Raw genomic sequence first — 51,298 nt, forward strand, 5'->3', positions numbered from 1 at the left:
ACTTCATGTCCGGCGACGACGCACAGGCTTACGGCCTCGTCGATCAGGTGCTCCACAAGCGCCCCTGATCCGGCACGCGTTTCCGGCGTCAAAAACGGCGCCGGAAATACGTATGCGGCGTGACTTAACCCCGTGAAAAAAGGGATAGGCACGCCCGTGCGGACCATGTGAAATAATCGGCAAACGCGCTTCGCGGCCTGCGGCCCCAACGCCGTCACAGCAAGCGGTTCACGCACCCCCGGCCGGGCCAGGGGAAACGGCGTATCATGTGTAACAGAGTGTCCGGAGGCTCATCTATCCATGGCGGACAAAAAAGGTTCTAACAGCGAGAAGCTGTTGTATTGCTCGTTCTGCGGCAAAAGCCAGCATGAGGTCAAGAAACTGATCGCTGGTCCGTCGGTATTCATCTGCGATGAATGTATCGACCTGTGCAACGAGATCATTCGCGACGAGGCCGCTGGTGCGGGTATCGACGCGGCGCTGTCGCGCTCGGACCTGCCGAGCCCGCAGGAGATCCGCGACATCCTCGACCAGTACGTGATTGGCCAGGAGCGCGCGAAGAAGATTCTCGCAGTGGCGGTGTACAACCACTACAAGCGCCTGAAGCATCTCGACAAGAAAGACGAAGTCGAACTCTCCAAGAGCAACATCCTCTTGATCGGACCCACGGGTTCGGGCAAGACGCTGCTCGCGCAGACGCTCGCTCGTCTTCTTAACGTTCCGTTCGTGATCGCGGACGCCACCACGCTGACCGAAGCCGGTTACGTGGGCGAGGACGTCGAGAACATCATTCAGAAGCTGCTGCAGAACTGCAATTACGAAGTCGACAAGGCCCAGCGCGGCATTGTCTACATCGACGAAATCGACAAGATCAGCCGCAAGTCGGATAACCCGTCGATCACGCGCGACGTGTCGGGCGAAGGCGTGCAGCAGGCGCTGCTCAAGCTCGTCGAAGGCACGATGGCTTCTGTGCCTCCGCAGGGCGGCCGCAAGCATCCGAACCAGGATTTCATTCAGGTCGATACGACCAACATCCTGTTCATCTGCGGCGGTGCGTTCGACGGTCTGGAAAAGGTCATCACGGATCGCACGGAAAAAACCGGTATCGGTTTTGGCGCGAGCGTGAAGAGCAAGCAGGAACGCGACACGGGTGAAGTGCTGCGCGAGACGGAACCGGAAGATCTGATCAAGTTCGGCCTGATTCCCGAACTGATCGGCCGTCTGCCGGTGGTCGCCACGCTCGGCAAGCTCGATGAAGCGGCGCTCATGAAGATTCTGGTCGAGCCGAAGAATGCGCTCGTCAAGCAGTATCACAAGCTCTTCAACATGGAGCGCGTGGAACTGGAGATCCGCCCGGCCGCGCTGCAGGCTGTCGCCCGCAAGGCGATCCGCCGCAAGACCGGCGCCCGTGGCCTGCGCTCGATCCTGGAACAGGCATTGCTCGACGTGATGTACGAGCTGCCGGCCATGAAGGGCGTGAGCAAGGTCATCATCGACGACAACGTGATTGATGGCGACGGCAAACCGCTATTGATCTACGAAGACGCGCCTAAGGTCGCTGGGTCGAACTGATGAGGGTGATCGGCTAAAGAGTTCCGGGAAAAAGCCGTTCATACACTGTGATGAACGGCTTTTTCGTTTATCTTGTGGTCGATGGCGCACCTTTTTTGGAGTCACTGAACTTTTCCCACACGCGCGAGGCTTGTAATCGGTTTTTCAGGCCTCACTTACCGAACAATTGATTCCACTCATGGGGAAATGAAATGTCAGGAACCCAACTCCTCCCGCCGGAACGCACCACGCTCCCGCTGCTGCCGCTGCGAGACGTTGTCGTTTTCCCGCATATGGTGATTCCCCTTTTCGTGGGCCGGCCGAAGTCGATCAAGGCCCTCGAAGCGGCAATGGAAGGCGGCAAGCACATCATGCTCGTCGCGCAGAAGACTGCCGCAAAGGATGAGCCGACCGAAAAAGACATGTACGAAGTGGGATGTATCGCCAACATCCTGCAGATGCTCAAGCTGCCCGACGGCACCGTGAAGGTGCTCGTGGAAGGCTTGCAGCGTGCGAAGACGCTCTCGATCGAAGAGCAGGAAACGCAATTCTCGTGCGAAGTGATGCCGCTCGAACCGGACCACGCCGACGGCGCGGAAACCGAAGCGCTGCGCCGTGCGATCGTTTCGCAGTTCGATCAGTACGTGAAGCTCAACAAGAAGATCCCGCCGGAGATCCTGACCTCGCTGTCGGGTATCGACGAAGCCGGTCGTCTTGCTGACACCATCGCCGCACACCTGCCGCTCAAGCTCGACCAGAAGCAGCATATCCTCGAGATGTTCCCGGTCGTGGAGCGTCTGGAGCATCTGCTCGCCCAGCTCGAAGCCGAAATCGACATCCTTCAGGTCGAAAAGCGCATCCGTGGCCGCGTCAAGCGCCAGATGGAGAAGAGCCAGCGCGAGTACTACCTGAACGAACAGGTCAAGGCGATCCAGAAGGAACTGGGCGAAGGCGAAGAGGGTGCCGATCTCGAAGAACTCGAGAAGCGCATCAACGCCGCGCGCATGCCGAAGGAAGCCAAGAAGAAGGCAGACGCCGAGCTGAAAAAGCTCAAGCTGATGTCGCCGATGTCGGCGGAAGCCACCGTCGTGCGCAACTACATCGACACGCTGATCGGCCTGCCGTGGCGCAAGAAGAGCAAGGTCAACAACGACCTCTCCAATGCAGAAGCCGTGCTGGACGAAGACCACTTCGGTCTCGAGAAAGTGAAGGAACGCATTCTTGAGTATCTCGCGGTGCAACAGCGCGTGGACAAGGTCAAGGCGCCTATTCTCTGCCTCGTTGGGCCTCCGGGCGTTGGCAAGACCTCGCTGGGTCAATCGATTGCGCGCGCAACGAACCGCAAGTTCGTGCGTATGGCGCTGGGTGGTGTGCGTGACGAAGCCGAAATTCGCGGCCATCGTCGTACGTACATCGGTTCGATGCCGGGCAAGATCCTGCAGAGCCTGACCAAAGTCGGCGTGCGCAATCCGCTCTTCCTGCTCGACGAAGTCGACAAGATGGGTATGGATTTCCGCGGCGATCCGTCGTCGGCGCTGCTCGAAGTGCTCGATCCGGAACAGAACCACACGTTCGCCGACCACTACATCGAAGTCGATTTCGACCTCTCGGATGTGATGTTCGTCGCCACGTCGAACTCGCTGAACATTCCGCCGCCGCTGCTCGACCGGATGGAAGTGATCCGTCTGTCGGGTTACACGGAAGACGAGAAGGTCAGCATCGCCCAGCGTTATCTCCTGCCGAAGCAGAAGAAGAACAACGGGCTGAAGCCGGGCGAGATCGAAGTGACCGAAGGCGCGATCCGCGACATCATTCGCTACTACACGCGTGAAGCGGGCGTGCGTTCGCTCGAACGTGAAGTGTCGAAGATCTGCCGCAAGGTCGTGAAGATGCTGCTGCTGAAGAAGGCCGACAAGGCCGTCACGGTGGACAGCGCGAATCTGGACACCTTCCTTGGCGTGCGCAAGTACGACTTCGGTCTGGCTGCGAAGGAAAACCAGATCGGTCAGGTCACGGGCCTCGCATGGACGGAAGTCGGTGGCGATCTGCTGACGATCGAAGCGGCGGTCATGCCCGGTAAGGGCAACGTGATCCGCACGGGTTCGCTCGGCGACGTCATGAAGGAATCGGTCGAAGCGGCTCGCTCGGTGGTGCGTTCGCGTTCGCGTCGTCTGGGCATCAAGGACGAAGCGTTCGAGAAGCAGGACATCCACATCCACGTGCCGGAAGGCGCAACGCCGAAGGACGGTCCGTCCGCAGGCGGTGCGATGACCACGGCGCTGGTGTCGGTGCTCACCGGCATTCCGGTGCGCGCTGATGTGGCGATGACCGGCGAAATCACGCTGCGCGGCGAAGTGCTGCCGATCGGCGGGCTGAAAGAGAAGTTGCTCGCAGCGCATCGCGGCGGCATCAAGCTCGTGCTGATTCCGGAAGAGAACGTCAAGGATCTCACCGAGATCCCCGACAACGTGAAGAACGCGATCGAGATCGTGCCGGTCCGCTGGATCGACAAGGTGCTGGAACTCGCGCTCGAACGTGTGCCGCAGCCGCTGCCGGAAGAAGAAGTGAAGGCCGAGGACGCGAAGGCGCCCGTGGTCGAATCGAAAGAGCCGGCTGGTGCGACGGAAGTCGTGAAGCACTAAGCTTGAATCACTGAAGCTCGCTTAAGCAGTACCCCGAAACCCGCGGCATGGTCCGCGGGTTTCTTGTTTTGTGCGCGAGATTCGTTGACGTTGTGCGAATCCGAAGACTTCCTCGAAAGCCCCGCCAAATCAGGCTGAACCCGGCTTGACACCACTTATTCGGCTTCGTTAAATGAGCGGGCTTCGGCTTCTGGCCGTGGCAGCAACATCCGCATCATCCGCATCGTCCATTAGCGACACCACCACGATTGCCCAAAACACATTCTCGGGGGCTGGAATGAATAAAACGGATTTGATCGATCACATTGCGCAGCAGGCCGATATCTCAAAAGCAGCGGCGGGTCGCGCGCTCGACGCGGTGCTCAACGGCGTCAAAGGCACGCTGAAGAAGGGCGGTTCAGTCACGCTGGTGGGTTTCGGCACCTTCGCAGTCGGCAAGCGTGCGGCGCGCACGGGACGCAATCCGCGCACCGGCGACGCCATCAAAATCAAGGCTGCAAAAATTCCTAAATTCAGGCCTGGCAAAGCGCTAAAAGATGCGTTAAACTAGCGGGCTCGCTACCTGATGAGGGTGGCGCAGAAGTCTGAAGCTGGGTGCTTAGCTCAGTTGGTAGAGCGGCGCCCTTACAAGGCGTAGGTCGGGAGTTCGAGCCTCTCAGCACCCACCACAGTTTCAGATCGCCAGGTCGCGCGAAACATCGCAGCGAATGGCTCCAGCAGCATAGAAGCAGCACACCGCACGGAGCGGTAGTTCAGTTGGTTAGAATACCGGCCTGTCACGCCGGGGGTCGCGGGTTCGAGTCCCGTCCGCTCCGCCAGGAATACTCCAGCAGCAAAGCAAGAAGGCGAACTCCGGTTCGCCTTTTTTGTTGTCTGCTGATGTAAGATCGGGCGTTCTGTTTTTTGGCGCCCCTCAACGCTTGGTCCCGCATGCTCGACTTTTTCCGCAATCACAAACGACTGATGATGCTGATGCTGATGCTGGTGATTCTGCCAGGTCTCGGCTTCGTCGGCATTCAAGGTTTCCGCGGCTTCTTTGACGAAAGCGCGAACGTCGCCAGCGTCAATGGTCACAAGATCACTCGCGTCGATTACGACGGCGCCGCACGTCAGCAGATGGATCAGGCGCGCCAGATGATGGGCGCGCAGTTCGACGCCAGCATGTTCGACACGCCGCAGCATCGCAAGGACATCCTCGACGGTCTGATCCAGCAACGCGTGCTCGCCGATGAAGTGCAGCGTCTGCACCTGACCGCGTCGGACGAAGCCGTGCGCCGCACGCTGCTCGCCGATCCGATCATCTCGTCGCTGAAGAACCCCGACGGTTCGATCGATCTCGACAAATACAAGCAGTTGCTCGCCATGCAGGGCATGACGCCCGAGCAGTATGACGAGCGTGTGCGTTACAGCCTCGCCATGCAGCAGTTGCCCGCGGCGCTCGTGAACAGCGCGTTCACGTCGAAGTCGCTCGCGCAGCAACTCACGGGTCTGTCGGAACAGACGCGTGAAGTGCAGGGCCTCGCGTTCCGCGCCAGCGACTACGCGCCGAAGGTCCAGCCGACCGACGCGCAGATGCAAGCCTATTACGACGCGCACAAGAACGAGTTCGCCACGCCTGCTACGGCGCAGATCCAGTATCTGGTGTTGTCGGCGGCGACGGTCGCTGCAACAGTCAACCCCAGCGACGCCGATCTCAAGAAGTACTACGACGACAACATCGCGCACTTCAAGTCGCAGGAAGAAGTGCGTGCGAGCCACATCCTGATCACGGTGGCGAAGGACGCGAGCGCGGCCGATCGCGCAGCCGCGAAGCAGAAGGCCGAACAGATCCTCGCCGATGTGAAGGCGCATCCGGATCAGTTCGCGCAGCTCGCGCAGAAGGATTCGCAGGATCCGGGCTCGGCTGCCAAGGGCGGCGACCTCGGTTACTTCGGTCCGGGCATGATCGCAGGCGGTCAGGCGTTCGACGACGCCGTCTTCAAGCTGAAGAAGGACGAGATCAGCGACGTGATCCAGTCGGACTTCGGTTATCACATCGTCAAGGTCACGGACATCAAGCCGTCGGTGACGAAGCCGTTCGACGACGTGAAGGGCCAGATCCTCAACGACGTGAAGACGCAGCAAGCGGCCAAGGTGCTCGCCGACGCGACTGAAGGCTTTACCTCGACGGTCTACGAACAGGCAAAGACCCTGCAACCGGCCGCCGACAAGTACAAGCTGACGATCCAGACCGCCACGGTCACGCCGAAGCCGAACCCCGCGCTGCCGCCGGATAGCCCGCTGAACAACCAGAAGTTCCTGGACGCCGTGTTTGCGAACGACTCGGTCACGAGCCATAACAACACGCAGGCGATCGACGTGGGCAACAGCACGCTGATCTCCGCGCACGTGACGAACTTCCAGCCGGCTGCGGTGCCTGCGTTTGCTTCGGTCAAGGATGCGGTGCATCAAAAGGTGGTGACGCAACTGGCCGCCGATATGGCGCGCAAGGATGGTGAAGCGAAACTCGCCGACCTGCAGAAGTCGAAGTCGACCGATGGTTTCTCGTCGGCGCTCAAGGTGTCGCGCAACGACGCACAAGGCCTGCCGCCGAGCGCACTGTCCGCTGTGTTCAAGGCCGACGCGCAAAAGCTGCCCGCCTATGTGGGCGTCGATCTCGGCAAAGACGGTTACGCGATCTACCGCGTGAACAGCGTGACGAATGGCCCGGCCGCTGACGGTGCCCGTCTTGCGCAGGCGCAGCAACAGCTAGCCGGTGTGGGCGGCCAGTCGCAGACGCAGGCGTATCTCGATGCGCTGCGCGATCGCTCGAAGGTGAAGTACTACGGCACGCTTGGCGCGTCGAACCAGCAAGGCGATGGTGACGGCCAGCAGTAAGCGCCGATCCAGGCCAGCTTCACCGCTAGCCCAAACAAAAACGCCCCGCTCGTAGCGGGGCGTTTTGCTTTTTGCGCGACGCATCCGGTATGCGCCGCGCCGTCAATCGCGTCGAAGATAACGCGAAGACAGCTTTTCAGACATCAGAGGCAGGCGCTGATATCGCTGGTGGCATCGGCACCCGCGCCGCCGCCCGAGCGGAAGCCCACCCAGGTCTTCGCATTGGCGTTCCAGGCCGGACGCACCGTCGCCGCAGCGCCGTTAGGCGGTTGCTGGCCCGGTACGTAGACGTCCACGGCCTGATCGTTCGCGAGCACGCTCTGCGAGACGACCTGTTGCTGCGACTTGTCGGCCCACTTCTGGGCGATGCACTGGGCAACGGCCGTTGGCGGTTGCTGGCTGGTGCCGACCGATTGTGCTCCGCTCGGCATCGGCTGATTGGCGCAGGCAGCAAGTGCGGCCGTTACGACAATAAGAGGTAAATATTTCACGTTTTATCCCTCCAGTCAGGGTCAATCTGAGATTGGACGAAGCCTCTCGTCCGGCGCAAAAAAATGTGACCTGATGCACGACGCTTTTACACCAGACGCGCCGCCCGAACAGCAGGCGAGCGCCCCTGACAGCGGCAGGATACGCGGCAGTGCGTTGTCACGCCTCCCGCGTGTCCTGGCGTTGTCCGCTAGCGCTGCGCGCTGCCGCCAAGCAGCGGCTTGAGCGTCGGCCACACGTTGTCGAGGAGCAAAGGCTGTGCCTGCTGGGTGGGATGCATCTGGTCGGCCTGGAAGAGATCGGGCTTGTTTTCGAGCCCAGCGAGCAGAAACGGCACGAGCGGCACGTGCAGTTCCTTCGAAAGCTGGCCGTAGAGGCCGTGGAATTTCTGGGTGTAGTCGGGGCCGTAATTGGGCGGCACGTACATGCCCACCAGCACCGGCTGCGCGTGCCCCTGGCGGATCTGGGCGACGATGGCGCGCAGATTGCTCTCCGTGGTGGCAAGCGGCACGCCGCGCAAGGCGTCGTTCGCGCCCAGTTCGACGATCACAACGGCCGGCTTCATGCGCTGCATGACGAGTGGCAGACGTGCCAGCCCGCCGCTCGTGGTGTCGCCGCTGATGCTGGCATTCGCAACGCTATAATCGATTCGCTCGCTGGACAGGCGCTGGCGCAACAAGGCCACCCAGCCCGTGTCGCGCGGCAGGCCGTATTCGGCGGATAGACTGTCACCCAGCACCGCGATGACGGGTTTCGCCGTCACGGCTTGCGCGGCGGGCGGTGTGGCGGCGTAAGCGGCACCCGGCGCGGCGCAGGGCAATGCCATCGCGGCCAGTAGCGCGAACGCGGTGACGGCGGTTACGTTACGCAGGCGGCGTCCACGGGCGTGGTTTCTGTCGGCTAATCTTTGCTTCATCATGTGCGAATGAATAGCGATCCAGTCATCGAAGTACGGGGTTTGAGCAAGCGCGTCACCGACGCGGCCGGCGAACTGACGATCCTCGACGGCATCGACATGAGCGTGCACGCGGGCAGCAGCGTGGCGATCGTCGGTGCGTCGGGCTCGGGCAAGTCGACGTTGCTGGGCCTGCTGGCCGGTTTGGACAGCGCGAGCGCCGGCTCGGTTCGACTGCTTGGACATGAGCTTACCGGCATGGCGGAAGATCGTCGCGCTGCATTGCGCAACGGCGCGGTGGGCTTCGTGTTCCAGTCGTTCCAGTTGATGCCGCATCTCACGGCGCTGGAGAACGTCGCGCTGCCGCTCGAACTGCAAGGCGGTCTGAGCACGCGCGAGGCGTTCACACGCGCCCGCGCGCTGCTGGAGCGCGTCGGGCTGGGGCAGCGCACCGGCCACTATCCCAAGCTGCTGTCGGGCGGCGAGCAGCAGCGCGTGGCGCTTGCGCGTGCCTTCGTCACGCATCCCCAGGTCCTGTTCGCCGACGAACCCACTGGCAGCCTGGACGCCTCCACGGGCCACGCCGTCATCGACCTGATGTTCGAACTGAACCGCGCGAATGGCGCGACGCTCGTGCTCGTCACGCATGACATCGATCTCGCGCGCCGCTGCGACACCGTGGTGACGATCGAAGCAGGCCGCCGCGTGCCGAACGCGCTACACGTTGACGGCCCAGAAGACGCCGACGATCGCATCGAAGCCGCGCGCTAGACGTATTGGTCAGCGGGATTGGTCAACGCACTGCATCGACGAAAAAACAAAGGCGTGTACGGCAAACACCGTACACGCCTTTTTCACATCAGCGCTCTCTCAAACGCAATAGCGCATCAACGCTTGAGGGCCGCCCGCGCCCGCGCGATCAGCGCGCTCGTGGACGAATCGTGCGCCTTGACGTCGCCGCTTGCCGTGGTGAGATCGGCTTCCACGACCTTGCCGAGGATCTTGCCCAGTTCCACGCCCCACTGATCGAACGGATTGATGTTCCACACCGAAGCCTGCACCAGCACCTTGTGCTCGTAGAGCGCGATCAGCGCGCCCAGCGAACGCGCCGTGAGCGCATCGACGAGCAGCGTCGTGGTCGGTCGATTGCCGGGGAACATGATGTGCGGCACGAGTTCGGGCTTGTCTGGACCGGCGATCTTCTTCGCCTCTTCCTCGGTGCGGCCGAGCATCATCGCTTCGCTCTGCGCGAAACAGTTCGCGAGCAGCTTCGGATGATGATCGGCAAGCGGATGCTCGGGCGTGAGCACAGCGATAAAGTCGATCGGCACGATCGTCGTGCCCTGGTGCAGCATCTGGAAGAACGCGTGCTGGCCGTTGGTGCCCGGCTCGCCCCAGGTGATCGCCGACGTCGCGTAATCGACGAACTTGCCGTCCAGACGCGCCTGCTTGCCGTTGCTCTCCATTTCGAGCTGCTGCAGATACGAGGGCAGGTAGTGCAATGCTTCGGAGTACGGCGCAACCAGATAGCTCTGCGAGCCGAAGAAGTTGCGATACCAGATGCCGATCATGCCGAGCAGCACCGGCAGGTTCTTGTCCAGCGGCGCGGTGCGGAAGTGCTCGTCCATGTCGTGCGCGCCCGCGAGCAGTTCGTCGAACTGCTGCGGCCCGATCGCGATCATGATCGACAGACCCACCGCCGACCACAGCGAATAGCGGCCGCCCACCCAGTCCCACATCTCGAACACATTCTCTTTGGCGATGCCGAACTTCACGACTTCGGCCGGATTCGCCGATACGCCCACGAAGTGCTTCGCCAGCGCGTCTTCCGGACAGCCGGCCTTGACGAACCAGTCGCGCATCGAGCGCGCGTTCGTCATGGTTTCGAGCGTGGTGAAGGTCTTCGAGACGATGATCGCGAGCGTTTCTTCGGGATCGATGTCTTCGATCACGCGCCAGAGATCGGCGCCATCGACGTTCGAGACGAAGTGCGAATCGAGTTCGGGCGTTTCCAGATGCTTGAGTGCGTGCACGACCATCTTCGGACCGAGATCCGAGCCGCCGATGCCGATGTTCACCACGTGGCGGATGCGCTTGCCGGTGTAGCCGGTCCAGGCGCCGCTGCGCACGGCGTCGGCGAATTTCGCCATCTTCGCTTTCTCGGCGAGGATCTGGGCGTGGAACGGTGCGTTCGGTTCGGTGGCGCGCAGTGCGGTGTGCAGGGCGGCGCGGCCTTCGGTCGGGTTGACCACTTCGCCTGCGAACATCGCGTCGCGGCGCTGTTCGACGCCGGCTTCGCGCGCGAGCTGCACGAGCAGCTTCAGCGTGGCGTCGTTGATGCGGTTCTTCGAGAAATCGGCTGCGAGACCGCCGCCAGCGTACGTATAGCGTTCGGCGCGGGTCGGTGCGGGATCGTTGGCGGGTGCGAACCAGTCACGCATCTGTTCGTTGCGGATCTGTTCGTAATGCGTCTGTAGCGCGGACCAGGCAGGGAGCGGATTCGTCATGTTCGTCTAGCGAGGGAAAACGAATGAAGGGCGGCGGAGGGCGTCGGCCGGTCAGGCCAACGCACGCGTCACGCGCTGCGGGGAAACGCGCCGCCGGTGGGCGGCGTGCGAAAGATCAGTATAGCGGGCCTGGGCGAGCCTGCGCACGGCTACGGCCAAGCTAACGGAACCGATTCCACGTTAGCAAACGCCATGCCGCGATTTCTCTTACTATGTGGCGCATTGAGGCGGCTTGCGCAGCTGCGATCATTCTTTCGGCGCGTAAAAAAGCCGGTTCATGAGACATCGCACCATCGGCGCGAGTTCGCCCGCGGCGAGCCCGGCGGGACCGTCGCCTTGAGCGACGAGCGTATCGGCGGCGAGGCCGTGCAGGTAGACGCCCGCAAGCGCCGCTTCGAAGGGCGGCAAACGCTGCGCGAGCAATGCGCCGATGAGGCCGCCGAGCACATCGCCGGTGCCGCCGGTGGCGAGCGCCGCGTTGCCCGTCGGGTTGATTGCGATACGTCCGTCGGGTGCGGCAATCACCGTGCCGCTGCCCTTGAGCACCACCACGGCCTCGAAGCGCGAAGCCAGCACTCGCGCCGACGCCAGCCGGTCGCGCTGCACCTCAGCCGTATCGACGCCAAGCAGGCGCGCGGCTTCGAGCGGATGGGGCGTCAGCACGCAGGGCGCGCCGCGCTTGCGCGCGTGTTCGTTGACGTGCGCGGCGAGGGCGTCGTCGCGGGCGATGAGATTGAGCGCGTCGGCGTCCAGCAGCACGGCGGCTTCGAGCCGCAGGATGCGCTCGACCAGTTGACGTGCGGTGGCGCTGCCGCCCATGCCGCAGCCCGCCGCGACCGCGCTCATCGCATCGAGCGCGAGCTTGCTAGCGCTGTGCAGCATGAGTTCCGGATGCGGTGCATCGTAGGGCGGCGCGTCGCTGCCCAGAAAGCCCACGTTGACCTTGCCCGCGCCCGAAAGCAACGCGGCGCGCGCTGCGAGGATCGGCGCGCCGCACATGCCGGTGTCGCCGCCGATCACCGCCAGCGTGCCGAAGCTGCCCTTGTGGGTTGCGAAGTCGCGCCCGGGCATGGATGGGCCAAACAGCGCCGTTGCGTTCAGCAAGGCGAAATGCGCGCTATCGAGGGAAATCGCTGTATCGATTCCCGCTGTATCGATCCCGATAGGCGCAACGCTCACCGCGCCCGCGTAATCGCGTCCCACGCCCGTGTAGAGACCCGGCTTCGCGCCGATAAAGGTGACCGTGTGGCTCGCGCGCACCGCCAGGCCGCCGCCGACCACGTTGCCGGTATCGCTGTCCAGACCGCTGGGCACATCGAGCGCCAGCACGTGAGCGTGGCTGCGCGTGCGCGCAGAAAGGCGTTTGGCCAGCTCTGCAAACACGCCGTCGAGCGCGCGCGTGAGTCCGATGCCGAACAGTCCGTCCACGAGCCAGCCGTAGGCGTCGAAAGAGACGGGCGGCGTCTGCGTGATCGGCACGCCGGCGGCGCGGGCCTCGGCGAGCGCCCAGCGCGCGTCATCAGGTTTCACTTCGATGGGCATGCAGACTTCGCAGTCGATGCCTGCGCGTTTGAGGGCGGCGGCGGCCACCAGCGCATCGCCGCCGTTATTGCCGGGGCCGGCTGCGAACCACACGGGCTTCGTGCTGAGCGCCGAGGGCGCATGCACGATCTGTTCGCGCAGAAAATGCGCTGCGGCGGCCCCGGCGCGCGCCATCAGCGTATGGGCGGGTAGCGACGCCTGGGCAGCGTGCTCGCGCTCGCGCAGTTGCGCGACCGTGAGCAAGGCCACCGCGCGGTCGTGCGGATTGACGAGGGTAGGGTGGGAAGGCGTGGCGTCTGTCATGGAGGCGGTGCGTGCGATCAAGCGATAGCACAACGATACCCGAGCGACGCCCGCCCGGGTTCTAGCGACGCCAATAGCCCGGATGGCTTTTAGCTACGTCCCGGCCAGAGCGCCTCAACCGTTTCGGCGGGCAGTTCCGGCGCGGTGCCGGACACCTGAGCGGCAATCAGTCGCGCCGAGCCGAGCGCCAGCGCCCAGCCCGCTGGGCCGTGCCCCGCGTTGACGAACAGGCGCGGACTGCCGGCGTTGCCCACGGCGGGCAGCCCATCGGCGGAGAGTAGTTTCATGCCTTCCCACGCGAGCGCCGCCGAGATGCGCGCCGCGCCCGGCGCCCAGTCGCGCGAGGCTTCGCCGAGCAGGGCGAGCGCTTCTTCGGTGAGCGCCTCGGGCAGCGCCTGGTCGAGCTGCTTGGCGCGCTGGAGCACCGCTCCCCCCGCGATGCGCAGGCGATGGTTGGTGCGCGTGACGACGATGCGCCGCGCCGCATCGACGAGCGTGGAGTTAGGCACGCATTCCTCGTGCGCGACCGGCGCGTTGAGCGTATGCATACGTACCGGGTAAAACGGCAGCTTGATGCCGAGCGGCGCGAGCAGCTTCGGCGTTTGCGCGCCCGCCGCGACCACCACGGCATCGGCGGAAATCACTTCGACGTCGCGGCGCTTGCCCACTTCCTCAGGGCGCGGCGCGAGTTCGACGGCCGCGCGCTGGCTTTCGACGCGAATCGCGCTAACCGTGCGCCCGGTCTCGAACTGCACGCCGCCGAGCGTATCGAGCGTCTGCTTGAGCTGCTTGACGAACAGCGGGCAGTTGGCGACGCGCGCGTGATCGAAACGCACCGCGCCCGCGAACGGCGGATCGGCGGGAATGGTGTGTTCGGCGGCCACGCATTCGTGGGGCGTCAGCACATGATGGGGCGTTTCGAAGCGGCGCAGCAGTTCCAGCGCGGGCTGGTTGAGCGACCATTCGTCGGTGGCGCGCACGAGGTAGAGCAGGCCTTCGCGCTGCTCGTACTCGAGCTGGAAACGGTTTTCGATATCGTCGAGCGACGCCTGGGCCGATTCGATCAGCGGGCGCAGCGTCGCGTAGCGCGCCGCGAACGCCTCGGAGCCGTGCAGCGTGGCGAGGCGCTTGACGAACGCGCGCGCCTGGCCCGTGAAGCCGGTTCTGGAGATCACGCCGCCCGAGGACTGCCGGCCGTTGCGCAGGAAGGTGGGGCCGAACCAGACGTCGAGCGGCGTCGGCAATACGACACCGCTATGACCGTAGGTCGCGCCTTGCGCGACGGTGGCGTGGCGCTCGACCACGCAGACGCGATGGCCCGCCGCGCGCAACTGGTAGGCGGTGGCGACGCCGGCAATTCCGCCGCCAATGACGATGACATCCATGATGATTCGATCTGCAGGCAGGCGTTGCGCCGTTGGCCGTCGTGGACCTGACGCCCTGCCGAAGAGGGTGAGACGTGCGGCGCGCGAAGCGCTGCGCCGATCGGGTGAAACGCGCAATCATAGCAGCCAATCGGGCGTCGTAGCCATGCGGGTGGCAGCGCCGGCGCGCCTTCCTGGTGGCCCGGCGGCGGCTTTCCGCGTGTGTCCAGCGCCTTGGTCAATCGCGAAAAAACGTCTGATGCAGCATGAATGAGGGCCACGTAGCTTTCTCGTATCGCGAAAAGGCGCGGGCAGGCGCTGCGCGCAGTGTTGTCGAACCGCCCCCAGGGCGGTCGGAGGGGGGCTTCCGGGTTATAATCGCGGTCTCCCTTCGCCTGACCGTCGCCACAGCCCCGCGCGACGCATCGCCACCTTGCGACGCAACCGCGCGAGGCGAAGCCGCGATGTAACCTCGACGCAACGCCCCAGTCCATGGCCCACTTCTCGTGTTTCCCCGGTGCTTCGGCCCTTTCCGACTTCCGTCAGACCCGCCTGCTCGACACGCTTCAGCGTATCGACGCCAATATCGTCGGCGTGCATGGCCAGTTTCTGCACTTCGTCAACTCGGCCACGCCGCTCTCCGCTGACGACAGCGCGAAGATCGAGGCGCTGATGCACTACGGCGCGCCGTTCGCGGCTCCCCAAGAGCGCGGCAGCGCAGTGACGTTCATGGTGGTGCCGCGCTTTGGCACGGTGTCGCCGTGGGCCTCGAAGGCCACCGACATCGCGCATCACTGTGGCCTCGACCAGGTACGCCGCATCGAGCGTGGCGTCGAATACACCGTGATCCTCAAGAGCGGCCTGCTCGGCGGCAAGAAGACGCTGTCGGACGACGCGCACGCGCAGGTTGCCGCCGCGCTGCACGACCGCATGACGGAAAACGTTGCGCCCTCGCGCGACGCCGCGCTGCATCTGTTCGACGAACTGCCGGCGCGCCCGATGCAGACCGTCGATGTGCTCGGCCACGGCCGCAAGGCGCTGGAAACGGCCAACGGCGAACTGGGCCTCGCGCTCGCCGACGACGAAATCGACTACCTCGTCGAGAATTTCACGAAGCTCGGCCGCAACCCGACCGACGTCGAACTGATGATGTTCGCACAGGCCAACAGCGAACACTGCCGCCACAAGATCTTCAACGCGAGCTGGACGATCGACGGTCAGGAGCAGGATCTGTCGCTGTTCGCGATGATCCGCAACACCGAAAAGATCAGCCCGCAAGGCACCATCGTCGCGTATTCGGACAACTCGTCGATCATGGAAGGCGCGGTGGCCGAGCGCTGGTTCCCGCGCAAGAACAACGCCGACGGCACGCCGGGCGAGCAGTACGGTCGCCACACCGAACTCACGCACACGCTGATGAAGGTGGAAACGCACAACCACCCGACCGCGATCTCGCCGTTCGCAGGCGCGGCCACGGGTGCAGGCGGTGAAATCCGCGACGAAGGCGCAACGGGCCGCGGCGCGCGTCCGAAGGCCGGTCTGACGGGCTTCACGGTATCGAATCTGGATCTGCCCGAAGCACGCGAATCGTGGGAAAACGCCCGCGACGCCGCTGTGCCGCTCGCGCACCGCAATCCGGCCGATCAACACGGCACGTACGGCCGCCCGGACCGCATCGCCTCGCCGCTGGACATCATGATCGACGGCCCGCTCGGCGGCGCCGCGTTCAACAACGAATTCGGCCGTCCGAACCTTGGCGGCTACTTCCGCGTCTACGAGCAGAACGTCGCGGGCACCGTGCGCGGCTACCACAAGCCGATCATGATCGCCGGCGGCATCGGCAACATCAGCGACCAGCACACCTTCAAGCACGACCTGCCCGCAGGCTCGCTGCTGATCCAGATCGGCGGCCCCGGCATGCGCATCGGCATGGGCGGCGGCGCGGCCAGCTCGATGGCGACCGGCACCAACACCGCCGAACTCGACTTCGACTCGGTTCAGCGCGGCAACCCGGAAATCGAGCGTCGCGCCCAGGAAGTCATCAACTCGTGCTGGCAGCTCGGCGAAGGTAACCCGATCCTCTCGATCCACGACGTGGGCGCGGGCGGTCTGTCGAACGCCTTCCCGGAACTCGTCGACGGCGCAGACAAGGGCGCACGTTTCGAGCTGCGCCAGGTCCAGCTCGAAGAATCGGGCCTCTCGCCGCGCGAAATCTGGTCGAACGAATCGCAGGAACGTTACGTTCTGGCGATCGCGCCGGCTGATCTGCCCGCTTTCGAAGCGATCTGCGCGCGTGAGCGCTGCCCGTTCGCGGTCGTGGGCGTCGCGACGGAAGAGCGCGAACTCAAGCTGATCGACACCGACGAAAAGGCGCTCGCCGCCAACGGCGGTCACCAGCCGGTCGACATGCCGATGGACATCCTGCTCGGCAAGCCGCCGCGTATGCACCGCAACGTCGAACACGCCAGCACGCCGCTCGTGCCGGTCGACGTCACGGGCATCTCGCTGGACGAAGTTGCGAAGAGCGTGCTGCGTCATCCGACGGTCGGCAGCAAGTCGTTCCTCATCACCATCGGCGATCGTACGGTGGGCGGCATGAACGTGCGCGACCAGATGGTCGGCCCGTGGCAGGTGCCGGTCGCTGACTGCGCGATCACCGCATTCGACTACGCCGGTTTCAAGGGCGAAGCCATGACGATGGCCGAGCGTACGCCGCTGGCCGTCATCAACGCGCCCGCATCGGGCCGCATGGCCGTGGGCGAGGCGATCACCAACATCGCATCGGCGCCCATCGCTTCGCTCGACAAGCTCAAGCTCTCCGCGAACTGGATGGCCGCGTGCGGCGCGCCGGGCGAAGACGCCGCGCTCTACGACACCGTCAAGGCGATCGGCATGGAACTGTGCCCGGCGCTGGGTATCGGCATTCCGGTCGGCAAGGATTCGCTGTCGATGCGCACGAAATGGAACGAAGAAGGCGTGGCGAAGGAAGTGGTCGCGCCGGTTTCGCTGATCATTTCGGCGTTCGCACCGGTCGAAGATGTGCGCCGTCACCTCACGCCGCAACTGCGCCGTATCGACGAAGTGGGCGAAAGCGTGCTGATCTCGATCGATCTGGGCCGCGGCAAGAACCGCATGGGCGGCTCGATCTTCGCGCAGGTCACGCAGCAGGTGGGCGACGACGCGCCTGACGTCGACAGCGCCGAAGACCTCAAGCAGTTCTTCAACGCGATCCAGAAGCTCAATGCTGACGACAAGCTGCTGGCGTACCACGACCGCTCGGACGGCGGCCTGTGGGCAACGGTCTGCGAAATGGCGTTCGCGGGTCACACGGGCGTGTCGCTGAACGTGGACATGCTCACGCTCGACGGCGAGCACGGCACGGACTTCGGCGACGCCAAGGACTGGGCGAAGCAGACCAGCGGCCGTCGCGACGACCGCACGCTGCGCGCGCTGTTCTCGGAAGAACTGGGCGCCGTGATCCAGGTGCCGGCAACGCAACGCGACGCCGTGATGGCGGTGCTGCGCGAGCACAACCTGTCGGTCTGCTCGAACGTGATCGGCTCGCTGAATAACCGCGACGCGATCGAAATCTACCGCGACGCCAAGCGCATCTACGAAGCGCCGCGCGCCGAACTGCATCGCGTGTGGAGCGAAGTGAGCTGGCGCATCGCGCGTCTGCGCGACAACCCGGCCTGCGCCGACGCCGAATACGACGCGCTGCTCGACGCCGCCGATCCGGGCATGCAGCCGCAACTGACCTTCGACGCGGCTGAAGACATCGCCGCGCCGTTCGTCAGCACGGGCGCACGTCCGCGCGTGGCGATCCTGCGCGAGCAGGGCGTGAACTCGCACCTCGAAACCGCCTACGCGTTCGACCGCGCCGGTTTTGATGCGCACGACGTCCACATGAGCGACCTGCTGGAAGGCCGCGCCACGCTGGCTGACTTCGCGGGCGCGGTGGCCTGCGGCGGCTTCTCGTACGGCGACGTGCTGGGCGCAGGCGAAGGCTGGGCCAAGACGATCCGCTTCAACGCGCAGCTCGCCGATATGTTCGCGGCGTTCTTCGGTCGCGAGGACACGTTTGCACTCGGCATCTGCAATGGCTGCCAGATGCTGTCGAGCCTCTCGTCGATGATCCCGGGCGCGGAAGCCTGGCCGAAGTTCACGCGCAACAAGTCGGAGCAGTTCGAAGCGCGCTTCTCGCTGGCCGAAGTGCAAAGCTCGCCGTCGATCTTCTTCGCCGGCATGGAAGGCTCGCGTATTCCGGTGGCGGTTGCGCACGGCGAAGGTTTCGCGGACTTCTCGCAGCAGGGCGACATCTCGAAGGTTGCCGTGGCGATGCGCTACGTCGATCACCGTGGCCAGGCCACCGAAGGCTATCCGTTCAACCCGAACGGCTCGCCGCAAGGCATCACCTCGGTCACGACCGCCGATGGCCGCTTCACCGTGCTGATGCCGCACATGGAGCGCGTGCACCGCACCGTGACGATGAGTTGGCACCCGGAAGGCTGGGGCGAAGCCAGCCCGTGGCTGCGTGCGTTCCAGAATGCGCGCAAGTGGGTGGGTTAAACATCGTTAGCGACGCCTGAGAGGGCGGCGCGACGCTGAATCCGGAAACCCCGGTCAGGTTCGCTACGGCGGATGTGACCGGGGTTTTTGTTTGGGCGTGCGGGGAATAGCGGGATTATTCGCCGCAAAAAATGCGGCGAATAGATTGTGCCTGCGGCGAATACGGGCCATAATCGCCGCATGAATAGCGGCGATTACCTCTACATCTGGCAGGGCGGCGACTGGCCACAGTGGCGCTTCAACATGACGGCGCTCGCGCAGCCTCTGGCCGAGGCGAGCCGTGCCCAAGGCTTGCTGCTGGGCCGGCTGTCCGATGTCGGCATGCGCCTGCGCGATCAGGCCAGCCTCGCGGCACTGACTGAGGACGTGATCAAGACCAGCGAAATTGAGGGTGAACGTCTGAGCGTGGCGTCGGTGCGCTCGTCGATAGCGCGCCGTCTGGGCGTCGATATTGGCGCATTGGCGCCGGTGGACCGTCACGTGGAAGGCGTAGTCGCGATGGTGCTGGACGCGACGGCCAACAACAGCCTTCCGGTCACGCGCGAACGGCTCTTCGGCTGGCACGCGGCGCTGTTTCCGACCGGCTACGCGGGGCTTTCGCGCATCAACGTCGGCGCGTGGCGCGACGATGCAACCGGGCCAATGCAGGTGGTGTCCGGGCCGATCGGCCGGCAGCGCGTGCATTTCGAGGCGCCGCCCGCACCCATGCTCGAACCGCAGTTGCAGCGCTTTCTCGAGTGGATCAACCAGCCCGCGGCCATGCCCTCGCTGATCAAGGCGGGGCTCGGGCATTTGTGGTTCGTCACGCTTCACCCGTTCGATGACGGAAACGGTCGCATCGCGCGAGCGATCGGCGATCTGCTTCTCGCGCGGGCGGACGGCGGCACGCAGCGCTTCTACAGTCTCTCTGCGCAGATCCAGCGCGAGCGCAAGGCGTACTACGAAATCCTCGAACGCACGCAGAAAGGCTCGATGGACGTGACGCAATGGCTGGCGTGGTTTCTCGACACCTTGCATAGGGCCGTCGATCAGGCGCAGGTCACTCTGGATTCGGTTCTCGTCAAGGCGCGCTTCTGGCATCAGTGGGCCGATACGCCGCTTAATGAACGACAGGCGAAACTGCTCAACAAACTGCTCGACGGTTTCGACGGCAAGCTTACGAGCAGCAAATGGGCTGCCATCGCCAAATGCTCGTCCGATACCGCCTTGCGAGATATCAACGATCTCGTCGCGCGCGGCATGCTGCGCAAGGCCGAAGGGGGCGGGCGTAGCACCAGCTACGAACTGACACCGCCAGAATGACAAAACCCCGCGCCTTCACAGGTCGCGGGGTTTTCTCGAAGCGTGAAAAAACGCTTACTGGATCTTCGCTTGCGCGCGCAGTTGCTTTTCAAACGCGAGCAGCTTTTCCTGCTGCAGCTGCTGGACGATCTGCGGGCGCACCTGCTCAAGCGGCGGCGGTGCGATCGCGCGGATGTCGTCGACACGGATGATGTGCCAGCCGAACTGCGTGTGCACCGGCGTATCGGTGATCTGGCCTTTCTGCAGCGAGGTTGCCGCAGCCGCGAATTCCGGCACATAAGCCTTCGGATCCGACCAGTCGAGGTCGCCGCCGTTCTTCGCCGAACCCGGGTCCTTCGAGTACTGCTTGGCCAGGTCTTCGAAGCTCGCGCCAGCCTTGATCTTGGCGATCAGGTCCTTGGCCTGCTGCTCGTCGGCGACGAGGATGTGGTGCAGATGGTATTCCTTGCCGCCGCCTGCGCCTTGCGTGACCTTGTCGTACATCGCCTTGACTTCGGCGTCGCTCGGCTGGTTGTTCTTGAGGAAGTCCTCGATCCACGCGTGCAGGATGACCTGCTGCTGCGCCATCGCCAGTTGTGCCTTCACGTCCGGACGATTCGGGATGCCCTGACGCGCCGCTTCCTGCATCAGCACTTCGCGGTTGATCAGTTCTTCACGCACGGCCTTTTGCAGATCCGGCGTGTCTTGCTGGCCCTGGGCCACGACCTGGGCGACGAGCGCGTTGGCGCGCGCGGTCGGAATCGGCGTGCCGTTCACCACGGCGACATTCTGCGCAAAGGCGGGAGTCGCCGCGCACGCAGCCAGCAACACCCAGAGACGGGTTTTCTTCAAGGTCATCGACAAATCCTGACAGAACGAATCAAAAGTGGGGCGAATCAGTGGGCTGGTGAGGCTTGCCAGCGAGGCTCACTTCGGGGGCTGCGCCGCGGCCTCTTCGGGCGTGAGCGCCGTGATCGCAAGCGCGTGAATGCCGCGCTGCATGGCCTCGGCCAGCGCATCATACACTAAGCGATGCCTTGCCACGCGGGCTTTCCCCATGAATGCGGCCGCAACGATCGTGACATGAAAATGACCACCCGCCGACGCACCGGCGTGGCCCGCATGCAGCGCGCTGTCGTCGCGCACGACGATCGAATCGACCGGTGCGAGCGCGGCCGTGAGGCGCGTTTCGATCAGCGCGAGACGTTCTGCTGCGCTGGCGTTGAGAAATACATCGCTCATTCTTCTTCCTTCATGTGACGCGACAGCCAGAGGCTCTGGCCGACGATGAACACGACCAGGATGCCGGTCGCGCCAAACAGCTTGAAGTCGACCCACGCATCAGTGGAGAAGTGGAAGGCGACGAACAGATTGAGAATGCCGAGCAGCGCGAAGAACACCGACCACACGAAGTTCAGTTGCGTCCACACGCGCTGGGGCAGGGAGATCTGCTTGCCCATCATCGCTTCGATGAGGTTCTTGCCGAACGCCACCTGCGAGACCAGCAGTACGACCGAGAAGGCCCAATACAGCACCGTGGGCTTCCACTTGATGAAGGTTTCGTCGTGCAGGATCAGCGTGGCGCCGCCGAACACGACGACGATGCCCAGCGACAGCCACAGCATCGGATCGACCTTGCGGTGACGGAACGCCACCCAGGCGATCTGCACGAGCGTTGCGACAATGGCCACGGTCGTGGCCGTGTAGATGCCCCACACCTTGAAGGCGACGAAGAACAGGATGATCGGGAACAGATCAAACAGAAATTTCATTATCGGCCTGGAGTCCGCAAAAAGAGCCCTGAAAAAGGGCGCGACGCGGTGATTCGGCACGCGCTCCCTCTTTTTTTCGAGGGGGAGCGCGGGCCTGCCCGCGTTACTTGGGCTCGAATTGTAGCGCAGCCGAATTGATGCAATACCGAAGGCCCGTCGGGGCCGGACCGTCTTCGAACACATGGCCCAGATGCGCGCCGCAATTCTTGCAGCGCACTTCGATGCGCAGCATGCCGTGCGAGCGGTCGGTGCGCTCTTCGATCACCTCGCCGTCGATCGGGCGGAAGTAGCTCGGCCAGCCGCAGCCGGAGTCGAATTTGGTATCCGATTCGAATAGCTTGGTGCCGCAGCAGACGCAATCGTAGATGCCGCGTTCATGGTGGTCCCAGTACTTGCCCGTGAAGGCGCGTTCGGTGGCGGCGTGGCGCGTGACCTGGTATTGCGTCGGATCGAGCTTGGCGCGCCATTCGGCGTCGCTCTTGTGGCCGGGGTAGGCGTCGGAGTTGTGGTCGTCCTGGCTCATGGCGGGTTCCTCGGGGTGGAAGGTCATCTATATGGGGCCGCGCTTACGAAGAACAACTGACTTCGAGCGAGCTGGCCCACGCGGGCGGCAGGGCCGCGTAGCTTTCGTTTTCCGGCTGCTCGTCGAAGGGGCGCTTGAGCACGTTGGCGAGGCGCTCGACTTCGCTGAAATCCTTCTGCGCCGCGCGTTCGATCGCCGTTTGCGCGAGGTGGTTACGCAGCACGAACTTCGGGTTCACGCGGTTCATTGCTTCGGCGCGCGCGGCGTCGTCGCGGGTTTCGTAAGCGAGGCGTGCGCGGTAATCCGTGGCCCAGGCGTCGAAGGCGGGGCGATCGAGGAACAGATCGCGCACAGTGGTATCGCCTTGCGCATCAAGCTTCGAAACACGTGCGAGGTTGCGGAACGTCAGCGTGAAATCGGCGCGGTTGGTGTTCATGATGTCGAACAGGCGGTTCGCGAGCTGATCGTCGCCTTCGCGGGCGTGTTCGAGGCCCAGCTTCGCGCGCATGCGGGCTTCCAGCGCGGGCGCGAAGTGCGACTTGAAGCGCTCGAGCACGGCTTGCGCGTCGGCCACGCAGCGCTCGCCGCGCGCTTTGTCATCGGCGATATCGTATTGCTGGCCAAACAGCGGCAGCAGCGCCTGCGCGAGGCAAAACAGATTCCAGTAGCCGATCTGCGGCTGCATGCGGTACGCGTAACGGCCTTGCGAATCCGAATGATTGCAGATGTGGTTCGCATCGAATCCGTCGATAAAACCGAACGGGCCGTAATCGATCGTGAGACCCAGGATCGACATGTTGTCGGTGTTCATCACGCCGTGGCAGAAGCCCACCGCCTGCCATTCGACCATCAGCGCCGCCGTGCTGCGCACCGCTTCGTCGAGCAGCGCGAGATACGGATCGTCGGCTTCGCGCAGATGCGGGTAGAAGCGGTCGATCACGTGATCGGCGAGCGCGCGCAATGCCTCGACGTTATCGTTCGAATAGAAGTGCTCGAAATGCCCGAAGCGCACGAAACTGGGCGACACGCGCGTGACGACTGCGGCGGTTTCCAGTTCCTCGCGGCGCACCGGCTGGTCCGAGCCGGTCACGGCGAGCGCGCGCGTGGTCGGAATGCCGAGGTGATGCATCGCTTCCGAACACAGGAATTCGCGGATCGACGAGCGCAGCACCGCGCGGCCATCGCCCATGCGCGAATAGGGCGTGCGGCCCGCGCCCTTGAGCTGCACGTCGAGGCGCTTGCCCGCGTGTTCGACTTCGCCGAGCATCAGCGCGCGGCCGTCGCCCAGCTGGCCTGCCCACACGCCGAACTGATGGCCCGAATAGACCGCCGCGTACGACATGGCGGCAGGCGAGCGCTCGCGCGTGAAGTTACCGCTGAAAAACGCGGCGAATGCCGGGTCGTTCACCGCGGCCGGATCGAGGCCGAGCAGCGCCGCCGTTTCTGGCGAACAACCGACCGTGTAGGGCGCGGGCAGCGGGGCGCCGGGCAGCTTCGTGTAGAAGGTCGCGCCGAGCGAGGCGAAGCTGGCGTCGCGCGGTGCGGTGAGCGCGCGCTCGAAATCGGCGAGCGGGCCGCTGGCCGGCAGGTTCGTGGCGGTCTGGGTCACTTGGGAATCGCTGGGGGAGGAATTCGGGCCTGGTGAAAACGACATGTTGAGCGCCTGTTGAATAGCCGATATTGTAAGTCCGCGCCCGCTGGCGTGCAGGACGCCGCCGCGAGCAACGTAAGACATTCCCTGGAACCTGAGACGAAGGCGGTCCACGACCGCAGCACACAACACAACGAGCTTTCCAGACATCCGAGTCGAGGAGACCGCCGTCCATGACCACGCCGATCACGCCCACCGCATCGCTGATGGGCCAGATGATGGACGTGCCGCTGCTGGTGTCGTCGCTGATTGCGCATGCGGCGCGCCATCATGGCAGCGCCCAGATCGTCTCGCGACGCATCGAAGGCGACATCCATCGCTATACGTATCGCGACTGCGAGGCGCGCTCGAAGCAGCTTGCGCAGGCGCTGATCGCGCTGGGCGTCGAGCCGGGCGAGCGCGTGGCCACGCTGGCCTGGAACGGCTACCGGCACATGGAGGCGTATTTCGGCGTAACGGGTTTCGGCGCGGTGTGTCACACGATCAATCCGCGCCTTTTCCCCGAGCAGATCGCCTGGATCGTCAATCACGCCGACGATCGCTACGTCCTCTTCGATACCACCTTCGCCGCATTGGTCGATACGCTTGCGCCGCAATGTCCGCAGGTGCGCGGCTGGATCGCGCTGTGCGACGAGGCCCATATACCGGTCATGCGCACGCCGGTGCTGTGCTACGAAACACTGCTCGCGGCGCAGGACGGCAATTACGAATGGCCGCTGCTCGACGAGCGCAGCGCCTCGAACCTTTGCTACACCTCCGGCACCACGGGCAATCCGAAGGGCGCGCTTTACACGCATCGCTCATCCGTGCTGCATGCGTATGCGGCCTCGCTGCCCGATTCGATCGGCTTATCCGCACGCGACGCCTTGCTGCCCGTCGTGCCGATGTTCCACGTCAATGCCTGGGGCATTCCGCACGCCGCGCCGCTCAACGGCACCAAGCTCGTGCTGCCCGGCAAGGATCTCGACGGCAAGTCGCTTTACGAGCTGATGGAAGCCGAAGGCGTGACCTGTTCGGCGGGCGTGCCGACGGTCTGGCTCGGCTTGCTTACGTATATGCGCGACGCGGGCGTGAGGTTTTCGACGCTCAATCGCACAGTGATTGGCGGATCGGCCTGTCCGCCCGCGATGATCCGCACGTATGAGGACGATTACGGCGTGCAGGTGATTCACGCGTGGGGCATGACGGAGATGTCGCCGCTCGGCACGCTCGCCAAGCTCAACTGGGAGCAGGCGCAAAGACCGCCTGCAGAACAACGCGCGCTGCTCGAAAAGCAGGGGCGCGTGATCTTTGGCGTCGATATGAAAATCGTCGGCGACGATGGGCGCGAGCTGCCGTGGGATGGCGTGGCGTTCGGCGATCTGCATGTGCGCGGGCCGTGGGTGATCGACCGGTATTTCCGGCAGGAAGGCGGTACACCTTTGGTCGATGGCTGGTTCCCGACCGGCGACGTCGCCACCATCGATCCGGACGGCTTTCTGCACATCACCGACCGCAGCAAGGACGTGATCAAGTCGGGCGGCGAATGGATCAGCTCGATCGAACTGGAAAATATCGCGGTGTCGCATCCGGCGATTGCCGAAGCGGCCTGCATCGCCTGCGCGCATCCGCGCTGGACCGAGCGGCCGCTGATCGTCGCGGTCAAAAAGCCGGGCGCGGACGTCACGCGCGAAGAACTGCTGGCCTTCTTCGATGGCAAGGTCGTGAAGTGGTGGCTGCCCGACGATGTGGCTTTCGTCGACGAACTCCCGCACACCGCCACCGGCAAGCTGCAAAAACTCAAGCTGCGCGAGCAGTTCCGCGATCACGTTTTACCGACGGCGCTCGCTGCCGCTCAGGATTGCCCGATGGAGCCGCTCGACGTGGCTAAGGAAGCGGGCGGCGGCGCGGCCGATCACAGCAAATCCGCTCTGCTGCGTGACTGATTTCACGTTTCAACCCTTTCTCCGGCGCGGCCTTCGGGCTGCGTTTTTTTTCGCCATTTTTCGGCATGTTTTTCGGACTGTTTATCGGGCTATGAAGCGCCTCGGTACAAACCCCGACGTCCCACCGCAAGAAAAAAATGGAACGAGCGTGCGTTTTTCGGTATTCTGCCTGCTGACCGGGAATGTCGGACAATGAAGCCGGCGACGCACAACGCGGCCCGCATGCATGGAGGCAGGCAAATGGTAGTGGACAACGCGGCAGTGAATTACACGATTCGCGACGGCGTCGCCGTCATCACGCTCAACAATCCGCCCGTCAACGGCCTGGGTCTCTCGACCCGCACCGGCATCGTCGAGGGCCTTGCGCGCGCCAACAGCGATCCGGCGGTGACGGCCATCGTCATCACGGGCGCAGGCAAAGCCTTCTCGGGCGGCGCCGACATCACCGAATTCAACACGCCCAAGGCAACCCAGGAGCCCACGCTTCACACCGTCATCAAGGAAGTGGAAAAGAGCGCCAAGCCGGTCGTGGCGGCGATCCACAGCGTGGCTATGGGCGGCGGGCTGGAACTGGCGCTGGGCGCGCATTACCGTGTGGCCGCTCCTGGCGCGCAGATCGCGCTGCCGGAAGTGAAGCTCGGCATCCTGCCGGGCGCGGGCGGCACGCAACGCCTGCCGCGCGCCATCGGCCTCGAACCCGCGCTCAACATGATCGTCAGCGGCGCACCGGTGCCGAGCGAAAAGCTCGCGAAATCGGGTCTGTTCGACGCGATGATCGAAGGCGATCTGCTCACCGAAGCCGTCGCGTTCGCCCGCAAGGCCGCCGACAAGCAAGGCCCGCATCCGCTGGTGCGCAACCGCAAGATCGAGCATCCGAACGCCGAAGGTTTCCTGCAGTTCTCGCGCAACACCGTCGGCGCGATGTCGAAGAACTATCCCGCTCCGGTGAAGTGCATCGACGCCATCGCGGCGGGCGTGAAGCAGGGCTTCGACAAGGGTCTCGCCTTCGAGCGTGAGTGCTTCATCGAACTGGTGCAGACGCCCGAATCGCATGCACTGCGCCACGCCTTCTTCGGCGAGCGCGCCGCCAGCAAGATTCCCGATGTGCCGTCGAGCACGCCGGTGCGCGATATCCAGAAGATCGCGGTGATCGGCGCGGGCACGATGGGCGGCGGCATCACCATGAACTTCCTCAACGCGGGCGTGCCGGTCACGCTGCTGGAAACGAAGCAGGAAGCGCTCGATCGCGGCCTGGCCACGATCCGCAAGAACTACGAAGCGCAGGTCAAGAAGGGCAAGCTCACGCAGGAGAAGGTTGAAACGCGCATGGCGCTGATCAGCCCGACGCTCTCCTACGACGATCTGAGCCAGGCCGATCTCATCATCGAAGCCGTGTTCGAAGAACTCGGCGTGAAGGAGCAGGTGTTCAAGCGCCTCGATGAAGTGGCGAAACAAGGCGCGATTCTGGCCTCGAACACCTCGACGCTCGACGTCGACAAGATCGCCGCATTCACGAAGCGTCCGCAGGATGTGGTCGGTCTGCACTTCTTTAGCCCCGCTAACGTGATGAAGCTGCTGGAAGTCGTGCGCGGCAAGGATACGGCCAAGGACGTGCTCGCCACGGTCATGCAGGTCGCGAAGAAGATCCGCAAGACGGCGGTGGTGTCGGGCGTGTGCGACGGCTTCATCGGCAACCGCATGATCGAGCAGTACGTGCGCCAGGCGCTCTATATGCTCGAAGAAGGCGCGCTGCCGGCGCAGGTCGATCGCGCAATCGAGAAGTTCGGCTTTGCGATGGGTCCGTTCCGCATGAGCGATCTGGCGGGCAACGATATCGGCTGGGCGATCCGCAAGCGTCGCTATCAGGAAAAGCCGGACCTCAAGTATTCGAAGATCGCCGACCGTCTGTGCGAAACGGGCCGCTTCGGCCAGAAGACCGGCGCGGGCTGGTACGACTACAAGGCGGGCGAGCGCAACGCGCTGCCGTCGAAGCTTGTCGATGACATGATCGTCGCGTACTCGAAGGAAACGGGCGCAGAGCGTCGCAAGATCAGCGACGACGAAATCGTCGAGCGCCTGGTGTTCGCGCTGGTGAATGAAGGCGCGAAGATCCTGGAAGAAGGCATTGCGTCGAAGGCGTCGGACGTCGACATGGTCTATCTCACGGGCTACGGCTTCCCGCTGTGGCGCGGCGGCCCGATGCTCTACGCGGATACCGTGGGCCTGTACAACGTGGCGCGCTCGATTCGCCGCTACGCTGCGCAGCCGAACGGCGACGCGTGGGAGATCGCGCAGTCGCTGGCCGATAAGGCCGACAACGGCGGCACGTTCAACTAAGCGTTCAACCAAGCGCACATACGAGCGCAACCATCGGACGGACATCATGAGAAGCGCAGACGACGTGCTCCTGTTGATCGACCTGCAATACGACTTCATGCCGGGCGGGGCGCTGGCCGTCGCGCAGGGCGATGAAGTCGTGCCGGTCGCCAACCGGCTCGCGCAGGGCTTTAAGCACGTGGTGCTGACGCAGGACTGGCACCCGGCGGAGCACGTGTCGTTTGCAGCGAATCACGCAGGACGCGAGCCCTTCGAGACGACCACGCTGCCGTACGGCGAGCAGGTGCTGTGGCCGACGCATTGCGTGCAGGACACGCACGGCGCGGCGCTGCACAGCGACCTGGACGTGCCGCACGCGCGCGCGCTGATCCGCAAGGGTCATCACGCGAACGTGGACAGCTATTCTGCGTTTCTCGAAGCCGACCGCACGACGCCCACGGGCCTCGCGGGCTATCTGCGCGAGACCGGTGCGAAGCGCGTTTATTGCTGCGGACTGGCGACCGACTATTGCGTCGCGTGGTCCGCGCTCGATGCGCGCGCCGCCGGTTTCGAGACCGTGCTGATCGAAGACGCTTCGCGCGCCATCGATCTGAACGGCTCGCTGGCTGCCGCGTGGGCGCAACTGGAGGCTGCGGGCGTGAAGCGCGCGCAGTCCGCCGATGTGCTCGCGGGCCGGGTCTGACCTGACTGGGCCTGATCGCGCTCTGATGATCGTCTGATAACGCACACCATTCGCAGCATCCATAAATTTGCTGGAGACACGCATGACTGACGCCGTAATCGTTTCGACCGCCCGCACGGGCCTCGCCAAATCGTGGAAGGGCGCTTTCAACATGACGCATGGCGCCACGCTGGGCGGCCATGTCACGCAGGCCGCCGTCGAGCGCGCGAAGATCGACCCCGCGCGCGTCGAGGACGTGATCATGGGCTGCGCGAACCCCGAAGGCGCAACGGGCGCCAATATCGCGCGCCAGATCGCACTGCGCGCGGGCCTGCCGGTTTCGGTGGCGGGCATGACCGTGAACCGTTTCTGTTCGTCGGGATTGCAAACCATCGCGCTGGCCGCGCAACGCGTGATCGCCGGTGAAGGCGACGTGTTCGTGGCAGGCGGCGTGGAATCGATCTCGTGCGTGCAGAACGAGATGAACCGCCACATGATGGCCGAAGGCTGGCTCAACCAGCACAAGCCGGAAATCTACTGGAGCATGCTGCAAACCGCCGAAACCGTCGCCAAACGCTACGAGATTTCGAGGGATCGCCAGGACGAATACGGCGTGCAGTCGCAACTGCGCGCGGCGGCGGCGCAGGCCGCAGGCCTCTTCAACGACGAAATCGTGCCGATGACGGTGCTCGCCGGTGTCGGCGACAAGGCCACGGGCCAGCTCATCACGAAGGAAGTGACGATTTCCGCCGACGAAGGCATTCGCGCCGATACGACGCTCGAAGGCGTGTCGAAGATTCGCACGGCGATGCCGGGCGGCGTGATCACGGCGGGCAACGCCAGCCAGTTCTCGGACGGCGCGAGCGCCTGCGTGGTGATGAACGCCAAGGTCGCGGAGCGCGAAGGCCTGCAACCGCTGGGCATCTTCCGCGGCTTCGCGGTGGCCGGTTGCGAACCGGACGAAATGGGTATCGGCCCGGTGTTCGCAGTGCCGAAGCTGCTCAAGCAGGCGGGCCTCAAGGTCGAGGATATCGATCTGTGGGAGCTGAATGAGGCGTTTGCCGTGCAGGTGCTGTACTGCCGCGACAAGCTGGGCATTCCGGCTGACCGCCTCAACGTCAACGGCGGCGCGATTGCGGTTGGCCACCCGTATGGCGTGTCGGGTGCGCGTCTGACCGGCCATGCGCTGATCGAAGGCAAGCGCCGTGGCGCGAAGTTCGTCGTCGTCACGATGTGTATCGGCGGCGGCCAGGGCGCGGCGGGTCTGTTCGAGGTCGTCTAAGCGGCGTCAGATTGTTGCGGGTGGGCGCGCAGCCACGCGAACGCCCGCGACAGTCGCTTGGTCAGCGTGATCCATACGGAGCGCGTAGACCTTTGCGGCTTTAAAAGCAGAAAGCGCGCGCCAGGTGTCTGCATGGCGCTCACGGCGTAGCAGTTGCGCTCGCGGGCGACGTATTGCTCGCCTTCCTGCAGATGCAGCCTCTGCTCGGGCGCAAGCTGGCCGAGCGAAGCGAGCGCCGCGTCGCGATACCTGACGAGCAGTTCGCCCTCTACTGCGACGATCGCCGCGCCACGGCGCAATTCGAGCGTATGGGTTGCACCGCGCACGAGAGCGACAGTGCGCGCGTCAGTGGGTAAGGTGCCATTTTCGGAGCGTGTCGAGTCGTGCATGGTCGAGATCCGGTCGGTGAAGCGAAGTCAGGCACCCAGCTTAAAAGTGCGCGCTCGCCCGCAACAGCCGCAGGACGGCGGCAATCGTTGCGCTACAGCGTTCGCGTTGCGCGCGCTGTACCGGTGCAATCGGCGTTTGCGTGTATCTGTCGCGGTCACCCGCGCGTCTGGCATCATCGATCGATGAACGACCGCTCCCAGCCCCATCCACAGCCTCTCTACCGGCAACTGGCCGGCCAATACCGGCGCAGTATCGAAAGCGGCGTGCTGCGAGCAGGCGACCGTATGCCGTCGATGCGCGCCTTCATGCGCCAGCACGATGTCAGCCTCGCCACTGCCACCGAAAGCTACCGCGTGCTCGAACGCGAGGCGCTGATCGAGGCGCGTCCGCGCGAAGGCTATTTCGTGCGCGCCGTTGCCAGCACGCTGCCCGCGGCGCGCGAACCGGACTGGCAGGAAGCCCGCCACGCCGAAGCGGAATTCGTTGGCATCCACGCGAATATTTCGGCGCTCGTCGCACGCTGGCAGCAGGTGCCCGATGCGCTCAATCTGGGCGGCGTGACCGCCGCCGATGCGCTCTTTCCCGGCGAAGCGCTGCAAAAGATCGCCGTGCGCACACTGCGCCATCGGCCCGATCTGCTGACTGCGCCGGGTCACGAGCGCGGCGACCCGCGTCTGCGCGCCGTGATCGCGCGTCGGGCGCTGGCCGCCGGTTTCACCGTCCATCCGGACGAAATCGTCATGACCCATGGCGGCACCGAAGCCGTCAATCTCGCGCTGCGTGCGGTGACGCAGCCGGGCGACACCGTTGCGGTCGAATCGCCGTGCTTTTACGGCTTGCTACAGGTGCTCGAAAGCCTCGGCCTGCGCGCGCTCGAAATTCCCGCGAGCCCGACCACGGGTTTGTCGATCGAGGCGCTTGAATTTGCGCTGCGCCAGCAGGCGGGCGGCAGTTCGTCGATCAAGGCGCTGGTGGTCGTGCCGCATATCCAGAATCCGCTCGGCTGCGTGATGCCGGACGCGCACAAGCAGCGCATCGTCGAGCTGTGCAGCGAAGCGGGCGTCGCCGTGATCGAGGACGATCCCTATCGCGAACTGGTGGAAAGCGACACGCCGCCGCGCGCGCTCAAGTCGTGGGACACGCAGGGCTATGTGATTCACTGCACGTCGTTCAACAAGACGCTCGCGCCCGGCATGCGGGTGGGCTGGATGGCGGGCGGGCGCTGGCATTCGCGCATCGCCATGCTCAAGTTCGCGCAGTCGCGCCTGAACGAGCCGCTTTCGCAGGCCGTGCTCGCCGAGTTTTTGCAGAGCCAGGCGCACGAGCGGCATCTGCGCCGTCTGCGCGAGCGGCTGGCCTTGCAGCGCGCGCGCATGGCGCAGGGCATCAGCGCGTCGTTCCCCGCAGGCACGCGCTTCACGCCGCCGAGCGGCGGCATGGCCTTCTGGATCGAGTTGCCGCCCGGTGTCGATTCGATGGCGCTGTTCGATGCCGCGTTGGCCGAGCGCATCCGCATCATGCCCGGCACGGTGTTCTCGAATTCGGGTCGCTTTGACCGTTTTATCCGCGTGAGTTGTCCGGGGCCGGACCCGCAGAGCGCCGACGCCGCGCTCGCGCGCATCGGCGCGATTGCGCACCGTTTAGCCGCGCAGACGCGCTGAGGGCATGGCCTTCGCATCAGACAGCGCGCGGTTATCATGACGGCAGTTTCGCGCCTGAATGGCGCGGTCTCCGTTCAAGACAGACAGAAAAGGTGATCAACGTGATTCGTCATATCGTGATGTGGAAGCTCAAGGAATCGGCCGAAGGTGCCACGCGCGCCGAGAATGTCGCGAAGTTCCGCACGCTGCTCGAAGGCTGCCGCGATCTGGTGCCGGGCACGCTCCATCTCGAAGTGGGCATCGCGGGCGCGGGCCTCGATTCGACGTACGACCTCGTGCTGGTTTCCGATTTCGCCGATAAGACCGCGCTCGACGCTTATCAGGTGCATCCGGAACATCAGAAGGTGAAGGACTTCGCGAAGCTGGTGGTGGAAACGCGCCAGTGCGTCGATTACGTTGCGTGATCTGAGCCATGACTGTCGATACGAAACAAAGCAGCACGCAACAACCCGCGCAACAGCCCACGATCGAGAGCCCGTTCGTCGATGAACTGGGCGCGAAGCTCGTGAGCGCACGTGACGGCGCCAGCGAAGTGCTGCTGCCGCTCGCGCAGCGTCATATGAATACGTGGCAGGTCGTGCACGGTGGCGTAACCATGACGCTCGCCGATATCGCACTGGCCATGGCCGCGCGCAGCGTGGCCGCGGACGGCGTAGGCGTCGTTACCGTCGAAATGAAAGTGAATTTCATGCAGCCGGGGCGCGGCGAGTTGCGCGCCTATGGCCGCGTGCTGCATCGCTCGACCACGATGGCCTATTGCGAAGGCGAAATCCGCGATAGCGAGGGCCATTTCGTCGCCAAGGCGCTCGGCACGTTCAAGTACATGCGGCGTCTCGCCGTGGGCCGCGATGTGGTGCGTCAGCGCCTGCGCAGCGACCCGGACGCGACGCCCGGTCCCAGCGACGGCTGACTCCATCCGCCTGTCGTTTTTCTGTAGTTTCCCAGCCGCGCGGTGCAAAAGCCGCGCTTTCATGAAGCAACTCCGAACGCCATGACCCAGACCAATCGTCAGATCCTGCTCGCGTCGCGCCCCGAAGGCGTCGCCAGCGTCGATAACTTCCGGCTCGTCGAAACGCCGCTCGCGCCGCTCGCGCAGGGTCAGGTGCGCGTGCGCAATCACTGGCTCTCGCTCGACCCGTATATGCGCGGGCGCATGAACGACAGCAAGTCGTACGCTGCGCCGCAGCCGCTCGATTCGGTGATGATCGGCGGCACGACGGGCGAAGTGGTCGAATCGCTCAATCCGAAGTTCAAGGTGGGCGACAAGGTGGTCGGCATGTCCGGCTGGCAGGAATTCGGCACCTCGGACGGCAGCGATCTGCATGTCGTCGATACGACGCATGTGCCGCTGTCGGCGTACCTCGGGCCGGTCGGCATGCCGGGCGTGACGGGCTGGTATGGCCTGAACCGCATCATCGCGCCGAAGGCCGGTGAAACCGTGGTGGTGAGCGCGGCGAGCGGGGCGGTTGGCAGCGTCGTCGGTCAACTGGCGAAGCGCGCGGGCTGCCGCGCCGTGGGTATCGCCGGCGGCGCTGAAAAATGCCGCTACGTGGTGGAAGAGCTGGGCTTCGACGCCTGCGTCGACTACAAGGGCGGCAATCTGTATCAGGATCTCAAGGCCGCGACGCCGGACGGCGTGGACGGCTACTTCGAGAACGTGGGCGGCGCGGTGCTCGACGCCACGCTCGCGCGCATGAACGCATTCGGGCGCATCGCGGTGTGCGGCATGATCGCGGGTTATGACGGCGAGCCGGTGCCGCTCAAGTATCCGCAGCTGATCCTCACGCAGCGCCTGCTCGTGCAGGGCTTTATCGTCAGCGAGCATCTGGATGTGTGGCCGCAGGCGCTGACGGAACTCGGCGGGCTGGTTGCGCAGAAGAAGCTGGTCTATCGCGAGACCGTGGCGGAAGGCCTTGAGAATGCGCCTGCTGCATTCCTCGGCATGCTCAAGGGGCAGAACTTCGGCAAGCAGCTCGTCAAACTCATCTGACGCAGAACGCAGGGAACAGGCCAGCCTCGAAACGCTGGCCTGTTTTTTCATTGCATAGGTAGTCCTAATGAATCACCAAGGAGACGCGATGTCCGATCCGTTCCAGTTTGAAGGCCGCGTGGCCGTCATCACCGGCGCCGCCAGCGGCTTTGGCCGTGCGTTCGCGCAGCAGGCCGCCGCGCTCGGCATGAAGCTCGTGCTCGCCGATGTCGATGCCGATGCGCTCGAAGGCGTGGTCGCGGCGATGCGCGAGCAGGGCGCGCAAGTCATCGGCGTGCGCACCGATGTGCGCGATCCGGCGCAAGTCGATGCGCTCGCCAAAGCCACGCTCGATGCTTACGGCAAGGTGCATCTGCTCTTCAACAATGCGGGCGTGGGCACCGGCGGCTTCACGTGGGAAAGCAGCGCGAAGGACTGGGACTGGGTGTTCGGCGTCAACGTGATCGGCGTGGCCAATGGCGTGCGCAGTTTTACGCCCGCCATGCTCGCGCAGGGCGAGCGCGCGCATATCGTCAATACGGCGTCGGTGGCGGGGCTGCTGTCGCCGCCCGCGATGGCCGTCTATAACGCGTCCAAGCACGCGGTGGTGGCGCTCACGGAAACGCTCTACCACGACCTGCACAACGTCAGCGACAAGGTCAGCTGTTCGCTGCTGTGCCCGGCCTTTGTGCCGACCGGCATCGCCAACGCCGAGCGCAGCCGTCCCGACGATCTGCGCAACGACGCGCCGCCCACGCGCTCGCAGCAGGCCGCCGATCTGCAATTGCAGCGCGCCGTGCGCTCGGGCCGCCTGACGCCCGACGATGTGGCGAAGGCCACCTTCGATGCCGTGCGCGATGGCCGCTTTTATATCCTCACGCATCCGGGCATACTCGCGTCGGTCAAGCTGCGTCACGAAGACATCGAGACGCTGCGCAATCCCACCGATCCGCTCTCGCTCAAGCCCGAAGTCAAGGAGGCGCGCGCGGAGTAGCACGTAGTCGCACCCCGACCGGAACTCTCGCCGATGCCGCTCAACGCAAAGATCGCACTCGTACTGGACCTGGTGGCCCGCGCCGGCCGCAAGCCGTATTACGAACTCACGCCCCAGGCGGCGCGGGCGGCCTATGAGAAGAGCGCATCGGTGCTGGAGATTCCGTCCGTGCCGATGCATTCGGTTGAAGATATCGACGTGCCGGTGCGCGACGGCGCGTCGATCCGTGCGCGGCTGTATCTGCCCGTCGAGCCTGATTGGGCGCAGCCGCTTCCCGCGCTGGTTTATTTCCATGGCGGCGGCTTCACGGTCGGCAGCGTGCAGACGCACGATGCGCTGTGCCGCACCTTCGCGCACGAAGCAGGCTGCGCGGTGTTTTCCGTCGATTACCGGCTCGCGCCCGAGCACAAATTCCCGACTGCCGTGTATGACAGCTTCGACGCCTACGCGTGGCTGCACGCGCACGCGTCGCAATTCGGCATCGATCCGGCGCGCCTGGCGGTGGGCGGTGACAGCGCGGGCGGCACGCTCGCGACCGTGTGCGCCGTGCTTGCGCGTGATGCGGCTATTGCGCCCGTGTTCCAGCTGCTGATCTATCCGGGCACGGGCAGTCATCAGCAGACGGAATCGCACCAGCGTCTCGCCGAGGGTTATCTGCTCGATGCACCCACGATCCAGTGGTTCTTCAATCACTACGTGCGCGATGTGTCCGATCGCGACGACTGGCGTTTCTCGCCGCTCGACGGCACGCGCGACGCGCCCGATTTTCATGGCGTAGCGCCTGCGTGGATCGCGGTGGCGGAGTTCGATCCGCTAGTCGATGAAGGCGTGGCGTATGCGGAGAAGTTGCGCGCAGCAGGCAACACGGTCACGCTCGTGCGCTATGACGGCATGATCCACGAGTTCTTCAAGCTGGGCGCTTTCGTGGAGGACGCGCGGCACGCGCATTCGCAGGCCGCGCAGGCGTTGCGCGCGGCGTTCGAAGCCGCCGCGCAGTGATTTCAGTGACCTGCTAGAAACTGCTGATCGTCGCGCTGACGGTGTAGTGTTCGCGGCGCTCGAAACCGCCCGGACGCTTGATGCGGTGCGAGCCGTCGTCGTCGCTGCGCTCGCACACCGCCACATCCAGTTGCTCGCCGTTCACACGCACGCGTAGCGCGGTCGTGCCGCGCGTACCGTAATCAGGGGTATCGATAAAAGCTGCGGAGAGCGCGCGCTCGCGTTCCAGCGGGATGCCGGTGGCGGGCAGTTGCGCATCGGGTGCGACGCGCGGGTCGCGCATGATCTCGATCAGCGTATCGAGCGGCACGTCTGAGCCATTCGCCACTTGCTGCGCGAGTTCGGCGCGCTTGTGGACGAGCTTGGGCCAGGGCGTATCGAGCACGGCGTTCGAAATGCCGTGCGTGCCATCCGGCAGCAGCGCGGGCGCTTTATCAGCACGGTTGCAATACCAGGCCAGCTCGCGCCGCGTCCAGTCGCCGATGACCAGATTGAAGCCGTTATACAGATCCCCTTCGCGCGCCACTTCGTCGAGATAGGCGAGCGGCGTATCGGGGAGATCGGGCGCGCCCGTGAGCCAACGCGACACCAGCGTGCCGCGCGTGGGCGCGTCGGGGCGCATTTCATGCGGCGCGCGGTAGTTGGTAAGCGCGGCGAAGCGTCCGCCGCGCGTCATGCCCAGCCACGTGCCGCCGCCTACCAGATCGCGGCCCGCCAGCACGTCGGGCGCGTCGTCCCACCATTGCAGCGGCGCGGCGGTGCGGCGCAGGAATTCGTCGCGGTTGGCCGCGAGCGTGAAGAGCGCGCCGTCGCTCGCGCGCGGTCGCCAGTCGAATACGATCAGGCACATGGCGCGCGGTCTCCTTCGGGCGCAGCGACGGCAGGCGTCAAGGCCTCAAACCTCAGTGGGCAGGGCGTAGGGCAGCGGCAGGATACGCAGCGCGGGGCCATCGGCGGCGCCCAGATGGACGCTACCCGATTCCAGCGCAGCGAGCTTGATCTCGGCGAGCAGATCGACGCCGCCTTCCGGCGAGGCCGCGGCGTTCACGATCATGCCGCAGGGCTGGCCCGGATCGTCGGAGTGGAACAGCTCCACGCCTGCGTGCGCGGCGTCCAGACCGGCCGCGACGCTTGCCAGCGCCGTGCGGCGCTTGATCGTGCCGCGATACTGGCTGCGCGCGACGATTTCCTGGCCCGGATAGCAACCTTTCTTGAAGTTCACGCCGCCGAGCACGTCGTAGTTGACCATCTGCGGCACGAACTGCTCGCTCACCGGCTGGGTGATGCGCGGCTCGCCCGCGCGGATGTCGAGCCAGTCCCACACGGCGGGCGACACCGGTTTGATCTCGTCAGCCAGCGTGGCGAGCTTCGCCTCGACGGCTTCCTTCGGGCCCACCCACAGATAGCGCAGGCGGCCTGCCGCGTCGGGCATGCGGATCAGCGTGCCGACGGGATCGTCCACCTTGACGTGCACGCCGTCAGGCAGCGCGTCGAACACGCGTGCGAGCGCGCCGCGCACGTCGCCGGCGAGGCCGACCACGAGGAGCCGGTCGGTGTCGTCGGTGAGTTTGGCCTTGGCGCGCAGCACGAACATCGACAGGCGCTTTTGCACGGCGGCCTGTACGTCCTTCGAAATCAGCAGGCGGATGGTTTCGCCGGTCTTCCACGTGAGGAAGGAGGCGAGCAGGCGACCTTTGGCCGAGCAGTAGCCGGCGAGGCGCGCGCCCGCGACGTCGAGATGCTGAACGTCATTGGTGAGCTGGCCGTGCAGGAAGCTGGCTGCGTCGTCGCCGTTGGCGTCGATCACGCCGAACTGCGGCAGGATCGCGTAGCCGCCGCCGTTGAGTACAGCGTCGAAATCGGCCGCGGAAGGGGTGTCGGGGGTCGGTTGTGCTGCGAGCGGTGCGTTCATGGATTCGGGGAACAGTCAATCCTGACTTTAGCGAGGGCAAGCGGTTATTATATGAGGTCCCCCAGAGTCATGTTTCCATGTCCCTTCTGAAGAAATGCCTTGCAGCGGGCGCAGCGCTCGTCGTGCTGGGCGCAGCCGCCGCGGGCGGCGTTGCATATTGGGCCACGCAGCCCGTCTCGCTTGCCGTCCAGCAGCTCGACGTCACCATCAAGCCGCACAGTTCGGTGCGTAGCGTCACCACGCAATTGCGTCGCGGCGGCGTGCCGGTCCAGCCCCAGTTGTTCGTGCTGATGACGCGCGTGCTCGGCCTGCAAAGCCAGCTCAAATCGGGCAACTACGAATTCAAGGCGGGCATCACGCCGTATCAGGTATTGCAGAAGATGGCGCTTGGCGACGTCAACGAATACGTCGCGACCATCATCGAAGGCTGGACCTTCAAGCACATGCGTCAGGAACTCGACGCCAATCCGGCCTTGAGCCACGACAGCGCCGCCATGACCGACGCGCAGCTGCTGGCCGCGATCGGCGCGCCGCCGGCCCCGCAAGGCAGCGGCGAAGGCCTGTTCTTCCCGGACACCTACCTGTTCGACAAGGGTTCGAGCGATCTGGACGTCTACCGCCGCGCCTACAAGCTGATGCAGACGCATCTGAACGAGGTGTGGGCGGCGCGCGCGCCGGGCCTGCCGCTGAAGTCGCCCTACGAGGCGCTCACGCTGGCCTCGCTGGTCGAAAAGGAAACCGGCAAGGCGGGCGACCGCGCGCAGGTGGCGGCCGTCTTCACGAACCGGCTCAAGGTGGGGATGCCGTTGCAGACCGATCCGTCGGTGATCTACGGGATGGGCGAAAGCTATCTGGGGCGTCTGCACAAGCGCGATCTGCAGGTCGACACTCTTTACAATACGTACCTGCGCCTCGGGCTGCCGCCGACTCCAATCGCGCTGCCCGGCGCCGCCTCGCTGCAGGCGGCGCTCAATCCCGCCGCGACCGCCGCGCTGTATTTCGTGGCGCGCGGCGACGGCAGCAGCGTTTTTTCTGACAATCTCGTCGACCATAACAAGGCCGTCGACAAGTACATCCGGGGTAACTAAATGGCGCGGGGCCGATTCATCACGTTCGAGGGCATCGACGGCGCGGGCAAGACCACGCATCTGGCGTGGTTTCGCGAGCAACTCGAACAGAAGCTCGCCGCCGCCGGACGCACCGTGGTCATGACGCGCGAACCGGGCGGCACGCCGATGGGCGAAAAGCTGCGCGAGATCCTGCTCAATGAGCCGATGGACCTCGAAACCGAGGCGCTGCTGATGTTCGCGGCGCGCCGCGAACACCTCGCACGCGTGATCGAACCGGCGCTCGCACGCGGCGACTGGGTACTGTCCGACCGCTTCACCGACGCGACCTTCGCCTATCAGGGCGGCGGCCGCGGTCTGCCGCGCGACAAGCTCGAAACGCTGGAGCGCTGGGTGCAGGGCGGTTTCCAGCCCGATCTGACGGTGCTGTTCGATATCGACCCCGATACCGCGAGCGAGCGCCGTGGCGCCGCGCGCGCGCCGGATCGCTTCGAAAGCGAAACCGACGCCTTCTTCACCCGCACGCGCGCCGAATACCTGCGCCGCGCCGAAGAAGCGCCGTATCGCTTTGCGATCGTCGATTCGTCGCAGAGCATCGAAGAGATCCGCCGCAAGCTCGAACAGGTGATCGCCGCCTTCTGAGCTGCGATCCTAACTGGTTGCTAACTGGCTGATTTGACACATGATTTATCCCTGGCAAAGCGGAGATTGGGAACGCCTGCAGCAGTTGCGCAGCCACTGGCCGCACGCGCTGCTGCTGCATGGGCAGGGCGGCATTGGCAAGCTGGAATTCGCGCAACATCTGGCGAAGGGGCTGCTGTGCGAGTCGCCGCAAGCCGATGGCCAGCCGTGCGGCGCCTGTGCGGCCTGCAACTGGTTCGCGCAGGGCAATCACCCCGATTACCGCGCGGTGGTGCCCGAAGCGCTGGCGAGTCTCGTCGGCCCAACGGGCGGCGACGACAAGGACGACGCCAAAGCCGACAAGGCCGATGGCGATGAAGGCAAGAAGTCGCGCACGCCCAGCAAGGAAATCCGCATCGAGCAGGTGCGCGCGCTGCTGGACTTCACGAGCGTCGGTTCGCACCGGGGCGGCTCGCGCGTGGTGGTGCTGTATCCGGCCGAGGCGCTCAATGTCGCGGCGGCCAATGCGCTGCTGAAGACGCTCGAAGAACCGCCCGCGAGCGTGGTGTTCGTGCTCGTTTCCGCGCGCATCGACCGCCTGTTGCCGACCATCATCAGCCGCTGCCGCCAATGGCCGATGGGCACGCCTTCGCCGCAGCAGGCGCAAGCCTGGCTCGCGCAGCAGGGCGTGGCCGACCCGGCGGGCCTGCTGGCCGAGGCGGGCGGTGCGCCGCTTGCGGCGCTGGCGCTCGCAAGCGACGAGAACCGCACGCTGCGCGACTGGACCCTTGCCCAGCTTGCGGCCGGGCCGAACTGCGACGCTTTCGCCTGCGGCGAGACATTGCAGAAGCTGCCGGTGCCGCTGGTGCTCGGCTGGTTGCAGCGCTGGGCCTACGATCTGCTCGCTGAACGCACGGCAGGACGCCCGCGCTATTACCCGCAGTCGGCGGATGCGCTGTCGCGCTGCGCGGGCAAAGTCGACGCGCCTGCACTCGCGCGTTATCTCAAGACCGTGACGCGCCAGCGCGCCGTCGAGAACCACCCGCTGAATGCGCGCCTCGTGTTCGAGGAACTGTTTCTCGGCTATCGTGAAATGTTTGCCTGAGCCTCGCTTCAGGCGCTAACTTCCCGTTTTTCTTCGCAGGACCGCTCATGTTTGTCGATTCGCATTGCCACATCAATTTCGAAGGCCTGGCCGACCGCTTGCCCCAGGTGCTCGAAAACATGCGCGCGCAGGACGTCACGCACGCGCTGTGCGTCTCGGTCGATCTGGAGACGCTGCCTTCGGTGCTCGACATCGCGAGCCGCTTCGAGAACGTCTACGCGTCCGTCGGCGTGCATCCGGACCACGAAGACGTGCAGGAGCCTTCCGTCGCCGATCTCGTCGAACTGGCGAAGCATCCCAAGGTGGTGGCGATCGGCGAAACGGGGCTCGATTACTATCGCCTGGGCGAACGCACGATCGAGGACATGGAGTGGCAGCGCGAGCGCTTTCGCAACCACATCCGCGCCGCGCATGCGACGGGCAAGCCGCTCATCATCCATACGCGCGCGTCCTCCGAAGACACGCTGCGCATCATGGAAGAGGAGCGCGCCGGGGAGCCGGGCGGCGTGATGCACTGCTTCACGGAGCCGTGGGCTATCGCCGAACGCGCCATCGCGCAGAATTTTTACATTTCGCTGTCGGGGATCGTCACGTTCAAGAGCGCGACCGAGGTGCAGGACGTCGCGCGCCGCGTGCCGCTGGAGCGTTTGCTGATCGAAACGGATTCGCCTTATCTCGCGCCGGTGCCATTTAGGGGCAAACCGAATGAACCTGCGTACGTCAGCCATGTCGGAAGATTCATTGCCCAGCAACGCGGATTGCCGGACGCCGAACTCGGCGCTGCCACCACGCAGAACTTTTTCCGGCTGTTCAAGATTCCGGTTCCGGCCTGACGCTTTTACGCTCACCGGTTAAAACGCCGTCCGCCTGCTGGCAAATCCTGCTGCTAGATCCGTTTTATCAGCAAGTTATCAATCAGATATCGAAAAACGTTAAGGCCTGACATGAACCTGAATTCGCTTAAGTCCTCCGTCGCTGCCGCGCTCGCCATTGCCATGGGCACGGCCTTCTTCGCGAGCGCGCCGGCCTTTGCCGCGCCGATCGACTCGCTCGTGAAGGGCGTGAAGTTCGACGACGACAAGGGCGTCGCCAAGGACATCGCGAACGGCCAGGACCCCAACGCCACGGACGATCAAGGTATGCCGCTGCTCGTGCTGGCCGCGCGCGAAAAGTCGGACAAGGTCGCCGCGCTGCTGCTCGACAATCCGAATACGAAGATCAACGCCGAAGACAAGGCCGGCGAGAACGCGCTGATGCTGGCCTCGCTCAACGGCGACGTCGATCTCGTCAAGCTGCTCATCACCAAGGGCGCGAACGTCAACAAGCAAGGCTGGACGCCGCTGCACTACGCCGCCGCCAACGGCAACGACGACGTGGCGAAGCTGCTGATCGGCTATTCGGCTGATGTGAACGCACCGTCGCCCAACGGCACGACGCCGCTGATGATGGCCGCGCGCGGCGATCACATGAGCACCGCCAAGCTGCTGCTCGACCACGGCGCGAACCTGCAGGCCAAGAACCAGATCGGCATGACCGCGCTCGATTTCGCCAAGCAGTACAAGGCGCCGGATGCGATCAAGGATCTGTCGGCGCGTATGGGTCAGGCGGCGCAGTAATACCGCGAGAACATGCAATAAAAGGATCAGGCGGGCGTGGGCTCAGGCTCACGGCCCCCGTATAAAGGACGCTACAGGCGGTCAGCCGCACGGCAGTCCGGAAAAACAGTGCACAATAGCGGAATTGCCTTTCGCTGCCGACGCCTCCACCGGCTCGCGCCAGTGACCGGCACGCGGCGCGGGGGCGCCGCCCCACACGACGAATCAAGGAGAACCATGCTGCGGGCTCTGTTCTGCGCCGGCGCGCTCATGTTGCCGCTCTCGGCTTTCGCATTCACCGCCAGCGACCTCAACCGCCTTTGCTCGAAAACCGACGTAGCCTCGCGTAGCGCCTGTGCGGCCTACATCGAAGGGGCAGCCGACGGCATTTTCAACACCATCGACGCGATCGGCGGTACGACCGGTCCGCGTGTCGGCCAGTATTTCTGTTTGCCGCCAGATGCGCGTTCCGCGCAGCTCACCGACGCGGTGCGTAAATACATCGCCGACAATCCCAACGTGGCCGGCTACAACGCCAGCACGGCGATCTCGCTGGGCCTGGGCAAGGCATTTCCCTGCAAGACGGGTAGCGGTAGCTGAAGCAAACCGACCAGGCTTTCGAAGCCAGGGTTGTACAAGGTCCGATCACGGATCTGACGCTGTTTTAAGCCAGCATTCTTTAACCGGCTGCGCGCCTATGCGCGCAGCCGCGTGTCCTCGCCGTTGAACCTACGGCTCATTCCTCAGTCGATTGACGAGCAGCGCGTGTTGCGGCGCAGCGCCGCTTTTCGCCCGCGATTTCCGTCCATTTCGACCATTCAGGAGGAACTGGCCGCCCATGCTCACTCTCGATTCACTCCAGGATTTCGCCGCGCGTCTGGCCGACGCGCCGTTACAAAACTGGCTCGGCACGCTGATCGTCAGCGCGCTGGCGATGGCCTTCGCGTTTTCGCTTCACTGGCTGGGCGCGCGCGTCGTGCGCCGCATCGCGCGGCCTTATCCGCATGTGAGCGTCTTCGTGCGCTACGTGCATCAGCCCGCACGTGTGGTGCTCGGCGTGGTCGCGCTGGAATTCGTCTGGTGGCAGGCGCCCGATGCGCTGCGCTTTATCTCGACCTTGCGCGAGCTGTGCGCCTTCGCGCTGGTCGGCGCGATCACGTGGCTGTCGGTGCGCTGCGCGGCGGCCATCGGCGAGGCCATCGTCGCCGCGCATCCGCTCGATATCGCCGATAACCTTCACGCGCGCCGCATCCACACCCAGGCGCGCGTGCTGGCGCGCACGGTGATGGTCGTGATCGTCATCTTCGGCGTGGGCGCGGCGCTCATGACCTTTCCCAACGTGCGTCAGATCGGCGCGAGCCTGCTGGCTTCGGCGGGTGTCGCCGGACTGGTTGCCGGTATCGCGGCACGCCCCGTGCTAGGCAATCTGATTGCGGGCTTGCAGATCGCGATTTCGCAACCCATTCGCCTCGACGATGTGGTGGTGATCCAGGGCGAGTGGGGGCGTGTCGAAGAAATTACCGGCACGTATGTATCGGTTCGCATCTGGGATCAGCGTCGGTTGATCGTGCCGTTGCAGTGGTTTATCGAGAATCCGTTCACGAACTGGACGCGCAGCAGTTCGCAGATCATCGGTTCGGTGTTTCTGTGGCTCGACTACCGCATGCCGCTTGCGCCGCTGCGCGAGGAGCTGGCGCGCATCGTCGAGCATGCGCCCGAATGGGACCGACGCGTGCAGGTGTTGCAGGTCACCGATGCCAACGAGCGCGCGATGCAGTTGCGCGTGCTGGTGAGTTCGCAGGATTCGGGGCTGAACTGGGATCTGCGTTGCCGCGTGCGCGAAGGGCTGCTCGATTTCGTCAATGCGCGCTACCCGCAGTACTTGCCGAAGGCGCGCGCCGAGGTCGCGGCACAGATCGACGGCGGCGTGTTCGAGCCGTCCGGTGATGCGACGCAAGCAGCGCAGCGCCCGATGCCGCCATGGCGGCCGCCCGCGGAGCCCGCGTCGAGCACGGCCGCGCACACCGAAGCCGATCCGGTGGCGGGCAGCAGCCTGCGCGCAGGACAGGACCGCGCGATGGTGGATCAGGTGGAGCAGGCGGAGGAGGAACCGGCGGCGCGCTGAATCATCCATGGGCGCGCCAAGAACCTATAACAGAGGAAACAGGGTAGATGATGCGCAAAGGAGGGCAACGATGGCCAGGCTGATAGTCGTCTCGAACCGCGTGGCGACGCCCACGGAGACCAAGGGCTCAGCAGGAGGCCTCGCCGTTGGCGTGTTTGGCGCGCTCAAGGACGCGGGCGGCGTGTGGTTTGGCTGGAGCGGCGACGTGGTGAGCGAGACGGTGGCGAACGCCGGTCCCACACTCGTGCAGGAAGGCGCGGTCACCTTCGCGACGGTCGGCCTGACGAAGAAGGATTACGACCAGTACTACCGCGGTTTTTCGAACGCCACGCTGTGGCCGGTGTTTCACTACCGCAACGACCTCGCACGCTACGAGCGCGACGAATACGCGGGCTACCGGCGCGTCAACGCGTGGCTTGCGCACAAGCTCATCAAGCTGATCGAGCCCGACGACATCATCTGGGTGCACGACTACCATCTGATCCCGTTCGCGGAAGCGCTGCGCGCCGAAGGCGTGCGCAACCGCATCGGCTTCTTCCTGCATATTCCGTTTCCGTCGCCGCAAGTGTTGCAGACGATTCCGCCGCACGATGAACTGGTGAAGTCGCTGTGCTGCTATGACCTGCTCGGCTTCCAGACGCGCAACGACCAGCAGGCGTTTCACGATTATATGGCGCGCGAGGCGCGCGGCGTCGTGCGCGAACTCGGCGAGAAGGGCAAGCAAGGCGAACACGAGGGCGAAATCGAAGCCTATGGGCGCAAGCTGCGCACCGGCGTCTATCGCATCGGCGTGTTTCCCGACGAGATCGCCGAACAGGCCGCGCGCTATGAGAGCCGCCAGCATGTGCTCGACCTCAAGCAGAGTCTCGAAGGCCGCAAGCTCATCATGAGCGTGGATCGGCTCGATTATTCGAAGGGTCTCGTCGAGCGTTTTCATGCCTTCGAACAACTGCTCGAACATTCGCCCGAATGGCGCGGCAAGGTCACGCTCGTGCAGATTGCGCCGCCCACGCGTTCGGACGTGGCCAGCTACAAGGTGATCCGCGAGGAGCTGGAGCGCGAGGCGGGGCGCATCAACGGGCGCTACTCCGGACTCGATTACACGCCGATCCGCTATCTGAGCCAGCAGTACGACCGCTGGAAGCTGATGTCGCTGTTCCGCGAATCGCAGGTCGGCTACGTCACGCCGCTGCACGATGGGATGAATCTGGTCGCGAAGGAATACGTCGCCGCACAGAATCCCGACGATCCTGGCGTGCTGGTGCTGTCGATTTTCGCGGGCGCGGCGGCGGAGCTGAGCGGCGCGCTGCTGGTCAATCCGCACGACGCTGCGGGCATGTCGGAGGCGCTGGAGCGCGCACTGTCGATGCCGCTCGCCGAGCGCCAGGCGCGCTACGAAACCAATATGGAAGCGCTGCGCCACAACGATCTGGGCGTGTGGCGCGACCGCTTCCTGAGCGATCTGGCGAAGGTGCCGCAGCCGCGCTGAGCCTGGCTACGCGGGGCGATTGAGTATGATCCGGCGTTGATCCTTGCCTCTTCGACGTTTCATGCTCACCACGCTCGCCATCGCCAACTATCGCTCGCTGCGCGAGCTTATCGTGCCGCTTGGGCCGCTCAACGTCATTACCGGCCCGAACGGCAGCGGCAAGTCCAATCTCTATCGGGCGTTGCGCCTGCTCGCGCTGACCGCGCGCGGCGGCGTGATCCCGTCGCTGGCGCGCGAGGGCGGACTTCAATCGACGCTCTGGGCCGGTCCCGAACGTTTTTCGCGCGCGGTCGCGGCAGGCGAGCACGACGTGCAAGGCACCGTGCGCAAGGACGCGGTGAGTCTCAAGCTCGGCTTCGCGGGCGAGACCTTCGGCTACGCAATCGATCTGGGCTTGCCGCCGCCCGCGTCCACTTCGCAGTTCTCGCTCGATCCCGTCATCAAGCGCGAGTGCATCTGGAGCGGACCGGTGCTGCGTCCATCGGCGTTGCTCGTCGATCGTCAAGGGCCGATGATCCGCATCCGCGACGACAAGGATTGGTCGACGCTCGCGCAGCCCGTGGCGAGCTTCGACAGCATGATGACCGAGTACGCCGACCCGCGCAGCGCGCCCGAGATGATCGCGGTGCGCGAGCAGATCCGCTCGTGGCGCTTCTACGATCATTTCCGCACCGATCAGCACGCGGCGGCTCGCCAGGTGCAGATCGGCACGCATTCACCGGTGCTCGCCGACGACGGCGCGAATCTCGCCGCGGCATTGCAGACGATCCGCGAGATCGGCGATGGCGCGGCGCTAGATGCGGCCATTGGCGATGCGTTTCCCGGCGCGCGGGTCGAAATCGTCAATCACGAAGGGCGTTTCGAAGTGGCGCTGCGCCAGGAAGGGCTGTTGCGAGCGCTGCGCGGCGCGGAACTGTCAGACGGCACCTTGCGCTATCTGCTTTTGGCCGCGGCGCTGCTCAGCCCGCGCCCGCCCGCGCTGCTAGTGCTCGACGAGCCGGAAACCAGCCTGCATCCCGATCTGCTGCCGTCGCTCGCGCGTCTGATTGCGCGGGCATCGACGCAATCACAGGTGCTGGTGGTCTCGCACGCGGCGCGGCTGGTGGCGGCGCTCGAACGCGAGGCCGGCAGCCAGTCCATCGTGCTGGAGCGGCGGCTGGGTGCGACGACCTTCGCCGATCCGGATGCGCTCGACATCCCGGCCTGGAAGTGGCCCGCGCGCTAAAGCTGTATCTGCATGTAAGCCGATATGAAAAATTGCAAGAGCGGGGGCGCGGCGCAGGCGATTGCCGAATAATGGTTTTTTGCCAATGTGCCGGAGCGTGCTCGCGCGATCCGTCCCCCGACCAGGCGCAGCCGCGGGTTTGCGCCATGTCTGTTTTGTGACGGCTCGCTTACAATGATCTGAGCTTTTTGGGCGGCGATCAGGCGCGCAATGTGCGGAACGTTTGCTTATCCAAGCCGTGGCTAACCCGATCGCCAGATACGCCTGGCCGAACTCTGGAGACACCCGATGAGAATTGCGCAGATCGCTCCGCTGACCGAATCGGTTCCGCCCAAGCTTTATGGCGGCACGGAACGCGCCGTGTCGTACATCACCGAGGCGCTGGTCGATCTCGGTCACGACGTTACGCTGTTCGCGAGCGGCGATTCCGTGACGAGCGCGAAGCTCGAACCGGTCTGGCCGCGTGCGCTGCGGCTCGATCCCGCGATCCGCGACCGGGTTGCACCGCATATGCTGCTGATGGAACTGGTGCGCCGTCAGGCCGACCAGTTCGACGTGCTGCACTTCCATATGGACTACTACTCGTTTTCGGTGTTCAAACGCCAGGAAACGCCGTTCGTCACCACGCTGCATGGGCGTCTCGATCTGCCCGAGCAGCAGCCGGTGTTCGACACTTTCGACACCGCACCCGTGATCTCGATTTCCAATGCGCAGCGCCAGCCGATGCCGCAGGCTCACTGGCTGCGCACGGTGTATCACGGTCTGCCGGAACATCTCTACACGCCGCAGCCCGTCGAGCAGCGTTATCTGGCCTTTCTCGGGCGCATTTCGCCGGAAAAGCGCGTCGATACGGCGATTCGCATCGCGCAGCGCTGCGGCCTGCCGATCCGCATTGCCGCCAAGGTCGACGAAGCCGACCGCGAATATTTCGAACGCCAGATCAAGCCGCTGTTCGCGTTGCCGAACGTGGAGTTCGTCGGCGAAATCAACGATAGCCAGAAGGCCGAATTCCTCTCGGGCGCGCATGCGCTGCTGTTTCCGATCGACTGGCCCGAACCGTTCGGCCTCGTCATGATCGAGGCGATGGCCTGCGGCACGCCGGTGATCGCGTTTAATCGCGGTGCGGTGCCGGAGGTGGTGGACGATGGCGTGTCGGGTTTTATCGTCGAAGATGAAGTGGGCGCGCTGGCCGCGGTGAACCGTCTGTCGCGTGTGCCGCGTGCGGGCGTGCGCCGTCGCTTCGAGGAACGCTTCACCTCGCATCGCATGGCGCAACAGTACGTGGAGGCGTATCAGGCGGTGATTCGCGCGAATAAACGCTCGCGCTTCAAGGTGATAGATACGTCCGCGACCTGAGCGGTGAAGCGCGCAATCACACGGCGCGGACGTACGCGAACCGCTATTACAGCTTCAACTGCGTGATCTTGGTGGTGCCCAGCGAAAGATCGCCGATCAGGCCACTGTTGGTCAGCACGAAGACTTCGACGGGCTTGACGGCGGTGGTGGTGTCGATCGAGCCATTGGCGCCGACCTTCACCAGCGCGACCGAAGCATCGCCGCCCACCGACCAGCCTTCGGAGGTATGCAGCCGGTTGAGCGCATCTTCCGTCATGAAGAGATAGACCACGGCCTTCGACTGCATGCCGAGCGTCGCGCCCACCGACGCGCCGGTGGTGCTGTAGTAGCCCACTGTGCTGCCGCCCACGCGCAACGCACCGTCGCCGTGTTCGCCGCCAATGCCGATGCCGGCCTGAATCACCTTCGGGAAGACGAGAATGCCGTGGGCCTTGCCCACCAGTTCGCGCGCACCCGGCACGGTCTGGTAGAGGCGCGACAGCGTGCCGTCGACGCTGGCGTCGATCGCCTGACGGCGCGACGCGTCGGTTTGTTCATTCGGCGGTGTGCTGCCCGTGGTGGAGCAGCCTGCGAGCGCCGCGCCGGCCAGCGCGATGGCGACAGAAGTCCTCAGGATGAAGCGACGTCCTTGCATGTTGTTCTCCGTTCTGTGTTCCGGAAAGCCGAACCGCTGCGGCGCTGCCGATCACGGATCAGCCTCGTCGTTATAGCACAGCGATTCAAATGACCTTTCGGAGCGGGCACGGAATTCGCGCAGCGCCGCCGCGCCTTGCTGGACGGCGCCTGGCCTGATTCAAGGTTCGCTAACCGCCTTGGCAGCGGGAGGGCGGCGCAGCGCGCGTCGCACCGCGCCAAGCAGCATGCCGAGTGCGAGCAACGCCACCGCCGGCACCACCCAGTAACCGACGAAGGCATGCCAGAGATAGCGCACGAGCGTGGCGCGGCGCAGCGCGTATTCGTCGCGGGCTTCCTGCTGGGCTGTGGCGTTTTCGGCAAGGACGGCAGCGGGACAACCCGCTGCGCGCGCCTGGTCGGGCGTGCCCTGACAATGCTGCGGCGCGCCGGCGTTGCGCTCGGCGTCGGTGAAAGTCCACGAGGTGAGTGCGCGCTGCAGATCCGCGCGGTTATAGGCCATCTCGTCCTGGGTCTCGCGCACCACGACGATCATCACGGGCACCAGCCAGAACACCATCACCAGCATCCAGCGGCGAAACCAGCGATTCTTGTGTCTCCATGCCATCTGCGCCTCCGTTCGATGCCGATGGCATCAACCAGGACCAGCCTGTCTGCGTTTTTATGTGGGCTTATGTGTCGGCCCGGTGGCGATCGACGTTTGATGTAAGGACCCGGGCCGCTGGAGCCATCATAGGAGAAAAACGGCACATCGTCGTGGGCAGTCCTTGCTTATGCCCGGCGCCAAAAAAACGACGCGCCGCAGCATGAGCTGGGGCGCGTCGTCGAATAGCAATTTTCCGAAAACCGCCAGGTTGATCAGGAATGCCTGGCGGATCTGGAGGCGGTGAAATCAGCTCTTGGTCGAGAGGCAGGTCTTCATGAAGGCCTTGCGGTCGTCGCCTTTCTTGTCGGCGGCTTGCGCGTTGCAGGCCTTCATGCGGTCTTGCTGCGACATCTTGGGAGCGGGCGCGCCAGCAGCGGACAGACATTGCTTCATGAAGGCCTTGCGATCGTCGCCTTTCTTGTCGGCGGCCTGCGTGTTGCAGGTCTTCATCTTCGACTGCTGGCTATTCATGGCGGCGCCGGAAGCGGCGGCCGGAGCAGCGGTTTGCGCGAAAGCCGGTGCGGCGAACACACCGCCCAGCACGATTGCAGCAATGACGGATTGGATCTTCATCGTTCACTCCCATGGGATTATCGACATTGTCGGTCGTCGTGTGCGCAGGCCGCTTTTTCTTCCAGACTCGCCCATCGCCGCAACCAATTATGGCAAAGCCACCCTCAAAACGAACCGGCGATGTCTTCGGTTGACGTGCGCTGCGGCACAATCGCATTCACGGCGCGCCATGCGCAAGGAGACACACCATGCATTACCTCCTGATGTACGAACTCGCCGACGATTACCTCGATCGTCGTGCCGAACATCGCAGCGCGCATCTGGCGCTAGCGTGGGCCGCGGCGGAGCGGGGCGAACTGCTGCTCGCCGGTGCGATCGCGGATCCCGTCGACAATGCGCTGCTGCTGTTCCAGGGCGACAGCCCGGCCGCCGCCGAAGCCTTTGCGCGCGCCGATCCCTATGTCCAGGCGGGGCTCGTGAGGTCATGGCGCGTGCGGCCGTGGCAGACCGTCGTGGGCGAGCACGCGTCGAATCCGGTGCGCTGAATCCGTGCGCGTGCAACGGCTGGAAGTGCGAAGGCTAGTGCGACGTGCCTGAAGGGCCGCTATCGCCGCCGGGTCGGTTGTTCGCGGCGCGATGCAGCAGGTCACGCACGGTTTCGTCGTCGACCTGATCGAAGTCGGCGTAGAACTGGCCGACGCTCATGAACGACACGGGCATCTTCACGCAGACCAGATCGTCGACGATGCCCGCCAGGCGCTCGCGTGCGCCCGCCGGGGCCACCGGCAGCGCCGCGACGATGCGTGCAGGGCCGAGCGAGGCCAGCG

General features: G+C 64.7%; 45 protein-coding genes, 2 tRNA genes and 1 pseudogene (1 of these 48 only partly in view). 31 read left to right on the forward strand and 17 right to left on the reverse strand.

All coding sequences use genetic code 11. From position 1 onward, the window contains the following. The 7 genes from clpP to F3J17_RS30040 form a co-directional block, all read left to right on the forward strand. Positions 1-68: the 3' end of an ATP-dependent Clp endopeptidase proteolytic subunit ClpP gene (gene clpP, locus F3J17_RS30010; RefSeq protein WP_027814661.1), read on the forward strand. Its footprint begins 586 nt before the window's first position; only the last 68 of its 654 coding nucleotides appear in the window; its start codon lies beyond the left edge, outside the window; it ends in the stop codon at positions 66-68. A 232-nt stretch (positions 69-300) separates the two neighbouring features. Next, entirely contained in the window at positions 301-1,572 is a 1,272-nt protein-coding gene (clpX, locus tag F3J17_RS30015) for an ATP-dependent Clp protease ATP-binding subunit ClpX (protein ID WP_167067998.1), read from the forward strand. 191 nt (positions 1,573-1,763) lie between these two features. Further along, positions 1,764-4,193: an endopeptidase La gene (gene lon, locus F3J17_RS30020; protein ID WP_167068001.1), complete on the forward strand. Its 2,430-nt coding sequence runs from the start codon at positions 1,764-1,766 to the stop codon at positions 4,191-4,193. Positions 4,194-4,365: 172 nt separating this feature from the next. Next, positions 4,366-4,743 carry an HU family DNA-binding protein gene (locus F3J17_RS30025; protein ID WP_275692933.1) on the forward strand — a complete coding sequence of 126 codons (378 nt, stop codon included), beginning with the start codon at positions 4,366-4,368 and terminating at the stop codon, positions 4,741-4,743. Positions 4,744-4,785: 42 nt separating this feature from the next. Then, positions 4,786-4,861 (forward strand) — tRNA-Val (locus tag F3J17_RS30030). A gap of 73 nt (positions 4,862-4,934) precedes the next feature. Then, positions 4,935-5,011, forward strand: a tRNA-Asp gene (locus F3J17_RS30035). A gap of 112 nt (positions 5,012-5,123) precedes the next feature. Then, the gene (locus F3J17_RS30040) at positions 5,124-7,070 is read left to right on the forward strand and encodes a SurA N-terminal domain-containing protein (RefSeq protein ID WP_167068004.1); all 1,947 of its coding nucleotides are present in this window, start codon (positions 5,124-5,126) and stop codon (positions 7,068-7,070) included. Between the two features lie 143 nt (positions 7,071-7,213). Here F3J17_RS30040 and F3J17_RS30045 read toward each other — a convergent pair whose 3' ends face one another. Both F3J17_RS30045 and F3J17_RS30050 read right to left on the reverse strand, forming a co-directional pair. Beyond that, a complete protein-coding gene (locus F3J17_RS30045) occupies positions 7,214-7,561 on the reverse strand; it encodes a hypothetical protein (RefSeq protein ID WP_167068007.1) in 348 nt (115 codons plus the stop codon). Positions 7,562-7,749: 188 nt separating this feature from the next. Continuing rightward, the gene (locus F3J17_RS30050; protein WP_167068010.1) at positions 7,750-8,385 is read right to left on the reverse strand and encodes an arylesterase; all 636 of its coding nucleotides are present in this window, start codon (positions 8,383-8,385) and stop codon (positions 7,750-7,752) included. 99 nt (positions 8,386-8,484) lie between these two features. Between F3J17_RS30050 and F3J17_RS30055 the strand changes: the two genes are divergently transcribed. Then, positions 8,485-9,225 (forward strand): ABC transporter ATP-binding protein, encoded by a 741-nt coding sequence (locus tag F3J17_RS30055; protein WP_167068013.1) that lies wholly within the window; start codon positions 8,485-8,487, stop codon positions 9,223-9,225. 116 nt (positions 9,226-9,341) lie between these two features. On the opposite strand, the gene pgi is transcribed toward F3J17_RS30055, so the two are convergent. The 3 genes from pgi to F3J17_RS30070 all read right to left on the reverse strand — a co-directional run bounded on the left by pgi (position 9,342) and on the right by F3J17_RS30070 (position 14,191). Next, a complete protein-coding gene (pgi, locus tag F3J17_RS30060) occupies positions 9,342-10,961 on the reverse strand; it encodes a glucose-6-phosphate isomerase (RefSeq protein ID WP_167068016.1) in 1,620 nt (539 codons plus the stop codon). Positions 10,962-11,207: 246 nt separating this feature from the next. Further along, on the reverse strand, positions 11,208-12,806 hold the full coding sequence (locus F3J17_RS30065) for an NAD(P)H-hydrate dehydratase (RefSeq protein ID WP_167068019.1): 1,599 nt from the start codon (positions 12,804-12,806) through the stop codon (positions 11,208-11,210). 89 nt (positions 12,807-12,895) lie between these two features. Continuing rightward, positions 12,896-14,191: an FAD-dependent oxidoreductase gene (locus tag F3J17_RS30070; protein WP_167068022.1), complete on the reverse strand. Its 1,296-nt coding sequence runs from the start codon at positions 14,189-14,191 to the stop codon at positions 12,896-12,898. 471 nt (positions 14,192-14,662) lie between these two features. Between F3J17_RS30070 and purL the strand changes: the two genes are divergently transcribed. Beyond that, positions 14,663-18,739, forward strand: a complete 4,077-nt coding sequence (gene purL / locus F3J17_RS30075; protein WP_167068025.1) for a phosphoribosylformylglycinamidine synthase — start codon at positions 14,663-14,665, stop codon at positions 18,737-18,739. Positions 18,740-18,919: 180 nt separating this feature from the next. After that, on the forward strand, positions 18,920-20,041 hold the full coding sequence (locus F3J17_RS30080; RefSeq protein ID WP_167068028.1) for a Fic family protein: 1,122 nt from the start codon (positions 18,920-18,922) through the stop codon (positions 20,039-20,041). Between the two features lie 54 nt (positions 20,042-20,095). Here F3J17_RS30080 and F3J17_RS30085 read toward each other — a convergent pair whose 3' ends face one another. The 5 genes from F3J17_RS30085 to F3J17_RS30105 all read right to left on the reverse strand — a co-directional run bounded on the left by F3J17_RS30085 (position 20,096) and on the right by F3J17_RS30105 (position 23,969). Beyond that, positions 20,096-20,878, reverse strand: a complete 783-nt coding sequence (locus tag F3J17_RS30085; RefSeq protein ID WP_167068031.1) for a peptidylprolyl isomerase — start codon at positions 20,876-20,878, stop codon at positions 20,096-20,098. Positions 20,879-20,947: 69 nt separating this feature from the next. Further along, on the reverse strand, positions 20,948-21,262 hold the full coding sequence (locus tag F3J17_RS30090) for a BolA family protein (RefSeq protein ID WP_167068034.1): 315 nt from the start codon (positions 21,260-21,262) through the stop codon (positions 20,948-20,950). After that, entirely contained in the window at positions 21,259-21,792 is a 534-nt protein-coding gene (locus tag F3J17_RS30095) for a septation protein A (RefSeq protein ID WP_167068037.1), read from the reverse strand. The genes F3J17_RS30090 and F3J17_RS30095 overlap by 4 nt, the downstream gene beginning before the upstream one ends. A gap of 103 nt (positions 21,793-21,895) precedes the next feature. Beyond that, on the reverse strand, positions 21,896-22,315 hold the full coding sequence (gene msrB, locus F3J17_RS30100) for a peptide-methionine (R)-S-oxide reductase MsrB (protein WP_167068040.1): 420 nt from the start codon (positions 22,313-22,315) through the stop codon (positions 21,896-21,898). Between the two features lie 43 nt (positions 22,316-22,358). Beyond that, positions 22,359-23,969 carry a protein adenylyltransferase SelO gene (locus F3J17_RS30105; RefSeq protein WP_167068043.1) on the reverse strand — a complete coding sequence of 537 codons (1,611 nt, stop codon included), beginning with the start codon at positions 23,967-23,969 and terminating at the stop codon, positions 22,359-22,361. A gap of 170 nt (positions 23,970-24,139) precedes the next feature. Between F3J17_RS30105 and F3J17_RS30110 the strand changes: the two genes are divergently transcribed. The 4 genes from F3J17_RS30110 (at position 24,140) to F3J17_RS30125 (ending at position 30,171) form a co-directional block, all read left to right on the forward strand. After that, on the forward strand, positions 24,140-25,891 hold the full coding sequence (locus F3J17_RS30110; RefSeq protein ID WP_167068046.1) for a 3-(methylthio)propionyl-CoA ligase: 1,752 nt from the start codon (positions 24,140-24,142) through the stop codon (positions 25,889-25,891). A gap of 240 nt (positions 25,892-26,131) precedes the next feature. Then, the gene (locus F3J17_RS30115) at positions 26,132-28,228 is read left to right on the forward strand and encodes a 3-hydroxyacyl-CoA dehydrogenase NAD-binding domain-containing protein (RefSeq protein WP_167068049.1); all 2,097 of its coding nucleotides are present in this window, start codon (positions 26,132-26,134) and stop codon (positions 28,226-28,228) included. A 46-nt stretch (positions 28,229-28,274) separates the two neighbouring features. Then, positions 28,275-28,910: a bifunctional nicotinamidase/pyrazinamidase gene (pncA, locus tag F3J17_RS30120; RefSeq protein WP_167068052.1), complete on the forward strand. Its 636-nt coding sequence runs from the start codon at positions 28,275-28,277 to the stop codon at positions 28,908-28,910. Positions 28,911-28,992: 82 nt separating this feature from the next. Beyond that, a complete protein-coding gene (locus F3J17_RS30125; protein ID WP_167068054.1) occupies positions 28,993-30,171 on the forward strand; it encodes an acetyl-CoA C-acyltransferase in 1,179 nt (392 codons plus the stop codon). Here F3J17_RS30125 and F3J17_RS30130 read toward each other — a convergent pair. Further along, on the reverse strand, positions 30,168-30,560 hold the full coding sequence (locus tag F3J17_RS30130) for a hypothetical protein (protein WP_167068057.1): 393 nt from the start codon (positions 30,558-30,560) through the stop codon (positions 30,168-30,170). The genes F3J17_RS30125 and F3J17_RS30130 overlap by 4 nt on opposite strands. Before the next feature lie 183 nt (positions 30,561-30,743). On the opposite strand from F3J17_RS30130, the gene F3J17_RS30135 reads away from it, so the two are divergent. The 6 genes from F3J17_RS30135 (at position 30,744) to F3J17_RS30160 (ending at position 36,184) form a co-directional block, all read left to right on the forward strand. Next, positions 30,744-32,222: a PLP-dependent aminotransferase family protein gene (locus F3J17_RS30135; protein ID WP_167068060.1), complete on the forward strand. Its 1,479-nt coding sequence runs from the start codon at positions 30,744-30,746 to the stop codon at positions 32,220-32,222. A 101-nt stretch (positions 32,223-32,323) separates the two neighbouring features. Further along, positions 32,324-32,626, forward strand: coding sequence for a Dabb family protein (locus F3J17_RS30140; protein WP_167068063.1), 303 nt, complete (start codon positions 32,324-32,326; stop codon positions 32,624-32,626). Positions 32,627-32,634: 8 nt separating this feature from the next. After that, the gene (locus F3J17_RS30145; protein ID WP_167068066.1) at positions 32,635-33,132 is read left to right on the forward strand and encodes a PaaI family thioesterase; all 498 of its coding nucleotides are present in this window, start codon (positions 32,635-32,637) and stop codon (positions 33,130-33,132) included. An 81-nt stretch (positions 33,133-33,213) separates the two neighbouring features. Beyond that, positions 33,214-34,212, forward strand: coding sequence for an NADP-dependent oxidoreductase (locus F3J17_RS30150; RefSeq protein ID WP_167068069.1), 999 nt, complete (start codon positions 33,214-33,216; stop codon positions 34,210-34,212). 88 nt (positions 34,213-34,300) lie between these two features. Further along, positions 34,301-35,185 (forward strand): SDR family oxidoreductase, encoded by an 885-nt coding sequence (locus F3J17_RS30155; protein WP_167068072.1) that lies wholly within the window; start codon positions 34,301-34,303, stop codon positions 35,183-35,185. 33 nt (positions 35,186-35,218) lie between these two features. Then, positions 35,219-36,184, forward strand: a complete 966-nt coding sequence (locus F3J17_RS30160; protein ID WP_167068075.1) for an alpha/beta hydrolase — start codon at positions 35,219-35,221, stop codon at positions 36,182-36,184. Between the two features lie 13 nt (positions 36,185-36,197). On the opposite strand, the gene F3J17_RS30165 is transcribed toward F3J17_RS30160, so the two are convergent. Together F3J17_RS30165 and F3J17_RS30170 are read right to left on the reverse strand one after the other, a co-directional pair. After that, on the reverse strand, positions 36,198-37,034 hold the full coding sequence (locus F3J17_RS30165) for an NRDE family protein (protein WP_167068078.1): 837 nt from the start codon (positions 37,032-37,034) through the stop codon (positions 36,198-36,200). Between the two features lie 45 nt (positions 37,035-37,079). Then, positions 37,080-38,096 (reverse strand): folate-binding protein YgfZ, encoded by a 1,017-nt coding sequence (locus tag F3J17_RS30170; protein WP_167068081.1) that lies wholly within the window; start codon positions 38,094-38,096, stop codon positions 37,080-37,082. A 77-nt stretch (positions 38,097-38,173) separates the two neighbouring features. Here F3J17_RS30170 and mltG point away from each other — a divergent pair, with 77 nt between their 5' ends. From mltG to F3J17_RS30220, 10 genes are all read left to right on the forward strand, one after another. After that, a complete protein-coding gene (gene mltG / locus F3J17_RS30175; RefSeq protein WP_167068084.1) occupies positions 38,174-39,184 on the forward strand; it encodes an endolytic transglycosylase MltG in 1,011 nt (336 codons plus the stop codon). Next, positions 39,185-39,805 carry a dTMP kinase gene (tmk, locus tag F3J17_RS30180; RefSeq protein ID WP_167068087.1) on the forward strand — a complete coding sequence of 207 codons (621 nt, stop codon included), beginning with the start codon at positions 39,185-39,187 and terminating at the stop codon, positions 39,803-39,805. Between the two features lie 40 nt (positions 39,806-39,845). Continuing rightward, positions 39,846-40,889 carry a DNA polymerase III subunit delta' gene (locus tag F3J17_RS30185; RefSeq protein WP_167068090.1) on the forward strand — a complete coding sequence of 348 codons (1,044 nt, stop codon included), beginning with the start codon at positions 39,846-39,848 and terminating at the stop codon, positions 40,887-40,889. A gap of 47 nt (positions 40,890-40,936) precedes the next feature. After that, positions 40,937-41,722, forward strand: coding sequence for a TatD family hydrolase (locus tag F3J17_RS30190; RefSeq protein ID WP_167068093.1), 786 nt, complete (start codon positions 40,937-40,939; stop codon positions 41,720-41,722). 162 nt (positions 41,723-41,884) lie between these two features. Continuing rightward, positions 41,885-42,505 (forward strand): ankyrin repeat domain-containing protein, encoded by a 621-nt coding sequence (locus tag F3J17_RS30195; RefSeq protein WP_240161217.1) that lies wholly within the window; start codon positions 41,885-41,887, stop codon positions 42,503-42,505. 216 nt (positions 42,506-42,721) lie between these two features. Then, entirely contained in the window at positions 42,722-43,084 is a 363-nt protein-coding gene (locus F3J17_RS30200) for a Rap1a/Tai family immunity protein (RefSeq protein WP_167068099.1), read from the forward strand. A 238-nt stretch (positions 43,085-43,322) separates the two neighbouring features. Then, positions 43,323-44,609 carry a mechanosensitive ion channel domain-containing protein gene (locus F3J17_RS30205; protein ID WP_167068102.1) on the forward strand — a complete coding sequence of 429 codons (1,287 nt, stop codon included), beginning with the start codon at positions 43,323-43,325 and terminating at the stop codon, positions 44,607-44,609. A 70-nt stretch (positions 44,610-44,679) separates the two neighbouring features. Continuing rightward, complete coding sequence (gene otsA, locus F3J17_RS30210; RefSeq protein WP_167068105.1) at positions 44,680-46,098, forward strand: alpha,alpha-trehalose-phosphate synthase (UDP-forming); 1,419 nt, start codon at positions 44,680-44,682, stop codon at positions 46,096-46,098. Positions 46,099-46,159: 61 nt separating this feature from the next. Continuing rightward, the gene (locus F3J17_RS30215) at positions 46,160-47,323 is read left to right on the forward strand and encodes an AAA family ATPase (protein ID WP_167068108.1); all 1,164 of its coding nucleotides are present in this window, start codon (positions 46,160-46,162) and stop codon (positions 47,321-47,323) included. A 288-nt stretch (positions 47,324-47,611) separates the two neighbouring features. After that, on the forward strand, positions 47,612-48,679 hold the full coding sequence (locus F3J17_RS30220; protein ID WP_167068111.1) for a glycosyltransferase family 4 protein: 1,068 nt from the start codon (positions 47,612-47,614) through the stop codon (positions 48,677-48,679). Positions 48,680-48,725: 46 nt separating this feature from the next. Here F3J17_RS30220 and F3J17_RS30225 read toward each other — a convergent pair whose 3' ends face one another. From F3J17_RS30225 to F3J17_RS30235, 3 genes are all read right to left on the reverse strand, one after another. Continuing rightward, positions 48,726-49,313 (reverse strand): YSC84-related protein, encoded by a 588-nt coding sequence (locus tag F3J17_RS30225; protein ID WP_167068114.1) that lies wholly within the window; start codon positions 49,311-49,313, stop codon positions 48,726-48,728. A gap of 159 nt (positions 49,314-49,472) precedes the next feature. Continuing rightward, positions 49,473-49,919, reverse strand: a complete 447-nt coding sequence (locus F3J17_RS30230; protein ID WP_167068117.1) for a hypothetical protein — start codon at positions 49,917-49,919, stop codon at positions 49,473-49,475. A 285-nt stretch (positions 49,920-50,204) separates the two neighbouring features. Next, positions 50,205-50,531 carry a PsiF family protein gene (locus tag F3J17_RS30235; protein ID WP_167068120.1) on the reverse strand — a complete coding sequence of 109 codons (327 nt, stop codon included), beginning with the start codon at positions 50,529-50,531 and terminating at the stop codon, positions 50,205-50,207. 188 nt (positions 50,532-50,719) lie between these two features. Here F3J17_RS30235 and F3J17_RS30240 point away from each other — a divergent pair, with 188 nt between their 5' ends. Further along, complete coding sequence (locus tag F3J17_RS30240) at positions 50,720-51,016, forward strand: YciI-like protein (RefSeq protein WP_167068123.1); 297 nt, start codon at positions 50,720-50,722, stop codon at positions 51,014-51,016. A gap of 34 nt (positions 51,017-51,050) precedes the next feature. On the opposite strand, the pseudogene F3J17_RS30245 reads toward F3J17_RS30240, so the two are convergent. Next, positions 51,051-51,298 (reverse strand): annotated as a pseudogene (locus F3J17_RS30245) (phosphoribosyltransferase); the annotation flags it as partial.

The sequence above is a fragment of the Burkholderia sp. Ax-1719 genome (assembly GCF_011753055.1).
Classification (GTDB): Bacteria; Pseudomonadota; Gammaproteobacteria; order Burkholderiales; family Burkholderiaceae; genus Paraburkholderia.

What these genes read in the sequence shown, in the direction of transcription:
- clpX (WP_167067998.1), top strand. Translation starts at nt 301, where the DNA reads ATGGCGGACAAAAAAGGTTCTAACAGCGAGAAGCTGTTGTATTGCTCG.
- lon (WP_167068001.1), top strand. Translation starts at nt 1,764, where the DNA reads ATGTCAGGAACCCAACTCCTCCCGCCGGAACGCACCACGCTCCCGCTG.
- F3J17_RS30025 (WP_275692933.1), top strand. Translation starts at nt 4,366, where the DNA reads ATGAGCGGGCTTCGGCTTCTGGCCGTGGCAGCAACATCCGCATCATCC.
- F3J17_RS30040 (WP_167068004.1), top strand. Translation starts at nt 5,124, where the DNA reads ATGCTCGACTTTTTCCGCAATCACAAACGACTGATGATGCTGATGCTG.
- F3J17_RS30050 (WP_167068010.1), bottom strand. Translation starts at nt 8,385, where the DNA reads ATGGCATTGCCCTGCGCCGCGCCGGGTGCCGCTTACGCCGCCACACCG.
- F3J17_RS30055 (WP_167068013.1), top strand. Translation starts at nt 8,485, where the DNA reads ATGAATAGCGATCCAGTCATCGAAGTACGGGGTTTGAGCAAGCGCGTC.
- pgi (WP_167068016.1), bottom strand. Translation starts at nt 10,961, where the DNA reads ATGACGAATCCGCTCCCTGCCTGGTCCGCGCTACAGACGCATTACGAA.
- F3J17_RS30065 (WP_167068019.1), bottom strand. Translation starts at nt 12,806, where the DNA reads ATGACAGACGCCACGCCTTCCCACCCTACCCTCGTCAATCCGCACGAC.
- F3J17_RS30070 (WP_167068022.1), bottom strand. Translation starts at nt 14,191, where the DNA reads ATGGATGTCATCGTCATTGGCGGCGGAATTGCCGGCGTCGCCACCGCC.
- purL (WP_167068025.1), top strand. Translation starts at nt 14,663, where the DNA reads ATGGCCCACTTCTCGTGTTTCCCCGGTGCTTCGGCCCTTTCCGACTTC.
- F3J17_RS30080 (WP_167068028.1), top strand. Translation starts at nt 18,920, where the DNA reads ATGAATAGCGGCGATTACCTCTACATCTGGCAGGGCGGCGACTGGCCA.
- F3J17_RS30085 (WP_167068031.1), bottom strand. Translation starts at nt 20,878, where the DNA reads ATGACCTTGAAGAAAACCCGTCTCTGGGTGTTGCTGGCTGCGTGCGCG.
- F3J17_RS30090 (WP_167068034.1), bottom strand. Translation starts at nt 21,262, where the DNA reads ATGAGCGATGTATTTCTCAACGCCAGCGCAGCAGAACGTCTCGCGCTG.
- F3J17_RS30095 (WP_167068037.1), bottom strand. Translation starts at nt 21,792, where the DNA reads ATGAAATTTCTGTTTGATCTGTTCCCGATCATCCTGTTCTTCGTCGCC.
- msrB (WP_167068040.1), bottom strand. Translation starts at nt 22,315, where the DNA reads ATGAGCCAGGACGACCACAACTCCGACGCCTACCCCGGCCACAAGAGC.
- F3J17_RS30105 (WP_167068043.1), bottom strand. Translation starts at nt 23,969, where the DNA reads ATGTCGTTTTCACCAGGCCCGAATTCCTCCCCCAGCGATTCCCAAGTG.
- F3J17_RS30110 (WP_167068046.1), top strand. Translation starts at nt 24,140, where the DNA reads ATGACCACGCCGATCACGCCCACCGCATCGCTGATGGGCCAGATGATG.
- F3J17_RS30115 (WP_167068049.1), top strand. Translation starts at nt 26,132, where the DNA reads ATGGTAGTGGACAACGCGGCAGTGAATTACACGATTCGCGACGGCGTC.
- pncA (WP_167068052.1), top strand. Translation starts at nt 28,275, where the DNA reads ATGAGAAGCGCAGACGACGTGCTCCTGTTGATCGACCTGCAATACGAC.
- F3J17_RS30125 (WP_167068054.1), top strand. Translation starts at nt 28,993, where the DNA reads ATGACTGACGCCGTAATCGTTTCGACCGCCCGCACGGGCCTCGCCAAA.
- F3J17_RS30130 (WP_167068057.1), bottom strand. Translation starts at nt 30,560, where the DNA reads ATGCACGACTCGACACGCTCCGAAAATGGCACCTTACCCACTGACGCG.
- F3J17_RS30135 (WP_167068060.1), top strand. Translation starts at nt 30,744, where the DNA reads ATGAACGACCGCTCCCAGCCCCATCCACAGCCTCTCTACCGGCAACTG.
- F3J17_RS30145 (WP_167068066.1), top strand. Translation starts at nt 32,635, where the DNA reads ATGACTGTCGATACGAAACAAAGCAGCACGCAACAACCCGCGCAACAG.
- F3J17_RS30150 (WP_167068069.1), top strand. Translation starts at nt 33,214, where the DNA reads ATGACCCAGACCAATCGTCAGATCCTGCTCGCGTCGCGCCCCGAAGGC.
- F3J17_RS30155 (WP_167068072.1), top strand. Translation starts at nt 34,301, where the DNA reads ATGTCCGATCCGTTCCAGTTTGAAGGCCGCGTGGCCGTCATCACCGGC.
- F3J17_RS30160 (WP_167068075.1), top strand. Translation starts at nt 35,219, where the DNA reads ATGCCGCTCAACGCAAAGATCGCACTCGTACTGGACCTGGTGGCCCGC.
- F3J17_RS30165 (WP_167068078.1), bottom strand. Translation starts at nt 37,034, where the DNA reads ATGTGCCTGATCGTATTCGACTGGCGACCGCGCGCGAGCGACGGCGCG.
- F3J17_RS30170 (WP_167068081.1), bottom strand. Translation starts at nt 38,096, where the DNA reads ATGAACGCACCGCTCGCAGCACAACCGACCCCCGACACCCCTTCCGCG.
- mltG (WP_167068084.1), top strand. Translation starts at nt 38,174, where the DNA reads ATGTCCCTTCTGAAGAAATGCCTTGCAGCGGGCGCAGCGCTCGTCGTG.
- tmk (WP_167068087.1), top strand. Translation starts at nt 39,185, where the DNA reads ATGGCGCGGGGCCGATTCATCACGTTCGAGGGCATCGACGGCGCGGGC.
- F3J17_RS30185 (WP_167068090.1), top strand. Translation starts at nt 39,846, where the DNA reads ATGATTTATCCCTGGCAAAGCGGAGATTGGGAACGCCTGCAGCAGTTG.
- F3J17_RS30190 (WP_167068093.1), top strand. Translation starts at nt 40,937, where the DNA reads ATGTTTGTCGATTCGCATTGCCACATCAATTTCGAAGGCCTGGCCGAC.
- F3J17_RS30195 (WP_240161217.1), top strand. Translation starts at nt 41,885, where the DNA reads ATGGGCACGGCCTTCTTCGCGAGCGCGCCGGCCTTTGCCGCGCCGATC.
- F3J17_RS30200 (WP_167068099.1), top strand. Translation starts at nt 42,722, where the DNA reads ATGCTGCGGGCTCTGTTCTGCGCCGGCGCGCTCATGTTGCCGCTCTCG.
- F3J17_RS30205 (WP_167068102.1), top strand. Translation starts at nt 43,323, where the DNA reads ATGCTCACTCTCGATTCACTCCAGGATTTCGCCGCGCGTCTGGCCGAC.
- otsA (WP_167068105.1), top strand. Translation starts at nt 44,680, where the DNA reads ATGGCCAGGCTGATAGTCGTCTCGAACCGCGTGGCGACGCCCACGGAG.
- F3J17_RS30215 (WP_167068108.1), top strand. Translation starts at nt 46,160, where the DNA reads ATGCTCACCACGCTCGCCATCGCCAACTATCGCTCGCTGCGCGAGCTT.
- F3J17_RS30220 (WP_167068111.1), top strand. Translation starts at nt 47,612, where the DNA reads ATGAGAATTGCGCAGATCGCTCCGCTGACCGAATCGGTTCCGCCCAAG.
- F3J17_RS30225 (WP_167068114.1), bottom strand. Translation starts at nt 49,313, where the DNA reads ATGCAAGGACGTCGCTTCATCCTGAGGACTTCTGTCGCCATCGCGCTG.
- F3J17_RS30230 (WP_167068117.1), bottom strand. Translation starts at nt 49,919, where the DNA reads ATGGCATGGAGACACAAGAATCGCTGGTTTCGCCGCTGGATGCTGGTG.
- F3J17_RS30235 (WP_167068120.1), bottom strand. Translation starts at nt 50,531, where the DNA reads ATGAAGATCCAATCCGTCATTGCTGCAATCGTGCTGGGCGGTGTGTTC.
- F3J17_RS30240 (WP_167068123.1), top strand. Translation starts at nt 50,720, where the DNA reads ATGCATTACCTCCTGATGTACGAACTCGCCGACGATTACCTCGATCGT.